Source organism: Shewanella sp. MMG014, assembly GCF_018100775.1.
In the GTDB taxonomy this organism is placed as follows: Bacteria; Pseudomonadota; Gammaproteobacteria; order Enterobacterales; family Shewanellaceae; genus Shewanella; species Shewanella japonica.
In genome coordinates this window covers 288,357-343,601 of sequence record NZ_JAGJDZ010000006.1, presented here as the reverse complement: position 1 = coordinate 343,601, position 55,245 = coordinate 288,357, and the positions used below count along the sequence as shown (strand labels likewise).

The following is a 55,245-nucleotide window of genomic DNA, read 5'->3' as shown; positions in this document are numbered from 1 at the left end:
AGTGCCAGTGCCAGTGCCAGTGCCAGTGCCAGTGCCAGTGCCAGTGCCAGTGCCAGTGCTAGTGCCAGTGCTAGTGCCAGTAATTGGTGGTTGGCCATGGGTACTTGGAGTTTGTGGTCCAGGATGGAGTGGCGTTGGCTGAGTGACTTGGGCGTACGTTGTAGGGTTGGGAGTAGTCGAATCTTGATCGGGCTGCTGATCATTCTTCTGAGTAATATTCGCTTGGGCTGCTCGAAATTGACTGATATCTTCTGTTGCAGTATTGCCTGCTTTAAACGGCTCAGCATTGCCAATTCCTGTTGTTTCGGTTGAACCTGTCTCTTTGATTAGTTTATTTTCAGGCGTTGCTTGAGTAACCTCTAAAGCGTCATCTGACTGTTCTGCCGATGCAATTTGGCGAGTGGCAGTGTTAGTCTCTGTCGCTTCGGTGGTTTGATTGGTTACTAGTGATTCAACACTCTGTGGGATTTGATCAGAGGGTAAGTTTGGTTTTGTTTTACCATGCGCCAGTGAAGAGCTAACCGATTTATCGGCAACAAGATCCTGATTAATACCGACAGTTGTTTGTGGGGTATCTCGAGCTTCTTTTGCTAGGAGTTTTTTGGCTTCAACGTCAATTTTATTGGCCGCAACCTTTGCTTTTTTATCTCGTTTAATTTGTTCAGTTTGCTTAGCCGTGTTGGGCTTATTGACCTGTTTAGTATCCGTTTTTTGCTCACTATTAGGTGGAGTCTTGCCTTGGTTGTCTTGAGTCATGCTAACCTCTACCTCTCACCGAATGCTTCATTAATATTAGTAAACACGGGTTTCCATAAATATTGGAAAACACTTTTATCCCCAGTCACTATGTCTGCTTCTCCTGTCATGCCTGGGATTAATTCAAATTGACCAGGCGTGTCAAAAAAGTAGGGCTTTTCGATGGACAGTTGCACCTTGTAAAAAACGCCGCCTTTTTCATCTGAGTCAGTGCTGGGAGAGATGCGTTTGACGATGCCATCAAGCGCGCCGTATCGACTGTAATCAAAGGCATCAATTTTGATACGAGCACTTTGGCCCACTCGAACAAAGCCGATATCTCTTGGGGACAGTTTAATTTCCATTAACCCGGTTTTAGTCATAGGAACTATCACTGCAACAGTGCCTCCTGGTTGAATTACACTACCAGTAGAACTCGTAGGAATGGATTGGATAATACCGTCAACAGGCGCTGTCACTGTATTTTGAGACACCAAAGAATCAGAAGATTTAAGTCTTGCGATAACCCCCAATAACTCTGCTTGAGTGTCTGTTCGTTTTTCTCCGACATCTTTAAATAGTGAGGCTTGTTTTTGCTTGAGTTGACGTTCTAAATTAACTAGATTTTTGGAGAGTACTTGCTGTTTACTTTCCATTGATTTTAGCTCACGCATGTAGGAATCAAGCTTTTGTTGTGACTCTAAAATACGCAACTTAGATACCGCTTGTTCAGCAGTAACGGACAGCATCATTTTAAGGGTTTGTTCAGCTGTTTGTATTTGATCGCTTAATGGCGGGATTTCTGCTTTAAGACCGTCAAGTTCAGCTTGGGTTTTGGCAATATCGGATTCTGATAATTGCTCCATTGCAACACGCTCTTCATTCATACGTCTTAAAGCGGAAGTATGAAGTCGCAGTAACTCAGGGTACTCGATAGCAAATTCGCTAAAGTCGGCCTCTCTTTGTTCCGTAAAGGCATCATAACGCTCAATTCGCATGATTAAATTCGCACGTTTACTGGTGAGCTCTTCTTCTGCTGATAAGCTATCAATAGAGACAAAGCTTGCTAAAATATCGCCTTTTTTGACGACATCACCCTCTTCAACAACGACTGAGGCAATGGTGCCACCTGCGCGGCTTTGGATCACTTGTCGATGACCTAGTGGCACGACTTGTCCTTTAGACTTTGATATTTCTTCAACCTCAGTAAAAACAGACCAAATAAGCATACATAATATTGATCCTGTGATGATTAAAATGACATTGCGGATCATTTTGCGTTCAGCAGGTGCTTCAATCGCTTCAGCAAATTCATGCTTAGGCCATATTCGATTAGCTAATTGACGATTATCCATTGATTGAAGACTCCTGTTCGGCACTTGAGGTGGGCTGCTCTTGGGGCGTTTTATCTGGAATAGGGCCCGCGTAAACCACTGCGCCTTTATCTAAAATGATGACTTTATCTGCTTGTTGAATTAAGTCTTGATCGTGGCTAGTAAATAAGACGGTTGAATGTCCTTTTAGGTTTGTTAACGTATTAATCAGGGTGGCTTTTGATGTCGGGTTTCGGTGTGGTAATGGTTCATCAAGCAGCAAAAGTGGAGATTGTTTCACTAGCGCTCTAGCGAGATTAATATAGCTGCCTTCAATGGCCGAAAGCATGGCATTGTTTTCGCCCAAAAGGTCGACAGATAAATCATTATTGATGCTGTTAAAAAAGCTTTGTCCGCCAGCATCAATTAGAGCTTGAATAATTTCTTGGTCTGTAGCGTTAGGTTTAGCAATACGAATATTTTCGGCCAAGGTGCCAGGGAAAATATCCGGTTGTGAGGGACTATAACCAGCCCATTGTCTAAAAATGGCAGTATCATATTGTTTTAAATTTTTACCGTTGATGGTTACAAAGCCTGCTTGGGCATCTAATACGCCTAATGCACTGAGTAGTAAAGTGGATTTACCACAAGCGTTTGGTCCAATAATGGCCACTAATTCACCCGGTTCAATCTCTACATTTACCCCTGCTAGTGCAGGTTCACCTTCTGCGCTGTATCGAAGCGTGACATGCTGAAAAGCAACTGCTGGTGGCTTGCTATTATCTGGTGTATCCAACCTAAGTTCTGACTGCTCGGTATTGGCCTGCATGAACCGATCAAACTGTTTGACCGCAATATCCATCATGGTGAATTTTTGTTTAGAGGAAAATGCTAATTGAGCAGGACCGGTAATACGCCAAATCATCATCACGCAGGCAATTAATGCCCCCGGAGAGATGCTCTGATCTAACACTAAAAATATGCCAGTAAATACCGTAATTAATGCGGTAAAAAGACTAAGTGAATGAGCAACTGCTGCATTTAAACCATTACGTTTAGCGTATAAAAAATTCTGTCGGCTATTTTCTCTTGCTTGGCGAATAAACTTTGTTTGCCAGCCTTCGGTGTCACCAGCGGCCTTTAATTGCAGTAAGTTTTTAGATAATTCGCTCATAGCATTTTGATATTCGCCACTGATTGTCGGAGACGCTGCCTGAACATAACGAGTTAATAGTTTCATCACAAGGTAATAGAGCAGCAACATACCAATAGGCACTAAAACTAACCAACCGCTTAAAAACATGATGGCGAGTAAGGCGATGAGGGTGAATGGTAAATCCACCAAGCCTCCACCGCAGGGGCCTGACAGTAACATCCTGACCTTTTCAGCATTTCGCATTCGGGCAATATGATTGGAAATACCGACTCGTGATAGCACCATAAGAGGCATATGCAACAAACGATAAAAGGTTATTTCAGATAAGTCCCTGGCAAAGCGGTTGCTGGTTGTAGCCAGTATTTGTGCCCGTACTAAACGAGTGCTGACTAAAACACCAATTGCCAAGACACTGCCTAGTGCGATGCTAGGTAGTATTGACGGTGTTTGCCCGCCAATGACTCGATCATATACGGCCATGGTAAATAATGGCACGGCCAGACCTGTAATACTTGAAAGTAAACTGAGCCAAAATACAGGTCGGTACCATTTTGTCCGTTTACTCATTTGCGCGGCAAAAGCTTGCACGTTTTTTTTACTGCTCGGTAATGATTCAACCAGAAAAACATGAGCTTTGTCATTGAGTTGGGTTAAGTCTATTGGTTGCCATGTATTCTCACCCTGCAGATTCTCGAAAATATTTCCTTGTCGCCTGACAATGAACCCAGCTTCGTTTTCTGGAATCACAAGAAATGGATGAATCGCAAGGTGAAGATTTTTAGCTGAAGGGTGAATGACTGAAAAGCTAATTTGGTGCTTTTTAAGCAAGCGAGAGACTTCAAGAGTGTTAAAGTCATTGTGGCTATTATCACTGGCGATATTACTGGCCTGTGTATATAAGCCAAGCTGCTTGAACAGGGTGATAATGAGTGGTTTTAATTCTAATGATGCTTGGCTCATGAGCGGTTCTCCTTATTAGCTTGGCTAACCGCTTGGGAAGGCGTTTGCTCTGAAGAAGGCTCGCTATGGCCGATGATATCAATGTTTTGATCGCATATTTGGCTAAGCGCTACATAATGTGATGCGGTCACTATAGTCATGTGCTGTTTTAGCTCTTTGAGTAAAGCGATTAAACGATTTTGCGCATCGGCATCTAATGAAATCATGGGCTCATCTAGAAGCAGTATTGAAGGTTGCTGAACCACAGCTCGCACTATGGCGATAAGTTTTATCGCCCCTTTGTTGAGCATTTGGCTATCACTGTCTGCGACGAGCGTTTGATAACCGTTAGGCAGTTGGGCAATGGCATTAGTTAAACCTAGACTATCAGCAACTGCCATGGCCTGCGGTTCATATTCAGCCCGAAACATGGTCATGTTTTCTAATAAGCTTCCCGCAAATAGTGTCGGCCAAGGCGCAACGTAAGTGACTGATTGTCTAAATTCTGTGGCATTATGCTGATAGATTGGTGTGCCATCAATTGTCACCGCACCTGAAGTAATCTTCTGAAATCCTGCAATCATGCTTAAAATATGGCTTGCATGACTTAGCGGATTAGATTGAAGATTCACCAAGCTATTAGGTTCAATTTTCGTAGTAAAATTATCAATTACAGTCCCGAGGTTTTGACTACACACGGTCGTAATTTGAATTGGGCCAAAAGGAAGCTTTTGATGATATAGGGTTTCGCCTGTAAAAGGCTCTGCGGGAATTTCAGTTAAATCATTAACGTGTGACATCGCCGTTTGAGCACTAACAAGTCTTGAACGTAAACTAATGATGGCACTCAAAGGGGCAATAGCTCTACCTGCTAAAATCGAACAAGCGGCAAGCCCACCCGTTGTGAGAGAGCCATTTAACACTTCCAGACAACCAAGCATGACAAGTATCAAGGTGGTTCCCTGAGATGCACCTTGAATGACTTCTTGGAGTTTTGCTGATAGCCAGTCTACCCGTTGTTGGTTATCTAATCGTTGATAATTGATATTGTTATAAATACCAGAAAGTCGGTCTTCAAGTGATAAAGCTTTGGCTGTAGTTAAACCTGACAGCACTAAAATGAGCATTCGAGTTCGCTCAGCATCTGACAGTGCTAAATCATGGGTGGCTAAGGCTAATTGTTTGCCTATGTAATAAACTAATGTGCCTACAACAAGCCAAACGGCTATTGGAATAAAAACTAAAGGGCCGCCTATATAAGCGACTAAGGCAAGGAAAATCAGGACGAAAGGGAAGTCCATCAAAGCAACAATAGCTTGTCCTGAGTAGAGTTCTCGCATACTAGAAATACTGGCGAGGCCGTTGGCAATACGACCAGTCCCCATGGCTTCAACGTGGCGATAATTAGCTTTCATGAGCTTATCAACGACATCAGATGTTGTTGATAACTCGAAGTTGGCTGCTGATGCTGCAAGAATCCAACTACGACCATACCTAAGTAGCAGTTCAAGCAAAATAGCGACGGCGACTCCAGATACTAAAATAGTCGCAGTCCCGTAACCTTGATTAGGTAAAATTCGGTCATAAATTTGTAGCATGGTGAAAGGCAAGGCGAGCGACAATAAATTAATAAATGTCGAAGAAAGAAAAAGCTCGGGAAATGCCTTGTTCTTAGAAAGTAAACTGAAGTTTTCCTGCATCTATTCAACATCCTTATAAACACTAATTTCAATCAATTAAGCGTAGTTCACTTTGTGCGAATTACCTTTTAAATTAGTCTTGTGCGGTTAATTTTTCAACAGGAAATATGTTGTATTGGTGGTTATTTGCTTGTTTTAGACTAAAGGCTGAGTCTAAAAATATAAAATGAATGCTAAGCGCTTGGCTAAAAAGGTAAAACAAATATAGAAGTGTATAAAAAAGCCATTCACTGATTGGAATGGCTTTGGTTAGTCATGAGTTAGTTTATCATAGCGTTAAGGCTGCTGACGTGTTGCGGCAAGCGCGATTTCACGAACACAAACACTTTGTGGCATTTCGTAGGCAAATACAGCCGTTTCAGCAATGACTTCTGGTGCGACTACGCCGCCCATGTCTTCTTTCCAGTCTGCGTAGCCATCTTTAATCGCTTGATCTGTTGTGTGGCTTAATAACTCAGTTTCTACCGCTCCTGGTGCAATGGTCACCATGCGAACATCGTCCATAGCAACTTCTTCACGGATATTTTCCGTTAATGCATGTACAGCAAATTTAGTTGCACAATAAGCCGCATGGTTTGGAAAGGTTTTACGGCCAGCAATTGAACTTACGTTGATGATAGTACCTGTTTTACGGGCTTTCATGCTGGCTAAAACAGCATGAATACCATTGAGTACACCCATTACGTTGATGTTGAGCATCTTGGTCCATTCTTGTGGATCTTGCACATCTGCTTGACCTAGTAACATCACACCAGCGTTATTGATTAAACAGCCAACAGGGCCGTATTGTGTTTCAGCTTCAGTAATGGCTGCTTTCATCGCTTCAGTATCTGTCACATCAACGCTAATTGCTAAGCTATTTTCAAGTTGCAATGCCTGCATGGGTTCAAGACGGCGAGCCAATAATAGTAATGGATGTCCCTTAGCGCTGAATGCTTTGGCCATTGCTGCACCAATACCTGAAGATGCACCAGTAATTACGATAAGTTCTTTCATGATTTCGACCTCTCTTTGTTAATGAGAGAATTATAGAGCGCGATTTATTGTTGATATATAATCGATAAAGAACATAATTGTTTACGTATGACTTCTAATGAGCCAGCGTTAGCGATGACTCATTGACGTATATAGGCGGTGGTTACTGCAGAACTGTTACCATCTTATCTGCAAATGGATATTGAGAGTTAAATGAATACAGAGATAAATTTAGTGGATATCCGTGCTTTTGTGGTGATTGCAGAACAAGGTAACTTTACTCAAGCTGCGGAAGTATTGGGCTGTTCACGCTCGCACTTATCTAAACAATTATTGAGTTTAGAAACATTTCTAGGTGTCAGTTTGATTATTCGCACCACCAGGACGCAGCGCTTGACAGATCAAGGCGCGCTGTTTTTACAACAATGCCAGCAAGCATTACATCAAATTGAGCAAGCTGTGGCCACCACAGTAGATAGTGCGGAAAAATTATCAGGTAATATTTATATCAATTGTGTGGGTGGTTTTTTAGGGGAAGACATTATCGTTCCCTTAGTGAATGACTTTATCCAACTATATCCCGATATCACTATAGATCTCGATTTCAGTAGCCAACGAGTCGACTTAATTGAAGATCATTTTGATGTGGTATTTAGAATGGGCGATTTATCGGATTCAGGATTAATAGCACGAAAGCTTATTGATATTAAAAACTGTACCTTGGCATCACCTGCCTATCTTGAAAGATATGGACAGCCTACACATCCGAGCCAACTCAATAAGTATGCTTGTATCGTTGGTTCGATTAATCATTGGCGTTTTAGTCAACAGGGAGCTGTGAAAGAGCATATTGATGTTGCGATTAAAGGTAAGTTTCGGTGTAAAAATGGCCGAGCAATGAAGATTAGCGCATTAGCTGGTAATGGTATTGTCAGGTTGCCTTATTTATATTGCCATCAAGAGATACAAACTGAGAAATTAGTCGAAGTATTTACAGATTGGCAAATACCCGACACACCGTTTTATGTGCTTTATCACAAGGACAAATTTCAACCTGAGCGCCTGAAAAAATTTATACAGTTTACCCATGAACGTTTCAAATCTTATCTGCCTGATTTATAAAAATTTAGTCAATGCAGTTAATTGAAACAAGGTAAAAATGAAAATTTAGTTTGCTGATATGACATCCTTTTTTGATTATTTCTACTATCTTTATTAAACAATAAAAATAGGAAAACTGGGATGCTATCAAGACTAGCGCTACCTTTCTGTTTACTCTTGCTTGCCAATAATGTGCAAGCTAGCGGGCTTTATTTTGAAGCTCGCAGCGACAGTATGGGTGGTACTGGTGTTGCTGCCTCTAATCGAGTTGGCGCCAGTTTCATTAATCCTGCTTTATTGGCCATTCTTACTCCACATAACACCTATACCAATGATGAAATCAACAAGACCCAAGCATTTTCTTTATTACTGCCAACAATTGGCGCCGAAGGTTCTGATAGCGATAATATGATTGATAAGTTTGATTCGTTACAGGACTCTTATGATGGCCTTGAAACGGCAATCAATAACGGTGATTCCGCCGAGGTTGAAGCCTTTCGAGACGACTTGGTGTTAGATTTAGAATCACTCAAAGGCAATGTGGCGAATGTATCAGCAGGAATTGGTGCAGCCTTGGTGATACCAAATCAACGTATGCCGATGGCGGTTTTTTATAAAAGTTATATTGACGCAGTGGGTGTGGCCGATATTGCCCAGTCAGACATTGATACTTTGAACGTGCTTGACCCTAATAACCCGCCAACTGAAATCACTGACCTAGATTCTCAAGGCGTCGTGCTAGCTGGTAGTGTGACTGATTTTGGTGTGGCACTTAGCTTTCCTTTGTCGATTGTAAATATGCCTGTCAGGGTAGGGGTTTCACCGAAGTTTCAACGAATTGATACTTACCATTACTCAGTTAATGCTAACAATTTTGACGCTGATGATTTTGATGATGACAAATATCGTAACGATGAAAATCTTTTTAATTTGGACGTTGGTGTCGCATTTGAACCTATTGAAAAATTAACTATTGGGCTATCTGCCAGAAACTTATTCAGTCAAACCGTCAAAACGGTTGAAGCGCAAGGACGAGAGTTTCACTACCAAGTGGAACCATTAATTACCGCAGGCGCTGCCTACGATTGGTCATCGGTAACCTTGACCACAGATATTGATTTAGTCGACCAAACCCGATTTAAAGAGTTTGATCCTGTGCAGTATTGGCGTGTAGGCGGTGAGCTAAAAGCCACTGATTGGCTCTCGTTGAGAATGGGTTATCGACATGACTTAAAAGACAACAGTGTTGATATATATTCATTTGGTACAGGTTTTGCGATTGGGCAAGCATTTAAGTTAGACATGAGTGGTAGCTATGGTGAAGATGACGCTGTAGGGGCAGTATTACAAACCTCTTACCACTTCTGAGTGCTGACCTAACGATCGTCAGCGACTTTAATTATGGCGTGATTAACTGATAGATAAAGCTAACGTTGACTTAATTGTTAGCACGATAGCACTCAGGCCACACAGCATTAATGTTGCCATTCTGGTTTTTTCTTTGTCGACTTTATTGGTTAGTTTTCCTGCCACTAGGCTACCTAAAAACACCGACGGCAATAACATCAATGAAAGCCAAACATGTTTTAGCTCAACGAGTCCCGCCACAATGAGTATCAACATCGCAATCATAGAACTAAAGACAAAAAATATGGATAAGGCTGCACGAAACTGTGGTGCGTCTTTTCCGGCAAGTAATATTGCTAGAGGTGGGCCACCAATTGCAGCGATATTGCCAAATATTCCTGATAAAACCCCTGCTATAAACAAAGTGATCTTATTTACTGGTGCGGTAATTTTATAGATGCTAAGAATGACTGCAGTAGCCACAATAAAGGCTATCGCTAGCCCTAATACTGCTTGTGGGGCAAAAATTAATAATCCAGCACCAAGAAAACCACCAGGGACTCGACCGAGCAAGGCGTATTGTAAACCATTAAACTTGAGCGGGGTTCGCTCTCGCAATAACGTTATTAATGCAATGGAAAATCCACATGCAATAACTGGAACAGGAACAAGTTGAGGGTCAATAATGTAAAGCAGTGGACTGGCGACCACTGCTAAGCCAAAACCTATTAGCCCCTGAGTTAGTGCGCCCAGAAATATGATAACCGATGCAAGCATCAAGGTTTGCGGATCGATAAATGCCATTCTGTGCTCGTTGACTTAATTAAGGTCGGTGCAAATTTGGTACGACAAATTTTATGCGAATAGAAATGCAGAATAAAATTGAGCTTACATAAAAGTAAGCTCAATAGTGGTTATTCGTCTAAATCTTCCCACTCGATGCCCATTTTATCCATAAGAGCTTTAGCCTCACTTGGAATGCTATCTGGGCCTTCTTTAGATAAATCTTCATCGTTAGGGAGTGGCTGACCTGTATATGCGTGCAAAAATGCTTCACATAATAGTTCACTGTTAGTGGCATGGCGCAAGTTGTTCACCTGACGACGAGTACGTTCATCAGTTAGTACTTTAAGCACTTTTAACGGAATGGATACCGTAATTTTTTTAACTTGTTCGTTTTTTTTGCCATGTTCGGCATATGGGCTGATATAGTCGCCATTCCATTCAGTCATTAACTCACCTTTATACGATAGATTCGTGGCAGATTTTAACTGCTTATTTATTACAGTCAAATTATTGCTGCTATTCTATAACGAATGCAAATAGATTTCTTTATGTTTAGACGTCTAAACGTCTAATATGTGTTGACGATCTAACTTTGCTTAGGTACATTTAGCCATCTAGACATCTCTACGGTGTGTACTCTATAGTGTGTCAATCTTGAGGAGCTTACAATGAAAAAACATCGCGCAGCTACATTAGCAGTTCGCCAAGGTATCGAATCTGATACTCAGTATGGCGCGGTAGTCCCGCCGATTTACCTTTCAACAAATTATTCATTTGATGGACACACCAACCCTAGGGAATTCGACTATAGCCGCTCAGGTAATCCGACTCGTTGTGTACTAGGAGAGGCAATCGCTAAACTAGAAAATGGCGCGACAGGGATTGTAACTTGTACAGGAATGGCCGCGATTACCTTAGTGACCAGTTTACTTGGGCCTGATGACTTAATCGTGGTACCGCATGACTGTTATGGTGGTAGTTACCGACTGTTCACAAATCTTGCCAACAAAGGCCAATTTAAATTATTGGTTGTTGATCAAACTGACGAGAAAGCACTCACTGAAGCGATAGCGCAAAAGCCTAAAATGGTCTGGTTAGAAACACCTTCGAACCCACTTTTGCGGGTTGTGGATATTAAAGCCATCGTTGAAGCAAGCCATGCTGTTGATGCACTTGTTGTAGTCGACAATACTTTCTTATCTCCAATTTTACAGCAGCCATTAGAACTTGGTGCTGATATCGTGATGCACTCAACGACTAAATACATTAATGGCCACAGTGATGTTGTTGGCGGCGCCGTTGTCGCTAAAGATGCAGAGCTTGGTGAGCTATTACATTGGTGGTCAAATACCTTAGGGCTAACAGGTTCTGCATTTGACAGTTACTTAACACTGCGTGGTATTAGAACTTTAGCCGTGCGGATCCGTGAGCACCAAACTAATGCTCAGCGTGTGATTGACGTGTTGCAATCTAGTGATGTCGTTGAAAAAGTGTACTATCCCGGCTTAAAAGACCATCCAGGTCACGATATTGCTGCCAAACAGCAAAAAGGCTTTGGTGCTATGTTAAGTTTTGAGCTTAAAGGTGGCGAAGCGGAAGTGGTTGCCTTTTTAAATGCATTATCGATTTTCAGTGTTGCTGAAAGCTTAGGCGGAGTGGAAAGCTTAGTTGCCGTCCCAGCAACAATGACCCATAGAGCAATGGTGCCTGAAGCACGTTATGAAGCTGGTATTAAAGATACATTACTGAGACTATCTGTCGGGATTGAAGACGCAGAAGATTTAGTGAATGACATCAATGCCGGGCTCGCAGCAGTTGCCGCATTATAGTTCCGTGTCAGTCAGCGTTTTGCACAAAAGTTTAGTGGTTTAAGGAGTACAAAATGACCCGCAGTCATTTACATAAGTTTGGTGGTTCAAGTCTTGCTGATGCAGATTGTTATCGCCGTGTCGCCCATATTTTGTTGACTCATGGAAACTGCGACGATCTTGTCGTCGTGTCAGCTGCGGGAAAAAGCACTAACTTTCTATACAAGCTGTTGTCGCTTCGGGAAACGGGCGAATTATGGCAAGAAGAATTACAAGTTCTCATCAGCTACCAGCAAAACTTAATTGAGCAGCTGCTCTCTAACGAACAAGCCCGAGATTTACGTGAGCGTCTATCAACGGATAAGGCGCAACTGATCAGCCTGTTATCACTTGAGCAGCGCAATGAATTCGAATTAAACCAAGTGCTCAGCTTTGGTGAACGTTGGTCTGCGCGCTTAATGGCTGCGCTTTTACGTGAATCAGGTGTTGCTGCAATCAATGTTGATGCTTGTTCAATTCTCGTTGCTGACGAAGGCTTAGTGCCTAATATTCGATTAGCTCAATCACGTGAAAAAGTGCAAGCACTGCTTGAAGCGCACCCCAATGAGCGATTAGTCATTACTGGTTTTATTTGCGCTAACCAGCAAGGTGATACTCTGTTACTTGGACGAAATGGCTCTGATTACAGCGCAACCTTAATTGCGAGCTTAGCAGATATAGAACGAGTCACTATTTGGACTGATGTTGAAGGGGTGTTTAATGCAGACCCTAATAAAATCAATGATGCCAAGTTACTCAATAGTATGTCATTGGCGGAAGCGGATAGATTGGCTCATTTAGGTTCTCCTGTCCTTCACAGCAGGACATTACAACCTTTATTTGATACCAATGTCAGTTTGGCTGTTCGTTCTAGCTATGCATCTCATACTGATTTTACCTTGATTGCGCCGCAAAGCTCTTCGGCAAGTGCGCCGGTTGTAACGAGTTTAAATGAGGTCGTACTGTTTAAAATTAAGCTGCAATCACCAACAGAAAACCTGATTGAATTATTAGCGCAACAGGGGATCCTTCCTTTAGCTTATTGGACATCTGCCCACCATAAAGTTGAACTTGCTTTTACTGTTGAAAATCAAAAGCAAGTGCACACCTTACTTGAATTACACGCCCAAGCGCTTAATGTCAGTGATATTCATGTGAGCGATGAGCTTGGATTAGTCGCCTTGGTTAGCGCTGATGCCGAGCACTATCGTCGCAGTTTTGCTCGCTTACTCAGTCGTGATGCAAAACCGCTTTATCAAGATGATTTAAGCTTAGTGACCTTAGTGCCAAAATCTCAGGTGAGCTTACTCACTCAAAAAGTACATCGCCGCTGCGCAGGTCCACGAATGCGTATTGGCGTGCTGCTGTTGGGAGTCGGTAATATCGGTGAAGCTTGGATTGATTTATTCCAACGATCTTCAACAGCACTTAATCGTGAGCTTGAAGCCACTGTGCAATTAGTGGGATTACTGAGCTCTAAAGAAGCACTTATCTGCCCTGACGGAATTGATCTTACTCAATGGCAAGATAAGTTTGATACGACTGCTAAACCTTGGGATTATACGAGTCTATTTGAGCAACTAGAGCATCTCGATTGTGATGAATTAGTCGTGCTAGACATCAGTGCCAGCGCCAGCTTAACTTTACAATACCCTGAATTATTTGCCCGTGGAATTCATGTTGTTAGTGCTAATAAACTTGCAGGTTCAGGGCCATTACCATTTTACCGAGAGCTGAAACAACAGCTGAGTAACCGCAGACTATTTTGGCGTTATAACGCAAGTTGTGGTGCGGGTTTACCAATACAACACGCCCTGAATGATTTACGTAATAGTGGTGACAGTATTGAGGCGGTTGGCGGTATTTTCTCAGGCACTTTGTGTTGGTTGTTTGAGCATTATGATGGCCAAAAATCTTTTTCAGAATTGGTGATAGAGGCAAGAGGGTTAGGGATAACCGAGCCCGATCCACGTGACGATCTTTCTGGTCGTGACATGCAACGTAAGCTATTGATTTTAGCTCGTGAGATTGGCTTTGAAATTGAATTAGAGGATATAGTCTTAAACTCACTGGTGCCTGCTGCATTGGCAGACTTATCTTTAGATGATTTTTTAGCACGTATCACGGAACTTGATCAGAGTATGTTGCAGCAGTTCACTACAGCGGCAGAGCAAAATAAAGTGCTTCGTTATGTCGCCTCTTTGGACAAGGTTGATGGCAAAATGCATGCTGAAGTAGGTATCCAATGGGTCGATACAAATCATCCTTATGCCAATTTAACCCCTGGTGATAACGTTTTTGTTATTCGAAGTGCGTTTTATCAAGGTAATCCTCTAATTATTCGTGGACCTGGTGCTGGCAGAGAAGTCACAGCGGCAGCCGTTCAATCCGATCTGGTACAGATTTGTAAGGATTTACTGCAAGAGTAACTTTTAATTGCTTGTTCACCTTATGGTTAGTGTAAATGAAAGGCTTATTTCTAAACGAAGTAAGCCTTTTTTGTTGGGGGACAGTAATGCAGTGGTTGAGCCTTGTGCTACCCAAGTGCGTTATTTTCTTTAATGTTTTTGAGATATCGCAGTAAACCAAGTCATTATTAATAAAAAATTCAGCAGTATGAACTTAATTATCTGCATCTTGCTTTTGTATAAAAAACATCCTGTCTAACTGTTCTTTTATTGACTATATTGAGTAAAGCATAGGAAATGGATTATTCACAAAAGGCTGATATATGAATAAAAATCTCTGGTTTTCCAAAGTTCACTCATGGCGTTTCACCAATACAGTTACTTCGCAATGGGTACAAAGTGCAAACTTTAGTGTATCTAGGTTTTGGGCGGCGCTAATTGGCAGTACGTTAAGCCTTAGTGTTTCAGCCAGTATTCCTGAAGCGTCACCTAAAGAGCTCCTTGAAACCGTACCTGCAGCGGCTCAAGTATGCCTAAGTTGTCATGGCGTAAACGGTGAAGGTTTGGGGGTAGCAGGCCCTAGATTAGCAGGCCTTTCTAGTGACTATATGGCCCAGCAACTTTCTCATTTTCAGTCTGGTAAACGTCAAAATCCGACGATGATGGCAATGGCTATGACGGTGCAGGGCGATACCATTAAATTAGTCTCAGATTTTTTTGCTGCAAAACCAGTCGCTGAAATTAGTTTGCAGTATCGAGGTGATAAAGTTGTCATTAGCGATATAGGCGAGAAACTGGCTTTTCAAGGTGATTGGGAGCGGGAGATCCCAGCATGTACCAGTTGCCACGGTCCGTCAGGTATTGGTGCAGGTCAATTTCCGCGGTTAGCTGGCCAAGAACCCACCTACTTTAAAAATCAATTATTGGCATGGCAAAAAGGCACCCGTACAGGGGATGTTGACAACATGATGGGCAATATTGCTAAAAAGCTCTCCGCTGCAGAAATTGATGCATTAACTCAATACTTTTCGGCTCAGAAATAAGGACATACTATGAAGCTATATTATTTTTCGGTGGCTGGTGTGTTGCTCAGTATGGGATTATCAGCGACGGAGTTACCCGATAGACAAGCTCAACTTCCTTCTGTTCCAAAAGATGCTAATGCCCAATATTTAACACCGAGTGCGTTATCTGCGATTCCTAAAGGGGAGTTTGGCGACAAAGTCACAAAGGGGTATCAGTTGTTTGTGAATAGTCAGCAAATGCGCAATCAGTATGTTGGCAATGAATTGAACTGTGTAAATTGCCATATGAACGCCGGAAATAAAGCGAATGCTTCGCCACTTTGGGCGGCTTATATGGCCTATCCTGCCTATCGTAAAAAAAATGACAAAGTGAATAGTTATCAGGAGCGTATTCAAGGTTGTTTTACTTACTCAATGAATGGCAAAGCCCCTGAATCAGGTAGCGATGTGTTAGTTGCTCTGTCGGCTTATTCATATTGGTTAGCGATGAGTGGCTTGATGAATCAATTTAATCTTACTGGTGATGTACCAATATTGTCAGATGCTGAGTTGCTAAAAGGAGGTAATCGTCCTGAGTTTCCATTACCTGAGGTTATTAGCGCGAAGCGAGATCAAAAAGCGTTAACGATGCTGCCTGGTCGCGGCTTTCCTAAGTTAGATAAGCCGGAAAAGCCCTACTCAATAGAGCGAGGTCATTCAGTCTATCTTGCACATTGTCAGGCTTGCCATGGTCAAGATGGTCAAGGAGTAAAGATGGCAAAAGTGAGTGCTCTTCCGCCATTATGGGGCCCGCAGAGCTATAACTGGGGAGCAGGTATGCATCGAGTGAATACAGCGGCTAACTTTATTTATGAGAATATGCCATTAGGAAAGAGTATTCAGCTTTCAGTCCAAGAGGCTTGGGATGTAGCAGCATACATTAATGCCCAGGAACGACCTCAAGATCCGCGCTTTAAAGGAAAGATAGAGCAAACGAAAGCCAGTTTTCATCAACATGATGGTTATTATGGCAAAAAGCCTCAAAATGTACTTTTAGGCGAAAAGGCTTATCCTAATTTCCCTGAGGCTAGTCAGTAAGCCTGATTGGAAAAGTCATTGGGAAAGTCATTGGGAAAGTAGAAACGCTGAATAAATGGCAACGCAGTACAGTAGCATAATAAAACGTATTTGGTTGAGGTATCACCTCTACTGCTAAGGCAGAGGATTATATGAGCTGCATTATTATCTACTGTGCTATTTTTATAGTGTAGTGCCACACTCAATTTCGTTATCAATCATAAAATGAATATCATAGAAAGTTGTATCGCATTATCCTTGCTTATACATCTAGCGTTGCCTGCGAACCAATCGTTAATATTCCTACTATCGAGTTAATCCTGTGAAGACACAAATTGTTGAAATCTATCATCCTCAAGAACAAGTAACTCAAGAGAGGATATCACTGAATCAAGCTAATGTTGTTGAACCTTTAATTTGTCCTATCTGCAATAAGCAAAATGCTTGTGCTGTCAGCAAAGGTTTATCTATTGAGGCGTGTTGGTGTCTTTCTCTTTCAGCTCGTGGCACCATTTCTGCTGCTGTTAAAGCGCAATTGAGGGGAAAAGCTTGTGTGTGTCAGCCTTGCTATGAGTCTCTTTGCAAAAAGTAGTGTTGCTATTTTGTTAAAATAAAATTGTGGTGTCAGGAATGATTGATATACTTAATCATTACTTTAATTAGGAAAAACACCATGATAAAAAAAATACTCCTAGTTGTTGCTATCATAATTGCAATCCCATTTATCGCGGCGATCTTTATCAAAAAAGATTACTCAGTTGAGCGAACAATTGTGATTAACCAACCTAAAGCGATTGTGTTTGATTATGTAAAACACCTCAAGAATCAAAATAATTTTAGTAAATGGGCGCAAATGGATCCCGATATGGAAAAAACCTATCGTGGGACAGATGCAACGGTTGGATTTGTGTCAGCTTGGGCAAGTGATAATCCAGATGTTGGCGTCGGTGAACAAGAGATAATGGCGATTGTTGAGGGAGAGAGGATTGATTTCGAACTTAGATTTTTAAGCCCTTTTGAAGCAACAGAGCCTGCATATATGACCACTGAAGCCTTGTCTGACAATCAAACTCGACTTAATTGGGGGTTTAAAGGGCATCTCGATTATCCGATGAATTTGATGTTTCTGTTCATGGATTTTGAAACGATTATAGGCAATGACTTACAGCAAGGCTTAGATAGCTTAAAGTTGATTTTGGATTGAATGGGCTTAAGTTTTATTGCATTGCTTGATATTTCTAGGGCGATATAAACACCAAACTGTGAAGGCACTACAATATTAGTAGTGCCTTTTTTATTTATTTAGCCTAATCAATTGACTGATTTATTGAGATTATTGCATTTAATACCTTTGCTTTTAATGATGATGTTTCCAATTTGTGTGTAATGCAGGTAATCTTAATTTTTCTTTAAATGACTTAGCCCTATTGAGTGAAATAGCGGATGAATCAAAAGAAAAACAACTAAAAATAATAACAAGAAATAATTAACGCATTATGAGGTTTTCAATGGAACAAGTGACGGCATTTGTAAATACAGTTAATGGCATAGTGTGGGGCGTTCCCATGTTAGTGATGATTTTAGGAGTGGGATTATTTCTGTCTATCGGACTGAAATTAATGCCAATCCTAAAATTAGGCACAGGCTTTAAGTTATTATGGTCTGGTCGAGATTCATCCGACGATAAACATAAAGGTGAAATTAGTCCGTTTAACGCTTTAATGACTTCACTTTCGGCAACCATTGGTACAGGTAATATTGCCGGTGTTGCAACCGCGATATTTCTTGGTGGACCAGGCGCGTTATTTTGGATGTGGTGTACGGCGTTAGTCGGTATGGCTACCAAGTTTGCAGAAGCTGTCTTAGCGGTTAAATTTCGTGAAAAAGATGGAAATGGTAATCATGTGGGCGGTCCCATGTATTACATCAAGAATGGTTTAGGCAGCAAATGGGCTTGGTTAGGCACGTTATTTGCGCTTTTAGGCTCTCTTGCCGGTTTTGGTATAGGTAACACTGTGCAAACCAACTCAGTTGCTGACGCAATGAGCAGCAACTTTGGTGTGCCTAACTGGATTACTGGTTTAGTGCTGATGGTGCTTGTGGGTGCTGTATTGATGGGTGGTATCAAACGCATCGCAGACGTTGCCGGTAAACTTGTCCCTTTAATGACCCTATTTTATATCACAGCTGGCTTAGCCGTGTTAGTTGTTTATGCTGACCAAGTACCAGCCGCATTTCAGTTGATTATTCATAGTGCATTTAACCCTGTAGCTGCCCAAGGTGGTTTTGCAGGTGCCGCTGTGTGGGCTGCTATTCGTTTTGGTGTCGCTCGTGGTGTGTTCTCAAATGAAGCTGGCTTAGGTAGTGCGCCTATTGCCCATGCTGCTGCGCAAACCAATGAGCCTGTTAAACAAGGCTTAGTGGCGATGTTAGGTACGTTTATCGACACGATTATTGTTTGTTCGATTACCGGTTTGGCTATTATTGTATCGGGAGCATGGACTTCGGGTGAAACAGGCGCTGCGTTAACATCCTTTGCGTTTTCACATGCACTGCCTATGGGAAATTATATTGTTGCCGTTGCATTAGCTGTATTTGCTTTTACGACCATCCTAGGTTGGAGCTTTTACAGTGAAAAATGCATGCAGTATTTATTTGGTGATAAAGTCGTCAAGCCATTTAGATTAATTTGGACCTTAGTGGTACCGATTGGTGCTGTGAGTTCGCTTGAGTTTATTTGGTTACTTGCAGATACATTAAATGCCATGATGGCTATTCCAAACTTGATTGCATTAGCATTGTTAAGCCCTGTGGTATTTGCACTAACCCGTGAATACTTTGCTAAACAAAAGCAGTTAAATGCGCAAGGATAAAAAATGGATTAGGCATACACTGGGATGTGTATGCCAACAAAAAGGGATTTTATGAAGATAGATAACATTATAAGCGTATATACAATCTGTTTGCTGAGTGTCGTGCTTGCTGGTTGTAATGGCGTTAAATTTCGCACCAATGCAGAAGAGTATGTAGTCGCTAAGGTTGAGGCTTCAACCGTTGATTTGTATTCACCAAGTGAACTTTATAATCACGAAAACGACCCATTAGGTGAAGTGTTTACTTCTTTTTGCAGTGTGTCGGCAGATCATTTGCGTTATCCGATTCCAAGTCTAAGCGCATTGAAAAACGATTTAAGAGGTCAAACGGCTGATAGGGGCGGCAATGCACTGGTTATCACTGAATGTGGTGAGCAGAAGTATCCGACTTGCACAGTATATCTGGAGTGCACAGGCTTAGCGTATTACCTTAAGTCGTGGGATTAATTTGGCAAGCTAAGTAAGGTTAAGTGAAGTTTAAAAATCATCTTCTAAGTCGTCACCTAAACTTTTACGTAATTCTGCTTGTTCAAGATAGTCATCTAAGCGTCGTTTAACTTGACGTTTTCGTTCAATAATTTCAGCTGAACGTTTATTTCTTGGTGATACCATTGCGTCGATTTCTGTATCGTTAGGAATGCTTTCAGTAATATTAGCCATTATTCTACCCTCTATTTCATGCTTATTTGTGGTGTCCCTGTGTGACAAATAAGCTGTAAATATCAAAGGTAGCCTTTAGCCGTGCTTTGATATCATGGGTATTGAGCGCTGAAGCTTACGATATTCCTGTAAAACAACCACGAAGAATATGCATTCAAATTGCACCCAAAGGTTTACTTACTCCTATAAATTCAATGTAGCAGTTATTTATTTTTTTGCTTAACGCAGTTATCAAAAAGTTTCTTTGACACACAAAAACGCCACTCATTAGAGTGGCGTTTGAGGTGTAACAATTGGCACGATGCCGACCTAAGCTAGTTCGTATTGGTGCCAGATTGAATGACTATGGCTTATAAACCAAAGCTGTACGAGTAGCCTAGTACAATTTTTGCGTCGTCATCATCTAAATCTGTATCAGATGCAGTAAATGAAACAGTACCGTAATCAGTATCAGAGCTTAACGATACATTGTATTCTGAGTAGCTATCAGTACCATACCAGCTAGTAATGATATCGCCATCTGAATAACCGTAATGCACGCCTAAAGACAGTGATTCAGTTAGTGGGAATGTGAGGTTAGCTTGTGCATACATCATGTCTTTTGAATCAAGTGGATCAGAAGCAATATCATCGCCGCCATTGACAGTGTGTGAATAAGAAACATCTAACCATTTCCATGCTAAACCAACAGTGACTTCACCAAAATCAACACTACCAGGAGAATCTGGGTAGGCATAATAAAGGTAGTTAATATCGTAGCTTAAATCTTCAGTGATATTACCACCGTAACCTGCGTAAATATCTAACTCGTAACTTGTGCCATCACCAAAATCAACGTTTGAAGCCCAACCACCGACATAAAAGCCAGAATCAGCGGCATAATCAATACCACCCTGTACAGCTGCACCGTTATCAGTTTGGCTTACACCACGCCATAGGTAGTTTGACGTCGCGCCGATATTACCGGTGACTTCTGCTAATGCAGAACCAGATAATAATAAGCTTGTAGATAGCGCAATAGCTTTATATAAGGTTTTTTTCATTTTCATTCCCTCAAAGTTTTTATTATTCATTTCACCTGTTGCTTGATTATCGGGCAGCAAGGTTCAATGTTGATTTCATCTGTATGAGTTATTGCTAATGATGTGCCATGTTTATAAATGCTTTACTATTAATGGTTTATGTTCTTTCGCACTATGATGTAGCAAAAATGTTGCATGGTATTGAGGCAGGGGTGCACTTTTTTTGTGCAGTTTTGGGTCGGATTTCTAATAGAAAGGTGATCAATAGACATAAAAAAACCTCCGAAGTGGAGGTTTTATTTTCAAGCAGTTAATCTTAGTTAACGCTATCTTTTAATGTTTTACCCGCTTTGAACTTTGGTACAGTCGCTTCAGCAATTTGAATTTCTTTGCCAGTCTGTGGGTTGCGGCCAGTACGAGCTGCGCGTACAGAGGTTTCAAAAGAACCAAAACCTACGATAGAAATTTTGTCACCATTTTTCATGGCTTCAGTAACAGCTTCTTCAAAAGACTTTAGTGCGCGGCCAGCTTCTGCTTTAGTTAACTCAGCATTTTCTGCAATTTTTGCAATTAATTCACTTTTGTTCATGTTGATATTCTCTGCTTTCCATAGATGTGTTTATTTAAAACTAGATTAACATGCCATAAGCCATGGGGCTTTGAAAGCATTTTATCTGATAAATGTGTAGCAATAGGGCATTTTGGTGACATTTACGACGTAAATGACCCCTTTGCCCAGCTTTTGGGGCGAAAATGACGAGTGCCACAGTAAAATTAATCTTCTAATAGTTGATACAGCAGCTGCTTAACCAGTTTAGGCTCAAAAGGTTTATCGCAAAGTGCATTCACTCCTGCACTTGATACATTACTAAGATGTGTATCATTGGCTTCAGATGAGACCATTAATATTGGGATATGGGATTGCTGACTTTCATTGCGAATATATTGGGTCAGTGCTAGACCGTCGACACTCGGCATGTTGTAGTCTGTGATGACTAGGTCAAACATCTGTTGCTGCATGAGTTCTATTGCTTGCGCCCCATCTTCAGCTTCGCTAATGATTCTAATGCCTAAGTTGCCAATGGTTCGCTTAATGACATTACGTGCCATTCGGCTATCATCAACCACTAATGTACGAATATCTTGTACATCAAAATGACTTAAATCCAGTTCATCGTTGCTGATTAAATCGATGGTTGAATTGAGCGCAGTCGCTAGGTGATCGGCATCGAATGGTTTCGGTAGAATGGCGACGACCCCTGATTGCCTGAACACTTCAAGTTGTTCGCGTCGACACTCACTAGAGACCAGCATAAATTGAATGTCATTAAATTGAGTGCTTTGCTTGATGAAACTGAGCAAGTCGGTTGCTTCGCCATCTGAAAAGTGTAAAGCGCTGATGACTAAATCAGGAGTATGTCTTGAGATAATGTCTTTCGCATCAGTGATACTTGATGCAGTTTGAATGCTATTTACACCTTCTTGTTGTAGGCGTGCGGTGATAATTTTACGCTGAGTATCTGAAGGCTCTAGCAATAAAATTGATAGTTCACTGGGGGATAGGTGGCCCATAAATGACTTCTTCTTATTTATTATAAATGCGTCTTATGGGCACATTTTACCTTAAGCTTCTACGTGAATATAGCTATTCTTGCACAAGACATTAACAATCAGGTTTCAAATACTGCGTGGTTTTTTGGCTAAACGCGACCCAATATTGGTACCCCAAAATGAGCACCGCACTCAGTGCAATAGCCGGTACAGGTATACTCACTCCGTTGAATTCGACTTTTACATCTTCAGGGGTGATTTGATAGGCAATAATAGCTGTTGTGGATAAAGCTAACATCGCCAATGTTTGGATTGCGAGGTATATTTTTAACACTAAACTGGCCCAGTGAGTGCGTTTAACGAGTCCAAATAGCACTGGTATTACGCCAATCGTAAACAGATCGATTCCTTGAATGGCGTATGAACGTAGCAAAGCCAGAATAGACAATAAGACGTAAAATGCCATCAATATGATCAGTCTGCGAGGGAGCGAATTGTTAACGGTACTGAATTTAGTCATGAGGTATTGTTATTGATAGTAAAGCAATGAGTTCGTTGTGGTGTAGAATAACGCGAGTTGAGATATTTTGGTGAATAGTTTCCAAAAAGATTAGGAAAAGTGACATGACAGAAGCTGAATTTTGGGACTTAGTGACGCGTACTGAGCCGCAACAATCAGAGCAGCAGTGCCACAGTGAACTGACGGCTAAGCTAACCGAGCTTGATGATGACGCTTTAGCCGCATTTGATAAAATGTTCGGACAGCAGATGCGCCGTAGTTATCATTGGAATATATGGGGAGCGGCGTACATTATCACAGGTTGTGATTCTGATTATGCTTTCGCAGAGTTTAGAGGCTTTTTACTTTCTCTGGGTGAAGACTGGTATAACAAGGTGATTGCTGATCCCGATTGTTTAGGAGAACTGACTTTGTGGCCAACAAAAGATGATTATGCATACCCTTTTATTGAGGACTTTGACTTGATAGCAGGGCAACTCTATGAAGACAGAACAGGTAATGAATTACCTTTTGTTCCTTCCGGGCAGCATACTCCCCAGGGTAAAAAGTTTAGTACCAAGAAGAAAGATCTTAAAAAGAACTATCCAAAACTCAGTGCATTATTTCCATTTTAACGTTCAGAAAACCTAAAATGCAGCCATTAGGCTGCATTTTCATATCGGTAACTAACCTTTAAGGTTTAGCCTTCGCACACTTCAGATTCGTCATCAAAGTCTAATCCACGATTAGCGCATTTTTTTTCCATGAAGTTATGCTCTGCAGTTTCAAGCTGCTGATTAAAGTCTTGTTCAAGTTCAGCGGTATACTCTTGTTCTGCCGAAGCCATGTGCTGGTTCATTAACTGGTGATGTTCTTGAATCGCTTGTTGACCTTCTGCATCGACATCAAATTGATGAGCAAAGCTTGAAGAAGATAATGCCATTGTGACGAAAAAGGTCGCAGCAAGGGTTATTTTCTTAGTCATAGTTACTTTAGCGTTGTTCATAGTGATGTTGTTCATAGTATTACTCCAGTTAAAACTCGTAGGTTTATTGTTGCGCTAATTCCTTGAGCGTTAATGGCAGTGACGCAATCATCTAATGGGGTTGATATGATGCAGTACGTTTGCTTGGGATGTATATTAGCAATCACTGACTGAACAAAAGCTGAACAAAAAAGCAGCTAATAATATTTATCCCAATTTTACTTGCTTGTATAAAGGTGAATGTCTTACAGCAAAGGAAGTCGCTTTGCGTTAAGCTTATATACAGGTTGGGCTTATTATATTGAGATGCAATGAATACATTGCGACAAATTCACTGCCAGGAGACTATATATGAAAGTTAAACATTTACTTATTGCAGGCGCACTAATGTGTAATGTTGCTATCGCTGATGAAGAAGTGATTGAAAACCCAGTCACAGAAGAGGGCATCGTTAAAGTTGAATGGCAAGAGCCTAAAAATTATCGTGATTTAAAAACGGCTACAGAAGTTAAGTCGCGCTTTGAACAACGCTTTTTTGATACCATGACTAAAAATATCAATAAAGAAGCTGAGAAGATACTCAAGCCAAATCAGAAACTCGAAATGGTAGTTTCAGATGTGGACTTAGCAGGCGACTTAAGACCAACGTTCGGGGCTACGTCTGCTAATGAATTACGAATCGTTAAAGATTTGTACCCACCTAGAATGACGTTTACTTACCGTATCACTGAAGGCGATAACGTTGTTATTGCCGGAGATGAAAAGCTAGTTGATATGAACTTCATGTACGGTGTTAATTCTACAAGAAATCAACGACCATTTGAGTATGAAACTCGTATGTTGAAAGATTGGTTAAAGAAAACCGTAGAGCCAGTGCTATAAATCGCGCCATTGAGATAGCTTCAATCAATACAATAAAAACGGCTTATTAAGCCGTTTTTTGTTGCCTATCATCTAAGATGAAAACCTTACCTTGTACATATTTAGCCTGTTTTTTGGCTTCAGCACTGAGCATTGATAATTCATGATCCGTTGTATCATGGGTCATAGCAGGTGGTAATACACCAACACATAGTGAAATTAAAGGGTGGTCGACCATATTACCTTGGCGATCTTTGGCATGCATCGTTTGAGTTTGCCAATGTTCTGTTGAATAAAAAGTGCGTTTACTTTGTTCAAAGTGTTCTACGATGGCTTTACCGTGAGTGAGTGCATCTTGGCAAGTGCAAATCATCACGAAGTCATCTCCGCCTATGTGGCCGACAAAGCAGCGTTCATTTTGATGATGACTTAGTAAGTTAGCCACTTGCATGATGACTTCATCACCTCGTGAGAAACCATAAATATCGTTATAAGGTTTAAAGTGGCATAAATCGAAATACGCTAAGTAAAATGGCTTTTTCTGGGATCGTAAGCGTTTTAACTCTTCTTGAATAGGAACATTTCCAGGTAAGTTGCTAAGCGGGTTAGCATGTCTAGCGACTTTAATTCTATGTTCGGTTATGCGTTGTAATAGATCTTTTGTGTGGCCAATCCCGATTAATTTATCATGCCGTAATATAATAAATTGTTGTGCAACGGTAGTGGCGGTTTCAGAGGTTAGCAGTTGGCTCACCGCTGACAAAGGTTCACTTGCATCAATCTGCAATACTTGTCTGTCCATTACTGCACTCGCCGGATGGTTTTCATGCAGAGCTCGGCCATAGGGTGTGCTAAATAATTCCAGAATATGGTTGCGACTGACGATGCCTTCAGGATGGCCATTTTGAGCGATGACAATTGCTTGCAGTGCTGGTTGAGCAATAAATTGCTCACTGAGTTGCTTCAGCTTTGTCTCAGGTGGCGCGATATTGGCTGATGAGCATAAACTTTCTGCTGTTTCGCAATAACGTGTTTGCGGTGGCAAAGGCATGCTCACCAAGTTTGAGTCCATGTGCGTATTGGGTTTAATGTTGGGTCTACCCAATAAATAACCTTGGCAATAAGTCACCCCTAACTGCTTTAACATGGTTAACTCTTCTGGGGTTTCGATTCCCTCTGCAATGACTTTGCAAGTCAGATTTTGGCATAGCTCCACAATCGAACGCACAAATTCTTGCTTTACTGCCGTGCTGTCTATTTGATGAATAAAATGGCGATCGATTTTGACATAATCAGGAGACAGTTCAGACCATAAGCGTAATCCTGAGTACCCCGCGCCTAAGTCATCAATTGCTGTGAGAAAGCCCTGATTTCGATAGTGGTTCAAACAGTCTTTTAATAAATCAATATCATCGGCTGGGTATTGCTCTGATAGTTCGATAACCACATCTTCAGGCTTTAGCCCCATTTGTTTAATCAGCTGCAGGGTTAGCCCTTTAGGATGGTCAGGATCGAGTAGCGCTTTTGGCGAGATGTTGATAAACAACTTACCTTTAAGCTGACACGCTTTAAAAGCATTAATAGAAATACTGCGGCAGAGTGTTTCTAATTCACTGAGTTTATTAAGATGTTCTGCAGTTTTAAATAAAGGTACTGGAGAATAAAGCGGGCTATGTTCTGGCCCTCGGCTTAACGCTTCAAAACCATGAACCTTTTGAGTTGATATGTTGAAAATAGGCTGAAAGATAGCATTGATAGATTGTTTATATATTATTTTTTCGAGTTCTTTTTCTAAATCTATAACACTCATTACATCAGTTCCATTGCATTTTTTTCCATCAGTCTATGGCAGAAAAATGACAAAAATATGTCTTTGATAACAAATGTATGCACAAAACTAACAGATAAACTTGAAATCGATTCAAGCTCATTTTTCAAAGGAGTGGATTATTTAAATGTGAAAATCCCAAAGCGGAGTTGATTGATACTAAAACGCAGCCCGTGGGCTGCGTTTTTAACAAGTGGTAGGTGCTACTTAGTATTTTGTTTAAACAAATGCAAAGTTTGCAGTAATGCCCCAATTTTTTTTACATGAGCTTCTAACATTTCTGGAGGTATATGGCTGAGACCTTGAAGCTCTTCAAGTTCATTTGCGAGCTCTTGAACATAAGGTAAAAAGCGATTACTTTTTTGGGTAAAGCCTTGTTCTTCAGTGAAGATTGCAACAAACTTACCATGGCCAGCTTGACGCAGTTCGTCGAGTCTTTTATCGGCATCAATGGCTTGACGATATCCTGTTTGCAGACTTTCTTTTAATTGCTGGATAACTTGGGTATACGGCATGATAGCCTCATTACATCATAAAAATTAAGTTAAATTATAAGGGGCTGGCATGGGACTAACAAGTGAATTACCGTTAAAAATCACCGCAACATTATTAACGAGGCTTAGATTCATTTTCGTTGGGCTTGTACTTGCGTTAGCTTTAGCTGTTAATGCGAGTGCAGCAGAAACTGATAAACCACCTTTCTTCAAAGCCAGTTATCAAAATAAACAAATATACTTATTGGGCTCTATTCATATTGGCAAAGCCGACTTTTATCCTTTACCTTTGCAAATAGAACAAAGTTTTGTCGAGTCAGATGCATTAGTGATTGAAGCAGATGTGACTAAAGCCAATATACAACAACTATTGCAGCAGTATGGTTTTGCAAAAGGAAAACAAGCCGACATAGCGAGTTTATATCCGGCTTTTTGCGGTAAAAACCAAACCATGTGCGACGGTTTGAAGCCACTTGCTACTTGGCTTCAGGCAAACCAAATCGGTGTTGGGCGCTTTGCTGAATTGGGGTTTTCACCTGAAGCAGGCGTCGATGTGACATTTGTGGCTCGTGATCCGGCCAAGCCATTACTTGAGCTTGAAAGTGTGGAATTTCAGTTCGACCTCATTTCTTCTTTTTCAGATAAAACTCAAGCGCAATTATTGGATGAAGCGATTAACGCAACCGATGACGAGATGCTTGAGCTGATATCAGCATGGCGTTCGGGCGATCATCAAGCACTCGCAGATATTATGGAGCATCAAGCAGAAGAATCTGATGAGCTATTAACTAAATTGCTTTGGCAAAGAAACCACACGATGACGCAACGAATCATCGAGATTTTACAAGATAGTCATTATCAACGCTTGTTCGTCATTGTTGGCGCTGGGCATGTCGTAGGCCAACAAGCCTTGCCCGAGTTGTTACGAAATGCAGGTGCCGATGTGATCGATTGTTGGAAAATGACCTGTAATGAGTATCGATAATGTAATGTTGTTTTCCATTTGAAGAGTAAAAATTGGCATTTTTTGACTGATGTTATCAATCTAGATGTATAATAGCAGTATTGAAACATTTAATGACGCAGTGTTTAGGTTTGCTAAATACTGCGTTTTTCAGTTAATAAACAAAAGGTAACTCTCTTGAGTCACGACTACTCTATAGAATTAGCTTCGATGCCATCGTTGCTGTCTCTGTATCGAAAGATATTATTATCGCGCAAGCCTGGTTGGGATCAGCAACCGTTGCCAAACATCAATGTGCAGGTCAGTAATATTCACCTCAGTGATAAAAAAATTCAGCAATATGCTGATGTTTGCCAATTTGGTTTTGATGGCAAAGTGTTACCTCCTACGTTTTTATACGTGTTAGCTTTTAGACTTCATGCCAGCATTTTTACCCATAAAGCGATCACCTTTCCATTGCTAGGTATGATCCACCTCAAGAACAGCATTAGCTTATACAGACCCATTAATGCCGATGAAACGTTTGATGTGCAATGTGAGCTGACAAGCAGCCAGACCACAGATGCAGGCCTTGAGTTTGAGCTTGTGTCAAAGGTGTATGTTGGACAGGAACTGGTGTGGGAAGCATTATCAACTTACTTATATCGCATTGAGTCCAAAGGACGCAGAGCAAGACCGCCTAGAGCTTCAGATATGACATGGGAAGATGTGCAAACTTGGGCATTACCTGAAGATTTAGGGCGTCAATATGCTAAAGCCTCTGGGGATTATAATCTGATTCACCTTCATCCTATCGTGTCTAAACGTTTCGGTTTTGAGCGCGTATTAGCTCACGGCATGTGGTCAAAAGCTCGTTCATTAGCGGCATTAATGCAGTTTATTGGTGAGAGACCGTTTAAAGTCGATGTTGAATTCAAGTTACCTGTCTTTATGCCATCAGAAGTCACTTTTGCTTTTGAAAGTATGGAAAATGGTAAACGATTTGAAATGCGTGATATTAAAGGTCGACGTCCGCATTTGCTTGGTAATATGACTTACCTAGATTAATGCTTGTGGTACACCTGTAAATGCGCAAAGAAAAGCCCGAGTTATTCACTCGGGCTTTTTGTATCAATTAAATAGGCTTAATCAGCCGCTTTTTCATGGTAAATATGCACATCCCGTTGTGGGAATGGAATGCTAACCCCTTGAGCGTCAAACTGCATTTTCACTTCACGGGTAATATCCCAGTATACATCCCAGTAATCGATAGGATCTGCCCAAGGGCGCACCACAAAGTCGACTGATGACTCACCTAAGGTGTGAAGCTTAATCGTAGGCTCAGGAAATTGCTTGACCTTTGGGTGAGCCATAACAATGTCGGTAAGGATTTTTTCAGCTTTAGGGATATCATCGCCATAGCCAATACCAAACGTCATATCAACACGGCGTTCTTGTTCAACAGTAATATTGTTAATGGTGTCACCCCAAATTTTATTATTTGGAATGATTAATCGTTGGTTATCTAGGGTTTTAACCGTTGTTGATACCAAGCTCATATGACTAACACGACCTGTTACTCCAGCTGCATTGATCAAGTCACCAACATCATATGGACGGTAGATTAAGATCATCATACCCGATGCAAAGTTAGATAATGTGTCTTGCAAAGCAAAACCAATAATCACACCCGCAATACCAAAACCTGCCAATAATGGTGCCAATTCAAAGCCAAGTTGTGACAGTGCAATTAATAAACCTAAGGCAAAAATCACATTACCTGAAATGGATGTGAAGAAGTCTTGCAACAGCATGCTGAAGTTAAGTTTTGATGAGTTAACGGCTTTGCGCACCACTTTTCGAACGAGCTTAGCGACTAAGCTTGTTAGGAATAAAATGATCAAGAAAATAATCACTTTAAACGTTACGCCTGCACCGTTTTCCAAAGCTTGGTTTTTCGCAATCGTCATCCATTCTTCAATGAGGCTTGATGCAACATCAAAGTTAAGTACATCTTGGGTGATATCACCTGACACACTAAATAATGTTTGTTTAATTTGAGTGGTATCTTGGCCTAAGGTTTCCAGCATTTCGATAGCAATATTTAAGCTTGCAGTATGCATAGCTAAACGATCTTTTAATATGGAAACCTTAGCTTTTTGCTCAGAGGTAATATCAGCACCAGCATTAGAAGCCGTTGCAACAGCATTTTTCAGTTGAGCCTGTGTATAGGTCACCAAACTTTCAAAATAATCCGCTCTTTGTAATACTTCTGCTGTTAGAGCTGCTTCAGCGTTACCAACATTGATATTTAGGGTTTTACCCCAATTAATGGTTTCTAATTCAGCCTTTAGGTAATGATCGCGGTCTTCTTCACGTTTGATAATTTGTTGCATGATGACTGCATCATTATCACCGCCTAAAGTTAGCTTTAACTCCGCTACTCGCTCATCGAGGTATTGGCCGACTTTATCAAGAAAGATGAGCTGTTTATTCACCTGCGGAACCAAATAAGCTAAATCAGGTTCAGGTTGGTTGATTAGTGTTGCTAGCTCCCCACGAAGTAAATTAGTTTTATTGCGTATACGATATTCACTGACATCTTTAAGTTCACCTTTTGCGGTTTTGAGCCATGTAATGTCAGTATCAATCGTTTTTTGTAATTGTTGAATTTTATTGCTTGTTGCTGGATCTATTGCAGCAGCAAAGCTATTACCAGAAAAGCTAATTAAGCTGAATACACAGCAAATAAGAAACAGAATTCTTGGCATGATTAACGTCCTGTAGAATGGTAGAACCCTAATCATAAGTTATTGGATGAACTTTGACGATAATTTGCTAAACTTACGCACTTTTTATTTTTCAGTAGGCTTTATATGGCTGCTTTGCAGTGTGCGCATTGTCATAAACCAATTTCAGTCGCTAAAGTGACAGAAACTCGTGGTAAAGGTTTTTCTGCACAAATACAGTGCTATCACTGTCAAGCCTGGTTAGGGCGTCATGGCATGTTAACGGTATTGAAAGTGATAGGGTTTTATACGGCTGTTGCTGCGGGTATTACAGGTTACTTTGTCGAAGGGCTTGCGAATATCATTACCCCCGTGATCCTGCTTTCACTGATACTAACGGGGATAACGCATTTGATGGATCATCTCATTGTGATTGATGCGCCAGATGATGACGCAACAATAGAAGATTAATCTACAACTTGAACTTGATTTTCTAATGCTGCTTCAACGTAATAAATACCGCCAAGCACAACGACACCAATAATGATCATAGTTAATATAATACCGATGTTATCTTTGAGTAAATTCATCATAGTTAAATCCTCTGTCTTGGCTGACTTTGCAGCAATATATGACTAATATTTTAGCTTTGACAGCTTAAGCTAATCTTAAATAGCTTAACGAGGATTTGTATAAGTTGCTATGTTAAGTCACAAAAATTTAGAAAAAGTGATTTGTAACATTCTTCTGGTTGCTTTTTTTTCAAATTTTTTTAAGATAGTCGCGATTTTTGTTAAACAGAGAACACTTCTTTGCCTCATTCAATGCGAACAAGACAATTAATAGCGATCTGGCTGTCAGCCATGCTCGTGTTATTGTCGTTTGCGGCTTCTGCACATAATTCTGTGCATTTGCATGATGGAGCAAGTACACAATGTACGCTTTGTTTTCATCAACACCAATTGCAAAAAACGCTTCCAAGCACGGATGTCAATATTGCCGTAGTTCGTCAAACTTTCGAACCGACTATTGAATCCATTGTTGCTTCATATTTTGCCCATCAAACGGTTTACCATAGCCGAGCACCACCCGTTTTCTCCTAGTTCTATACATACCCAACAAATTTTTACGGATAAATTATTTTTCGACTATTCAAGATGATGGTCGACTACTTGTTGTATTTTGGAGAAAAAATGTCTTACTCAAACAAACGTCTTTCATTGGTTGCAGCTGCTTGTGCCTTGGTTTCTACTCATGCTTTTGCTGAAGATTCTAGCCTAACAAATCCTAATATAAGTGCCGTTTTAGATGGTTTTTATCAAACAGGCGATCGTGGCTTAGGTGGCCGCAGTGAAGGGTTTGGTTTAGGCGAAACAGAGCTTGCTATCAGTGCCAACATCGATGACATGTTCTACGGTAAAGTGACTGCCATTTTAGAGTCTCATGACGGTGAAACTGAAATTGAACTAGAAGAAGCCTTCATTCAAACCATGGGATTACCGGGTGGTCTAGGGATTCGTGCTGGTCGCTTTTTATCTGATGTCGGTTACTTAAATAACCAACATTTACACACAGATGCATTCGTTGATCGTCCAGGTGCTTATCGTGCATTTATGGGCGGTCATTATTTTGATGATGGTGTTCGTTTAACGTATGTAGCACCAACTGATCTATATTGGACAATGGGTGTTGAAGCATTCAAAGGTGACAAAATGCGCGCCGAAGATGAGCATGGCGAGCGCGATTTCGATACGGTAGGGGTTTATTCAGCCTTCACTAAATTTGGTGGTGATATTGGCTTATCAAGTTCATGGCAAGTGGGCTTAAGCTATTTACGTAACTCAAATGGTCAAGGTGTTGTAGAAGGGGAAGATGAGCACGAACATGATGTGATTGCTGATGACGATCATGATCATGAAGGTCACACTCATAGTGCATCTTACACGGGCGAAAACACTTACATCGCCGACTTTGTCTACAAATGGGCTCCAAACGGCAACTATAAGTATCAACACTTAACAGTGAGCGGTGAGTACTTCCGTGTGAATGATATCTTCTCATTTGAAGAGGAACATGATCATGAAGAGCATGATGATCACGGTGAAGAAAGTCATAACGATTACCATGAAGGTTGGTACTTAAGCAGTGTTTACCAGTTCTCTCCTAACTGGTCAGCGGGTTTACGTTACGGTGAAGTTGATACATTCGAAGCTCATGGCGATCATTTAGATGCGCAAAAGCTAAAAGAAACCGAGCTTAGTTTAGCGTGGCATCACAGTCACTTCTCGACAGTGCGTCTACAATATACTAATCAGAAGGGGACCAACTTTGATGGTTTTGAAGACGATAATATCGTAACCCTACAGTATGTCATGACATTAGGAGCTCACGGTGCGCATCAATTCTAAAACGCTAATCGCCATAGGTGCTTTATTTAGTCCCTTTTTGGCGGGTTCAGCAAACGCACAATTGAATGTGTTTGCTTGTGAGCCTGAATATGCAGCCTTAAGCCAAGAGCTAGCACCTGATGCGAAAGTGTATTCGGCGACGAGTGCTTTACAAGACCCGCATCAAGTACAAGCTAGACCAAGCTTGATTGCCAAAATGCGTCAAGCAGACTTAGTGGTTTGTGCTGGTGCTGACCTTGAAATAGGTTGGCTGCCTATGCTGCAAATGAAAGCATCGAACAATAAGGTGCGTTCAACAGATAATGGTTTGTTTTATGCGGCTGAACATATTGAGACGCTAGATCAACTTGAGAATGTTGACCGCTCAATGGGAGATGTTCACGCCAAAGGTAACCCACATTTGCATTTTGACCCTAGCAGGTTGCTACAGGTAGCAGATGCCTTATCTGCCAAAATGACGCAGCTTGATCCTGACTCGGCGACGAGTTACCAAGCAAACCTTGCTGCATTTAGTGAAAAGTGGCAAAAAGCGATTCCTCAGTGGGAAGAAAAAGCAGCAGGGCTTAAAGGTAAGAAAGTGATTGCTTACCACTCAAGCTTTCGTTACTTGTTCAACTGGCTAGGAATGGAGCAAGTTGCTGATTTAGAGCCAAAGCCAGGGATCCCACCTAGCAGTAGTCATCTTGCTAAGCTGGTTAGTCGCAGCCAAGAAGGCGATGTCATGGCTATATTGTTCACTTCGTATCAGGATGATCGTGGTGCCAATTGGCTAGGAGAAAGAACGGATTTACCAGTGATAATGTTGCCTATGTCTGTTGGTGGTAATGATGAAAGCAAGGATTTATTTAGCCTCTATGATAGCGTGATTTCGTTACTCACAGAGGTGGAATAGCCTATGCTTGATCTCGAGCTGCTACCAATACTGCTCCCCGCATTTGTTGCGGGGATATTGGTGCTGTCTACGCATGTGGTCTTAGGTCGTCAAGTACTAAAACGTGGCATCATCTTTATTGATTTAGCCATTGCACAAGTGGCGGCTTTAGGTGCCATTGTGTCGCATATGGATCATAGATTAGAAGAGCTGCCTTTTTCTCATGTATGGATGCCTGCTTTATTTGCGTTAGCGGGAGCGGGCTTTATTGCCTGGCTTTCAAAACGTTTTGCTGATGAGCTTGAAGCTATTATTGGTTGTTTTTATGTGTTGAGTGCTGTGGCCGCGATGTTGTTATTGTCTAACGATCCTCATGGCGCAGAGCTCTTAAAACAATTAATGTCAGGGCAAATATTATGGGTTAACTGGTCGCAACTCGTATTACCAGGTGTGGTGTCTGCTGCGATATTGTTACTGGTAGTCATTAGGCCACAAGTACTTGATGGTGCAGGGTTCTACTTCTTATTTGCGATAGTGATTACCTTGTCGGTTGAATTAGTTGGCGTTTACTTAGTCTTTAGTACGCTAATTTTGCCCGCCTTAGCACTGAATAAATACCATGGTAAAGGGCAACTTGTGCTGACGTATGTGGTTGGATTTGTTGGCTACTTAGCAGGGCTTATACTCTCTGCCAGTTATGATTTGCCTAGTGGTGCCGCAATAGTGGCAGCCTTAGCGTTCAGTGCTATTACTATGCGTGTTTTATTGTCTTTTAATCAAACTAACAATGTCTGATTAAAAGCGGTTTGTGAAGCGTATAAGACTAGCGATTGAAGTCACTAAGTACAGAATTAATGGTGCGTTAATGTTAACGCACCATTCTTTTATCTGGGCTAGTGTATAATTATTTTAGCTTACAAATGTAAACTGAAATTAAACAAACCATTGAGTCCAGCTACTGTGCTGGCTATACTGTCGCCACTTTCTTCGCAGGAGTCTGCTTGTGCTGTTAATTGCTCGTTCAATTATTCTTGCAGTGTTATTAACACTGGCGTTTTTTTTCGCAATAATCCTTTGTCTTGTTAGACCTATGCATCGTGACAATGTACATGTTATTGCACGTATTTTTGCTTCAGTTGCTCCTATTTTAGGTATCAAGGTGATCACGCGTCACGCAGCAGAAGAAAACCCTAAAGAGCCTAAAATCTATTTAGCTAATCATCAAAATAACTTTGATTTATTTACCCACACTTCTGCTGTGCCTAAAGCAACGGTGAGTTTAGGTAAGAAAAGTTTGGCTTGGATGCCGCTATTTGGACAAATTTACTGGTTATCAGGCAATATTCTTATTGACCGTAAGAACCGTCATAGTGCATTTGATACTATGGCTAAAACGGTCGAGAAAATGAAAAACAAATTATTATCTGTATGGATTTTCCCTGAGGGAACACGTTCTCGTGGACGTGGCTTGTTACCTTTTAAGGTTGGGGCTTTTCATACTGCTATCGCAGCGAAAGCTTCAATCGTACCGGTCCTTGCCTCTTGTCAAAATCACATTAAATTAAATCGTTGGAACAATGGTGTGGTGATTGTTGAGATGATGGCTCCTATGTCGACTGCAGGTGTTGATAAAGCGGATGTGAAAAAGCTATGTGCTAAGGTACATGAAGCAATGTCAGTTCGATTGGCTGAATTAAATCAAGAAGCATCTGCATTAATGGCTAAACCTCAATAGGTTTATCAAGTATAATTGACCATTAGCCGCATAATTTTTGTTAACGGAGTTACTCCATGTCTATTGAAAGTCTACTAAAAGAGCAGTTTGCTGAGAACCGTGAAATCATTCAAGCATTACTTGATGATGGCTCGCAGGCTGATGCTGAATACACGATTGAGCATCACTTTTCTTCGACTAACTTTGATCGTTTAGAAAAAGCGGCTGTTGATGCATTTAAGCTTGGCTTTGAAGTTAATGATGCTGAAGAAATGCAACTTGAAGATGGTTCGTTAATTTTCTGCTTTGACGCGATTGCAAATCATGCTTTAGAAGCTGACTTACTGGATAAAGCATGTGAGCAGCTTATGATTTTAGCTCAAAAGCAAAAAGTAGATTACGACGGTTGGGGCACATTCTTTATTGGTGATGAAGACGAACTTGATGAAGAGTACGACGAAGAATAACGACGACTATCTTCATCGCTGATTAAATATAAAAAACCACTCATTTGAGTGGTTTTTTATTGTCGGCTAGTTATCTAAAGAATGGTTTCATCATTGCTGGTCAATCATTAGCGATTCAATTAATCACTAGCGAAGTGCTAAGACTCTTCTTTAAACACTGACGTTTGGTTACGGCCATTCTCTTTAGATTGGTACAAAGCTTTATCCGCACCAGCAAGCCAACTAGCACTGTTTTTTGTTTGTTCTGATAACGCGTTTACCCCAATACTAATGGTGACTTTAATAATTTGGTTTTTATACACCACTTGTGATGCTTCAACTTTTTTACGTAATCGCTCCGTAAAGTACTTAGACTCATCAGCATTAGTATTGGTGAGGACAACGGCAAACTCTTCTCCGCCATAGCGACCTGCAAAGTCTGTTTCACGCAAAGACTGTTTAAGTATATGGGCAATACTCTGAATCACTTTATCGCCCGCGGGGTGGCCGTATTTATCATTGATTTGTTTAAAGTTATCAATGTCTATCATGATCATGCTGCCACTTTCACCGTAGCGCGCATAGCGTTCATACTCTTTTTCAAAACAAGCTTGCCAATGACGACGGTTAAATAACTGGGTTAAACTGTCAGTCTGACTCAGTTTCTCCAACTGTTCGTTAGCAGATTTAAGCTGTAATTTGTTTATAGCGACATCGGTAACATCATAAATAATAATGCTGATGTGAGTAATATTCCCTGTGAGTGATGCCAGAGGCAGCAAGGTGATATTTTGGTACATATGATCTGCCCGGCCTGTAATTGGACGGTAGTTTTTAAACTCGAACACATATGGACGCTGTTCCCAACTGATAAACGAACGATTCTTTAGTAGGAAAACCGATTCCATTTTTTGGGTTAACCACTCTTTTGGCAGGTCGCTAAATGTATCAAAAAGGTTTTTACCTTTGATGCCATTTGGCGAAACTCCACTGTGATTTTCCATGAAACCATTCCAAAGTTGGATATTGTAATTACGATCTAATACGACTAGCCCAACTTCTATGGTTTGCACCATATCAATGAGCCAGTGAAGTTCGTTCATTGCATTTTGATCAGTAGACATGAGTAACATCCAACATTGTTATTATTTTAATGACTAGCGAATATGAATCGCTAAAATCATGATTAATCAAGTAAATAGCCCAACTTAAAATTAAGTGTTGGGATGGAATCTTCGGTGAAAAGCAACAGCAAATCGCATTGAACATTATGATCTTCAATTTGATAGTTGATTTCCATTGCTAGGGTGCGTTGCCATTTTTCCGAATTATCATGAATCAATTCATTGACAGTGCAATGTCTGCCCAATACCACTGGATGTCCTTGGCTAAATTTCATATCCAGTTGTTCTGAGATGCCATTGAGAAATGCGCCGATCAGAACATTGCCAGTATCGATTAATACTTCGACTTCATTGGCTGCATCCTGAGGATCTTTATGGCCCATGAGTTTGGCCATATCGGTAAAACTAGAGTCATGGAATAACAATAACGCTTCACCAGCCACACCTGCACCAATAAACCCTTGGCAGAGAGCTGAAATTTTTGAGCTTTCTTCTGTAGCTTTTAGCGCCATAGTGAGCTCACTGACTTCGAGAACATTCACATTTGGAATTGGCAGCATCACGAACACATCCAATAACGTGGCCAGTAGATCCGCAGCTCGGCCCATTGCGACGTTAGCAATCTCTTGGCAGGCATCACGTAAATCAACCTCAAACATCGGCGTGTCATCAGCAGCATCTTTAAGTGCTAAGGTCAAAATGCCGTACTCTTCTAGGATATTACTGATGGCATCAGCACTGACCGGTTTTTGGATGAAATCCAAAGCACCTAATGCTTTGACTCGCTCATGAGCTTTGATTTGGATATCGCCAGATACCACGATGACGAGGGCGGGTAAGTCCTCTCGCTGAATCGCTTCTAATACCTCGTAACCATCCATGACTGGCATATTGAGATCGAGAAAGACAATTTCCCCTTTCCCAGCACGGATAACCTCAAGACCTTCCGCTCCATTAGTGGCATAGCTGATTTCAACATCCCATTCTTTTGGGAGTGTGCGCGCCATTTGCTTTCTAGCTAATCCTGAATCATCGCATATCAAAATAGGAATAGTCATAGAGACAGAGGATCCTTTTGCAGGGTTATTATTATTTAAGTGTAGTCGTTGCAAAAAAAGACAGTTTTCATCTCTTTTATTCCTGCAGTTCAACATGGTGATATTGCGTTGCAGTGTCTTTCTACAATGTATTAAACAATATTTTACAACTTATTGTTGAGTATTAGCATTAAAAATCGACAGAATTTTGGCGTTTATCATAAAAATGTATCATTTATGGCATTTTAAAGGCTCTATGGCGTAACGTTTGTGTGCTAACGGGTGTATTTGGAGGTGGATGTAAAAATTGTTGCTTTGTTCACCTTGGTTAACTATTCGCCAAATTGCTGGTTTATGATAACTTAAGATCTGGACTGACCAGTAAAGGATGAATCATGGAGAGTAAACTCGTTACGCTAAAAATAGACAATGGCATTGCCTATGTAACGTTAAATCGGCCTGAAAAATACAATGCATTGAATATTGAGTTGTTTCAAGCAATCGATAAAACTATCAAAAAACTACATAAAAACACAGCTGTTAGGGCGGTTATTCTGTCGGGAGCTGGCGGTAATTTCAGTTCTGGTTTGGACGTTAAAAGTGTTTCAAAATCAATGATGCCCGCATTAAAACTTCTTTTTAAGTGGTTGCCAGGTAATGCAAATTTAGCTCAGCGAGTTTCTTTAGGTTGGCAGCAGCTTCCTATTCCTGTGATATGTGTCATTGAAGGTTTTTGCTATGGCGGTGGCGTGCAAATCGCATTAGGTGCAGATTTTCGATTTGCCAGTAAAGACGCTCAGCTTTCAATCATGGAATCTAAGTGGGGCTTATTACCTGATATGGCTGGACTTGCAGGGTTAAGGCAAATCATGACTAAAGACAAAGCCATGCAATTGACCTATACCGCAGATATTATCACTGCTGACAAAGCGCTTGAATTTGGTTTAGTCACAGAGGTGCATGATAAGCCGCTAGAGATGGCGACACGTTATGCAGAAAAGCTAATGCAGCGTTCGCCAGATACTAATGCGGCTATTAAGCTGAGTATCAATAAGAACTGGTCGGGGACGTTACGCAGTTTATTGAGCCGAGAGTCTTTGAGTCAGATTCGACTACTTTTAGGTAAGAATCGTTTGATTGCCAGTCATCGTGAAATTAAGCAGTCAGGTAAACCCTATCAAGATAGGCAGTCGGGTTGGTAAATTCCAAGTCTCATACTGTGTACGAGATTAAGTCGATTATTTACTCCACTATCATAGAGTAACAATTCTCACATGATGAGTGCCGATGGAGCTAAAAGCTTGTTATTATCACCGCCAAAATTGATTGTGTAACTTGAGATTGTTTTATGCGTGAAACGTTTGAAAAATTGTTATGGAGCAGCCGATTATCAGTGATGGTGGGTGTGCTTGCCTGCGTTGTTGGCGCCTTGGTTATCTTTGCGGTTGGAATCAAAGATGTAGTGCATTTACTGGCCTTGCTTTGGAATTATATTGTTTCAGGCAGTCACGAAATAAGAAATGACATTATTATGGTCGTGGTTGAGATTTTAGATACTTTCTTACTCGGCGCTGTCATGCTTATTTTTGCTTTTGGTCTGTATGAGTTGTTTATCAGTGATTTAAAAAATGCCGATGACACCAAAAGCGGTGGCCGCATTTTAGTGATTAGCAGCATTGATTCGCTCAAAAGTAAGCTAGGTAAAGTGATTTTGATGATGCTTATCATCAAGGTGTTTTCTTATTTTACTGAAATGAAGCCTCAGTCGATGCTCGACTTACTCTACATGGGAATTATTGTGGTGTTAGTCGCACTGTCTTTGATGTTGAGTAAAGATAAAAAAGACTAACCTCGCCAAGTGTTAGATTGCTGGTTATTGGCTAGGGCCTGTTGATCTTTGCTGGTTAAGTTTTGTTCGAAATAAAAGCGTTTTAATTGAGGCGGATGGAGTAATGCCTAGTCATCTAAGCACTTCTTTTTTAAAAAGATGCATCCAACAAAGAGTAAAACGCTTTTACTCGACCCCTTTGGGCAGCGTTTGTTGGCCATTTTTACTGCGTTATTGACTTTTTATGTAGAATAACTACACCACAAAGTCTCTTCCTTGTATAAATGGCCAACAATTCGCTGCAAAAATAACCTTGAAAGATCAACAGGCCCTAGTAGTTATCGAAACTGTCAGTAACCAGCAATTTTTCTCGCAAAGCTTTCAATATGATCTAACGCTTCATCCCAGCCACCTTGATGGCTCAAATCTAATTGTAATAAATACTGTCGATATAAATTTGCTGATTTAACTAAATTACTATTTTTACGCTCTATGCTTTGCGCTAATGCGGCCTTATGTCCGTTAGCCGATTGCAAGTCCAATACGGGAATGTCTAACCCTGCTAGTTGCTTGGCAATACTCAAGCCTCGGTTTTGTTCATCAATCAATTGTTCATATTCGCGATAAGGATTAATGATAACGAGCAAGTCAGGTTTAGTTAATTTATCTTGATGAAGTAGATTAACGACCATACCCGCACTATCATCTGCTGCGATAATAATCCGTTTACCAGGGTATTGCGCAGCCACTCCCTCTATCTGAGCAATAGATTCTTCAATCACTTTTTGCTGGAAATTATTGAGCTCTAATAACTGACTGGAGGTGTACTTAGGCGTCATTTGATGCGCCTCAAGCGTTAGCTGCTTTTCACCTGCCTTGTTAATTTGATCTGCATCAGTTGCAAAATTAGGGCGATATAAGCCTTCGGTTGGCTTGATGCTGATTGTTGCCCAGCCTGAGAGTGGTAATTGCAAGCGCATATAACGGCTGCTTTCCAGTCCTGTAGCGTCTGATTCTGTCGGTCCAAGAATGATAGCGCTGCCACGCTGTTTTCTGCCTTGCCAAGGCTTAACTATGACATCAATGGGTTTATCTTGAACAATGATTTGCTGCTTTTGCTCGTCGCTGACGGGGGCGAATAAAGACTCAGCAAAGGTATTCGTGCCAATGCTTAAGGTGAGGATGAAGGTAAATAGGATCTGCTTGATGAGTGTCATTGCCGCTTTCTTACAGGTTGGATGAAAATCGCCTACAAAAAAGCCCTGAAGTTCAGGGCTTTTGCTTCATCTCTGCAGTGTATTATACGTGACTGACTAATACCATTCTAATTGCGTCTAGCTGGAATTGGCTGTCGTCAATATAGCTGTTTAACTCAGCCATTTGATTACGGATATAATCGAGTTCAGAATCGCGAATATTTGGATTCACCGCTTTTAAAGACTCTAAACGGGTGAGCTCGCCATTTAATTGTGTGGTCATTTTTTCACGAGCTTGCTCAACCAAGTTGGCTAATGCTGCCTGTGCTTGCTCTTCACCTTTTGCTAATAGCGGGTGAAGAATAGGCTGAGATGCATTAACGAGCTTGCTGGCAATATGGCGATTAACTGCACTGAGTTGTTTATCAAAGCTGCTGTAGTCGACTTTTTCTGCCAAGTTTTGACCATTTTTATCCAGTAACACACGGATAGGTGTTGGTGGCATATAGCGGTATAGCTGCGATGATTTAGGGGCTGAAACATCTGCCATATAAATCAATTCTAAGAACAGGGTTCCCGCTGGTAGCGCTTTATTCTTTAACACCGCAACACTGGTAGTGCCGGTTTCTGAATCGGTGATCATATCAAGAGCCGTTTGCACTAATGGATGCTCTTGAGAAATAAACGCAATATCGTCACGAGAAAGTGCGGTTTCACGGTCAAATGTCACTGAAATTCCATCTTCAGGTAACCCAGGATATGACGGGAATAACATATGCTCACTCGGGCGCAATACAATCGAGTTTTCGCCGCGATCTTCTTGATCGACACCAATAATGTCCCATAAACGAATTACAGAACCAATTAAGTGAGTATCAGCATCTCGCTCGGCTAAACGCTCCACTAACTGTTTTGATTGTTCGCCACCATGAGAGTTAATTTCTAATAACTTATCACGTCCTTTTTCCATGGCTTGTTTAAGCTCTTGGTATCTGGCTTGGGTGTGATTAAGCAGTTGCGTCATTAATTCAGGGTCATCATCATTGAGCACTGCTGTTAATTCATCGGCAAACTCTGAATAAAGAATATGACCACTTGGGCAAGTCAGCTCAAAAGAATTAAGCCCTTGGTGGTACCAATTCATTAAGCGCTCTTGCGCAGTATCTTGCAAATACGGTAAATGAATTTGGATATTATTTTGCTGGCCGATACGGTCTAAACGACCGATACGCTGCTCCAATAAATCTGGGTTTAGTGGCAAATCAAATAACACTAAGTGGCTAGCAAATTGGAAGTTACGTCCTTCTGAGCCAATTTCTGAACAAATAAGCGCTTGGGCGCCGCCTTCTTCTTGGGCAAAATACGCACCCGCTTTATCACGTTCAATAATCGACATGCCTTCATGGAAAACAGTGGCCTGAATACCTTCACGAGTACGTAATGCTTCCTCAAGGCTCAGCGCTGTTTCTGCTTGGCTGGCAATGATGAGTACTTTTTTGCTGCGGTGTTCTTTAAGGAAATCAATTAACCAGTCAACACGAGGATCGAACTTCCACCAACTTGCACTATCAGTTTCAAATGCTTGATAAAGTTTCTCAGGGCTTAATGATTGCTTAGCTTGATCTTGTGGTGATTTTTTCGTTCCCATCATTGCATTAACACGTTCAGCAGTAATGTATTCCTGCGGCATGGCTAATGGTTGCGGATTGAAAAAGCGTTTCGGAAATCCGCTGACTGAAGCACGGCTATTGCGGTATAAAATACGGCCAGTACCATGTCGGTCGAGTAATTCTTGTAATAACTCTTCTCGAGCAGATTGTTTAGTATCATCTTCAATATCATCTGCTTGGATAATATTGATGCTTGGCATGATATCTTTTTCACTCAAAAGCTCAGTTAAGCTATTAATGGCGCTATCGGCTAGTTTAGTGTTGGCGGTCAGTGCTTCAGCAGCTTCAGCAACACTTTGATAGCTTTTCTCTTCTTCCAGAAATGCGTTGTAGTCGTAGAAACGATCAGGATCGAGTAAACGTAAACGTGCAAAGTGACTTTGGTGGCCGAGTTGATCTGGGGTTGCAGTAAGTAGCAGTACGCCAGGCACTTCTTCACTCAAGGCTTCAACGATTTGATAAGCACGGCTTGGGGCTGTTTCGCTCCACTCCAGATGATGTGCCTCATCAACCACCATTAAATCCCAATCGGCGTCGATAGCTTGTTCTAAACGACGTTTTTTACGAAGTAATTCAAGTGAGCATATGACTAACTGCTCTGTATAAAACGGGTTGTCATTATCCGCATAAGCTTCAACACAGCGGTCTTCATCAAAGATTGAAAACTTTAAGTTAAAGCGGCGTAGCATTTCGACCAACCACTGATGGCGTAATGTGTCAGGCACAATTACTAATATACGCTCAGCACGGCCAGTAAGTAGCTGCTGGTGAATAATTAAACCTGCTTCAATGGTTTTACCTAAACCCACTTCATCGGCCAGTAAAACACGCGGAGCATAGCGGCGGCCAACTTCATGAGCAATCCATTGTTGGTGTGGAATTAAGCCTACCCGTGGTCCTTGTTGCCCCAATAAATCAGATGTTGCTAACTTATGGCGCAGTAACTGACTTTGGTAACGCATACCAAAGCGGTCTAAGCGATCAATTTGCCCTGCAAATAAACGGTCTTGAGGTTTATTAAAACGGATATTGTGATTGAGTAAAGTCTCACGTAAACGTACCGTTTCTTCAGATTCACTGTGGATACCGATATAGGTAACTAGCCCATCTTTTTCTTCGACTTCGCTGACAGTGAGTTTCCAGCCTTCGTGGCTTTCAATTGAGTCACCTGGATTAAAGATTACACGTGTTAATGGTGCTTCATCGCGTGAAAAAAGACGGTTCTCATCGGCGGCAGGAAATAACACTGTTACCATGCGACCTTCAACGGCGACGACAGTACCTAAACCAAGCTCTGACTCGGTATCACTAATCCAACGTTGACCTAAAGCAAACGGCATTTTTGACTCTCATTTGGGGCTGATTAAAACAAAGGGCGCGTATGTTATAACAAACGCTAGTAGATTTAAATTCTAGCAGCGATTTAAATATTCATGATCGGCAATTTTATGTAATCAAGGCTAACTTTGACACATTTCTGTCATCTCAATGTCATCTTCTTTCTCGTAAACTGACACAGTGAACATCTGATTAACTATTGAGCGTCGATAAATTTACTGGCATAGTTTAATTGTGCAATTTACGAAATTGTTCACCTATAATTATATGTAAGTTTATTTATTTCAGGAGTTTATATCGGATTAATCCCTTAGTTTACCCTTTGCATTGAGCACTCTGGAGGCGCCATGGAACATGACAACAGAAAGTTGTTTGTACTGGATACCAATGTGTTACTGCATGAACCTTTAGCGATATATTCGTTTAAGGAACATGACGTAACAATCCCAATGACAGTGTTAGAAGAGTTAGATAATATTAAGGACAGAAAACACGATATCAGCCGCGATGCCCGGGTTGCTATTAGAGCGTTAGAAGATATCCTCGGAGGGAAAACCTCTCCAGAACAAATACTCAATGGTGTCGCTCTACCCAGTAGGGAAGGACACTCTGATGTATCCGGCAGTTTATCCATTTTCCCTGACCATCAAATCGATTTCACCACAGGGGCGTTACCTGGCGACAATAACGATAACCGCATCATTAATACCGCACTGCATTTACAAAACCTCAATCAAGCTCGCCAAGTTGTGTTGGTCACAAAAGATATCAATATGCGTCTTAAAGCCAAAGGGGCGGGGATTGAACGGGTTGAAGATTATCGAACTGACCAGCTGATTGACGATATTCGCTTTTTGGCAAAAGGTTTTTATCAGTTTGACGGTGACTTTTGGGCGAACGTGGAAAAAGTATCAACTGAACGAGTGGGTGGAAAAACCTTGCATCAAGTGAGTCTTGATGAGGTGGGTAATGAACCTTTTTATAAAAATCAGTACTTAATTGATCAAGAAACTGAGTTTTGTGGCAAGGTCGAAAGCCGAACAGATACTCATTTATCGATAATCGATTACGGCCGAGATCGACTTGAGCATCTGCAAGCATGGGGCATTAAGCCAAAGAACATTTATCAAGGCATGGCGCTTAATGCTTTATTAGATCCTGAGATTGATTTAGTGATTCTCACCGGTCCAGCTGGTTGCGGTAAAACCCTAATTGCTATGGCAGCAGCGCTTGAGCTTGTGGTAGAGAAAAAGCAATATGAAAAAGTCATTGTCACTCGAAACACGCCTGAGATAGCTGAATCTATTGGTTTTTTACCTGGCACTGAAGAAGAGAAAATGGCGCCATGGTTAGCGGCAATTACAGATACTTTGGAAGTGCTGCATAAAAATGATGTTAACCCGACTGGGAGCATGAATTACATCATGGAAAAAGCGAATGTGCAGTTTAAGTCAGTCAATTTTATGCGTGGGCGCTCAATTCAAAACTCAGTAGTCTTATTGGATGAATGCCAAAATCTAACGGCATCACAAATTAAAACCATGATCACCCGTATGGGAGAAGGCACTAAGTTGATTTGCTGCGGTAACTTAGCGCAGATTGACTCAACTTATCTGACAGCAGTCACGTCAGGGCTCACCTATATTGTGGAACGCTTTAAGGATTTTGATGGCAGTGCCAACATTTATTTAAATGGTGTCGTGCGCTCAAGGTTAGCTGAATTTGCCGAGGAGCATTTATAGCTTATTGGCTTGATGAAGCATCATTAGGTCTGTTGAAAAGCTACTGCAAAGTGGCTTTTTTATTGCGCCGATATTGAGCGATAGCAATATTGAAAATTCCTTGTCTATTTGACTAAATGACCATGAATCTATGATGATAATTTGCTATGTTTTAGAGGCAGTTAATAAACACGATAAAATGACACAATTTATAACGATTGATGCAGGTTATTTATGTGATAAAGCATACCTTCCTGATAATATGCATCAATGAGCCATCATAGCGTTTCTCCTTATGTCTTTTATTAATCGACGCTATGAGTAAATAAAGGGATTTCAATGAAATCGACAGAGCCAGAATTACACTTAAAAGCACTGATCCAAAGAAAATATAACCGAGCCGTTTTTTATACATATATCGGTGTAATTGTGATGGCATTATTGTCGGCTTGGACGTTATTTGAACGCCAAAAAACACAATTGATCAAAGAGCGTGAAGAGCAAGTTCTTCGCCATGTATTGCAGATTGATTTATTACTCGAGTCGAGTATCCGTGCGGTTAAAAGCTTACGTAACGTGGCTGTCGATAATTTACGCTTGGGGGAGCTAGTTCGAAAAGACCGTTTACCTCAGTATGAAAAGTTCAATGAAGATGGTCAGTTTTTTACCTTAGAACCCAGTTATGCTCAAAGTGGTGAACCTTTTACCAATATGGGACGGATCACTGGTATGGGGTCGTTAGATGGTCGAAGTGACACCTTTTATCAAGAATTAGAAATGCTGTTTGAGCTGTCATTATCTTTTCCTGTAGCGAAAGAAGCAGCGCCGAAAGCCTCATCTATTTATTACATTTCAAAGCAAAGGATCATGTCATCGTTTCCATGGTCTAACAACGAAACTCGCTTTAGAGAAGAGCTACTCAATAAAAAACAATTCCAGTTGGCGACGCCAGCAATGAATCCACAGCGAAGTGTATTTTGGCGTGAAGCCTATGTAGACCTTGCTGAACGTGGTCTATTAACCACACTTGGTCTACCAGTGTATTTAGAAGATGACTTTATTGGCTCGATTAACTTGGATATGACCCTTGCGTCTTTAGCCAAGCAAATGCGCATGTATTTTAAGATGCCTGGGACAGTGATTTTATTAGATCAATACAACAATATTTTGTCTCACAGTGACTTTGAAGCTAGCGATATGAATCGGGTTTATCATATTAGCCAGCGTATTCCTTCAGAGCTGCATTCCTTACCTGAGTCAGAACTGTTTGACGCACATGATGGTATTTTGCGAAACGGCTATTATATTCACTCAGTGGCATTACAAAACCCACCTTGGCGTTTACTGTACCTGCAAGATGAAGATGTATTGTTCCAAGATGCGTGGGATAAGTTAAAGCTAACTTTCTTGCTAGTGGTTTTGGCTTTATCTGTGTTAGTGACGATTGTGCATTGGCAAACTCGCCGTTCATTCGTCAATCCAGCATCCCGCTTATTAACTCACTTAGAAGAGTGTTCACGCGATCCGATTTCACCGCCAAAGAAAATCACTGAAGGTTGGGAGCCTTGGTTCTTACTCGTAAGCCGTATTTTTGAAGAGAACAAGCAATATACCCGTCATTTGGCAGAGCAAAATAAACGATTGGATAACTTAGTGGCACGACGGACTCAACGTTTGCGTGATACTACAGAGCGACGTGAACGAGAGTTTGCATTATTACGCTCTTTGATTGACTCCATTCCTGAGGCAATCGTTTATAAAGATAAAGAAGGTAAATATTTAGGCTGTAATAAATCTGCTGAGTATATGCTGGGCTGTAAAGAAAGCGAGATGATAGGGCAATACTCTTTAGCCAGCACCCATGAACAAGGGGAGCGGATCAGAGAGGAAGACCAAAAAGTCTTAAGTGATCGCTCACTGTTACGTTACCAAGAGAAAATGGATATTGGCGGGAAAACCGTCTTGCTCGATACCTTAAAACTGCCGTTTTATAACCGCCGTGGTGAGTTACTGGGGTTGATTTCTGTGTGGCGTGATGTCACTCGTGAATATGAATCTGCCGAGCAGTTACGTCTTTCTGAAGAACGTTATCATTTAGCGATGGATGCGGTAGAAGATGGTCTGTGGGATTGGTACTTAGATTCTGAACAATTGATTTGTAATCCAGCGTTTTATTCTATGCTAGGTTATAAACCTAATGAATTCCCTGCACTTATTTCATCAACCGATGCACTCATTCATCCAGATGATCGTATGCGAGTTGAAGAGTACCGAAGTGGCTATGCTAAGCAGCCAATTGGCACTTATGAAATTGAATATCGTATGCGGGCTAAATCGGGTGAATACCATTGGGTGTTATCACGTGGTCGAGCGGTTGAGTTTGCCGATGACGGCCAATCCAAACGTATGCTCGGTACTCATAAAGATATTACGCGTCAAAAAAGTAATGAAGTTGCCTTGCTAGAAGCTAAGCAAGATGCTGAATTAGCCAATATGTATAAGAGTGAATTCTTGGCCAACATGAGTCACGAAATTCGCACACCGATGAATGCAATTATTGGTATGTTGCAGCTTGCACAGCGCACTCAATTGAATCCGCAGCAACAGGATTATCTTAATAAGGCAGGTTTCTCTGCTCAGTCTTTATTGCGCATTATTAATGATATTTTGGACTTCTCTAAAATTGAGGCGGGTAAGCTAGAACTCGAAAGAGTGTCGTTCCCGTTAGATAAAGTGCTTGATCATGTCATTGATATGAACGCTCAAAAAGCGCAAGAAAAAGGCGTTGAGCTGTTACTTTATGCACCAGTCACAGCAGGACTTATCCTCAATGGTGACCCATTACGTTTAGGCCAAGTTTTGGTGAATTTATTATCCAATGCGGTTAAGTTCACTCAAAATGGTGAAATTGAATTAGGTTGCGAAGATGTGGGTGAGCGAGACCACCGTATAACACTTAAATTCTGGGTGCGTGATACTGGTATTGGGATTAGCCAAGAGCAACAAGCTAAATTGTTTGATGCTTTCTCGCAAGCTGATGGTTCAACTACCCGTAAATATGGCGGCACAGGCTTAGGCTTATCGATCAGTAAACACCTTGTGTCCTTGATGGGCGGTACCATGCAAGTGGAATCAGAGACCAATCAAGGCAGCACCTTTAGTTTTAATATTAGCTTTGAAATCGCTGAAGAGAATGTCGTTGAACCGCTCGTTGTTCCTGAACAACTGAATAACCTAACAACCTTAGTAGTGGATGATAATCCTAGCGCTTTACAAATATATTCAACAGTAATGCGTGACTTTAGCTTTGGTGTCAAAACAGCACAAAGTGGCGCAGAGGCATTAGAAGTATTAGCTCACAGTGACGTCGATTTATTGCTACTTGACTGGATGATGCCAGAAATGGATGGCGCAGATGTTATCGATATTATTGATGAAATGGTTGCTGATGGACGCCTTAAAAAACGTCCGGTGATTATTCTAATGACCGCCTATTCTGCAGAGCCACTTGAGGCTGAGTTTGATGAAAGCCGTGTATTTGCTATTTTGCAAAAGCCGTTTAAAGCGTCAGCCTTATTCGATGAGATTATTGGCGCATTTGCTGCCGAACCTAAATTGAATGTGGCGCCTGTCGTTGAAGAAGATCCTGAGCAAACCAAAGATGCTGGTTTAGTCTTATTAGTTGAAGATAATTTTATTAACCAGCAGGTTGCGACTGAGCTATTAAAAAGTGCAGGTTATGAAGTCGTGATGGCCGATAATGGTCAAATTGCGTTAGATATTATCGACAGTAAACCATTTGATGCCGTATTAATGGATATTCAAATGCCTGTAATGGATGGATTAACTGCGGCGAAAGAGCTGAGAAAACGCTTTAGCACCGAGCAGCTTCCTATTATTGCGATGACAGCTCATGCAATGTCAGGTGATAGAGAGAAGAGTCTACAAGCGGGTATGAACGCTCATATTACTAAACCAATTGTGCTTAATGAGTTGTTTGATACCTTAGAACATTGGATTGATTATAAAAATAAACATAGCGCCTCGTAAGGTTAACGGCTCAAGACGAGCCGTTAAATTTGGCTGACTGACACAATGGAGAATGTTAAATGAACCGCCACAGCATTGCACTTGCATTGGCATTAAGTGCCATCCCCGTTATCGCATATGCGGAAACACCTGCCCAAACTGTGATTAAGCAAAGTGAAAAAGCGACCGGATTTATTAATTTCTATTATCAAAGTCAGTCTGGTGAATTGTATTTAGAGGCCAATAAACTTAACCAGCCATTTTTACTCATCACAAGCTTGCCACATGGTGTGGGTTCTAATGACATTGGCTTAGACCGTGGTCAACTTGGCGAAACTCGTATGGTTCAGTTTGAGCGTCAAGGCCCGTACATTTTATTAAAGCAATTAAATACTTTTTATAGAGCAAGCAGTGAAAACCCTGCTGAGCAATTAGCGGTAAAAGAAGCCTTTGCAGAATCTGTATTATGGCGGGGTAAAGTGGTCGAAGGTAAAACGCCACTTGTGGCCGTTAATCAATTAGTGCTAAACGATCTTCATGGTGTGGGCCAGCGGTTAGCTGACACCAAACAAGGTAGCTATAATCTTGATAGTTCACGTTCTGTCATTTTACCTGAAGGGGTGAAGTCCTTCGAAAAAAATGCTGATGTTGATGTGTTACTGACTTTTAATAGTAGCAAGCCGGGCGAGCAAGTGAGACAAGTTACGCCCGATGGCAAGTTTGTATCAGTTAGGATGCGCTATTCGTTTGTTGCATTACCAGAGCCGGGCTATCAGCCTCGAGCTTATGAGCCGATGAGTGGTTACCTTTCGGGTGAATATTATGATTACTCAGCCCCAATAGACTCACCTGTCAGTAAACAATATCTACTGAGACATCGTTTAGAAAAGGTCACGCCTGGTATTGAACCAAGTGAAGTGATTAAACCAATAACCTATTATCTTGACCCTGGTGTACCAGAACCTATCCGCACTGCATTATTGGATGGTGCTCGTTGGTGGGAGGATGCATTCACTGCTGCTGGATTTATTGATGGCTTCAAAGTGGAAATGTTACCAGAGGATGCAGATCCTCAAGATATTCGCTATAACATGATCCAATGGGTGCATAGAGCAACAAGAGGCTGGTCTTATGGTGCATCCATTAAAGACCCTCGCACAGGTGAAATTATCAAAGGTCATGTGACCTTAGGTAGTTTGCGAGTAAAACAAGATCATTTAATTGCCAGAGGATTAACCGCAGGCTGGGAAGATAGAGATGCAGCTAAAAAAGCATCGATGAACCTAGCATTGGCACGTATTCGCCAGTTATCAGCTCATGAGATTGGCCATACCATCGGGCTTGACCATAACTTTGCAGCTTCTACGAACGATAATGCCTCTGTCATGGATTACCCTCATCCGAAGGCGACGTTAAATGGCGACAAAATTGATATCTCAGCGCCTTATTCTGAAGGAATAGGGGAGTGGGATAAGTTTACCATTGCCTACGGTTACGGCAATGAAGCGAATTTAACAGAGTTGGTTCGCCAAGCTAGAACACAAGGTCTACGTTATATTGGAGAAGCTGATTCCCGTTCACCTGCTTCAAGCCATGCCTATGCGAGCTTATGGGACAATGGTGCATCTGCAGCAGATGAGCTTACTCGCTTAGAGCAAGTTCGTAGAGTGGCTATTGAGCAATTTAATGCTCAAGCACTGCTTAGCGAGCAACCTTTAGGTGAGCTAAGTGACGTGTTTGTGCCAGTATACTTTATGACTCGATATCAAATTGATGCCGCTGCTAAATGGATTGGCGGCAGTGATTATAGTTATCAACAGCAAGGCTCTGCTGAGCGATGGCATTATTTGTCGCCTAAATTACAACGCAGTGCATTAGATGCTTTATTGAATGTTATCTCAGCCCAAAGTTTGTCTGTACCTTCTGAGATTACCGATATCTTGGTGCCTAAAGCGGGTAACTATCGTAAGACTCGTGAAAGTTTCGATTCTGGTTTAGGTGTGCTGACTGATCCGATAGGTATGGCAGAAGTCTTAAGTCGACAAATTGCTAACCGTTTATTGGCTCCAGAGCGTTTAAATAGGGTTAATCAAGGGTTTATGACTGACTCAGAGCAATTATCAGTGGTGAACCTAGTCGATAAATTATTAGCGAAAACGGTATATCAAGATCTGCAGCGAGGCCAGTTATTAGCAGTACAAATGCGCGTTAATACTGTCGTGTTAGACGAAATTCTTGCTAGCTATCACCATGAAAAAACGGCCCCTGAGGTTAAAGCGCAATTGCTTGCAAGGCTGCAATATGTTGAAAAACAGTTGAAACGTCGTAGTAACCGAGCAAGTAATTATCAAGCTGCTCATTTTGACTGGCTTCTACAAGGGGTGGCTAAAGGCATCGCTTCAAACGAGTTTAGGTTTATTGAATCACCGCTTAACATGCCGCCTGGTTCACCTATCTAACATACGAACGACCAAAAAGCCCAACGAACATCGTTGGGCTTTGTAATTTTCTAAGGTGCTTTATGGCGTCTAATTTTGAGCTGGACTTAACCCTGCTTGTTTCGGGTTTTTAGGATAAAAGTGGTCACTTTTACGATCGATATGTGAAAACTGACGAGTATTTTTATAAGGCAGCTTCATAAATCCTGATACGCCATGGCCTTGTATCTTAGTGGCGTGATGTAAAATACGATCTAAAGATGCCCTAAATGCAGCTTGCTTACGTGGGTTTAGTAAACGTAAATAACTATGGATCTTTAAGTGATTGGGTAAGGCTTCAAAAATAATGCAGCCAGTATGATGAATTTGGTTGATCCAGCCCAGTTCAGTCATGATTTCGGTTGGCAGTTCTAAGTTTTCTTCAGGGTCTTTACCGTCTTCAAAGTAGGAGTGTAACCGTGAGCGACCTTCTGAGGCAGGAACATCTCCCACTTCGAAGCTTAGCTGGGCATCATTCACCATTTGATAGGGTTCTGATGCATGTTGGCGTTCAAGGTGTAAGGTATCCTTTGCGTTAAAAAAGCATGCTTTAAACACCCCTATTCGTTTAATTCCCCTCGCCAAAGTCACCATATTATTGACTGCTTTAATGAGCACATCTTTGGTTTCAGGATCATAAATCGCAAGGTTTGAATCAATATACACACCACTCTTTCGCCAATGAATAGCCAGCCCGCCAACAATGGGATATTGAGCTAATTTTCCAACGGCAGCGACAAACCCTTTTTCTGTATCGCCCATGCCAGCGAGGAAGTTACGGTAATATTTTTCAAGCTGCACATCGTCCATTTTAGCGATGGGATCTTGAGTGTTATGTTCTTTAAGGAATGACTTCCTTGAGCTGTAACTTACCGTCTCTACTTGTTTTTGTTTAGGTAATACCCACAACGGAATGTCTTCATGTATCGGGTGGGTGGTAATGTTTGGTAGATGCATACGATGGTTATGCCGCATACTTTTTAAAAAGTAGTCGCCCGCAAGGTTACGTCGCTCAAGATCGTCACTCAACATGCCATCCAAAGTGCGGGCAAGCTCAATGGGTAAACCAAGGCTACTGGCAGGAATCACTTTGCTTCCAAAGCGGCTAATCTGCCCTGATGCCAACGCATAAAGCGTTGCGGCAACACCCTGTTCATCAAAGCGTGGGCTGGAAAGAGCACCATTTAGCTGCTCCTCTCCAATAAAGTACACATCGCCCATTCTGGCGTTCGTGTGCTGTTGATCGTTGGACATCAAAGACATCACGTTATTTTCAACGGAATTATTGTTCTCATCACGCTGAGCAAAGACAGCAGAGCCCCAATCAATAAGCGATAAATGATCGTTTTTAATGTCATACACTAAATTAGACGGTTTAATGTCGCCGTGAACTAAACATTTTCCGGTGCGAAGGTAATACAAGAGGTTGGCTAATTGACGGGCGATGCTGACAATCATCGCAACCGGTAACACCCCCATTCGGTGACATATTTTATCTAAATCTTCTCCTTGAGCACGCTCCATGACCATGATGCCTTGCTTACCGACTCGTTCAAACTTTATCGCATTAGGCACATTGGGATGCATGAGTTGACTGAGCATGAAGGCTTCTTCTTCAAGTCTATCCTGCACACTACGCGGAAGGGTAATTCGGGAGAACTTAAATACATGCGATTCACCAATATCGTTTGTACCAGCAAACACAAAACCATAAGCTCCTTTCCCGATAAATTCGATATCAGCATAACCAAGTTTACTTAACTGCTGATTACACAATCTTATCCAAGCACGGTGCTTTCGAGCATCTTCTGCTTTTAATAAATAAACCGATTGTTCTTCATTAATATAAAAGTGCTGTAGCTGAGGTGTTTGCAAACGCTGCTCCTATTATTACACCCATTGTTATTCATCGAGTGCTTGCTACATCAACGCATATTTCGAATTGTCAGGCAAGTCTTGTGCTTGCATTTAAGGTGTTTTTTGCAGAGCAAGTTCAATGCAGAAACCAGTTTGATTTCAAATAAAATGCGGTAAATGACAAGTTGTTCAGCAAAAACGAATGAAACTGCCTAGCTTAAATAGTGGGAGTTGTAAACTTTGACGTGAATCAAGTTGTTTTGGGCTATACACAGGTACTATTTAAGTGAATCAACGGATTCGGGTTAATCAAGGAGCGCTTATGCCTAACATTAAAAAAGCTGACTTAATTCCACTGTTTTCTTTTCCACGCCAGCGTATTTTACAGTCAATGGAAGTGACTCACTGTCCTCATGCGGTGTTTTATAATGCCAGCGATGAACAATGTACGACTTGCCATCAAGGAGAAGAGTGCATATGGATGAATCACAATGATGAACTTGTTGCGATTGAAAAAAAATCCGTTGATGAACTGAAACAACAGCTACTGATTGCAGTCGATTTTATTGACTCAAATTTAAGTCCACATCATTTATCACGTCGCAACTGTCAATGTGATAACTGTAAATGGCTTAAAAAGGTGCAACAAGTTCTAGATGGCGAAGGGCAGTAAGCTTGCTGTGTTGGCGAGTTGAG

Annotated in this window: 49 protein-coding genes; 27 read left to right on the top strand and 22 right to left on the bottom strand. The window is 41.3% G+C overall.

Features of this window, described 5'->3' with window-relative positions; all coding sequences use genetic code 11:
* The 5 genes from J8L86_RS12370 to J8L86_RS12350 all read right to left on the bottom strand — a co-directional run.
* The coding region (locus J8L86_RS12370) for a hypothetical protein (protein ID WP_211030548.1) at positions 1-756 on the bottom strand (756 nt) is incomplete at its 3' end.
* Positions 757-764: 8 nt separating this feature from the next.
* Positions 765-2,090 (bottom strand): HlyD family type I secretion periplasmic adaptor subunit, encoded by a 1,326-nt coding sequence (locus J8L86_RS12365; protein WP_211030546.1) that lies wholly within the window; start codon positions 2,088-2,090, stop codon positions 765-767.
* Entirely contained in the window at positions 2,083-4,164 is a 2,082-nt protein-coding gene (locus J8L86_RS12360) for an ATP-binding cassette domain-containing protein (protein ID WP_211030544.1), read from the bottom strand. Before J8L86_RS12360 ends, J8L86_RS12365 begins: the two co-directional genes overlap by 8 nt.
* Entirely contained in the window at positions 4,161-5,843 is a 1,683-nt protein-coding gene (locus tag J8L86_RS12355; protein ID WP_211030542.1) for an ABC transporter transmembrane domain-containing protein, read from the bottom strand. The genes J8L86_RS12360 and J8L86_RS12355 overlap by 4 nt, the downstream gene beginning before the upstream one ends.
* 276 nt (positions 5,844-6,119) lie before the next feature.
* Entirely contained in the window at positions 6,120-6,839 is a 720-nt protein-coding gene (locus J8L86_RS12350) for an SDR family oxidoreductase (RefSeq protein ID WP_065109754.1), read from the bottom strand.
* 192 nt (positions 6,840-7,031) lie between these two features.
* On the opposite strand from J8L86_RS12350, the gene J8L86_RS12345 reads away from it, so the two are divergent.
* Together J8L86_RS12345 and J8L86_RS12340 are read left to right on the top strand one after the other, a co-directional pair.
* Positions 7,032-7,940, top strand: a complete 909-nt coding sequence (locus J8L86_RS12345) for a LysR family transcriptional regulator (RefSeq protein WP_065109755.1) — start codon at positions 7,032-7,034, stop codon at positions 7,938-7,940.
* 120 nt (positions 7,941-8,060) lie between these two features.
* Entirely contained in the window at positions 8,061-9,287 is a 1,227-nt protein-coding gene (locus J8L86_RS12340) for a conjugal transfer protein TraF (protein ID WP_211030540.1), read from the top strand.
* A 42-nt stretch (positions 9,288-9,329) separates the two neighbouring features.
* Here the strand turns inward: J8L86_RS12340 and J8L86_RS12335 are convergent, their stop codons facing one another.
* Both J8L86_RS12335 and metJ read right to left on the bottom strand, forming a co-directional pair.
* Positions 9,330-10,070: a sulfite exporter TauE/SafE family protein gene (locus J8L86_RS12335; protein WP_211030538.1), complete on the bottom strand. Its 741-nt coding sequence runs from the start codon at positions 10,068-10,070 to the stop codon at positions 9,330-9,332.
* A gap of 110 nt (positions 10,071-10,180) precedes the next feature.
* Complete coding sequence (gene metJ / locus J8L86_RS12330; protein ID WP_055022728.1) at positions 10,181-10,498, bottom strand: met regulon transcriptional regulator MetJ; 318 nt, start codon at positions 10,496-10,498, stop codon at positions 10,181-10,183.
* A gap of 222 nt (positions 10,499-10,720) precedes the next feature.
* On the opposite strand from metJ, the gene metB reads away from it, so the two are divergent.
* The 8 genes from metB to J8L86_RS12290 all read left to right on the top strand — a co-directional run bounded on the left by metB (position 10,721) and on the right by J8L86_RS12290 (position 19,708).
* On the top strand, positions 10,721-11,881 hold the full coding sequence (metB, locus tag J8L86_RS12325) for a cystathionine gamma-synthase (protein ID WP_055022727.1): 1,161 nt from the start codon (positions 10,721-10,723) through the stop codon (positions 11,879-11,881).
* A gap of 53 nt (positions 11,882-11,934) precedes the next feature.
* Positions 11,935-14,328 carry a bifunctional aspartate kinase/homoserine dehydrogenase II gene (locus J8L86_RS12320; protein WP_211030536.1) on the top strand — a complete coding sequence of 798 codons (2,394 nt, stop codon included), beginning with the start codon at positions 11,935-11,937 and terminating at the stop codon, positions 14,326-14,328.
* Between the two features lie 302 nt (positions 14,329-14,630).
* Positions 14,631-15,350 (top strand): c-type cytochrome, encoded by a 720-nt coding sequence (locus J8L86_RS12315; protein ID WP_211030535.1) that lies wholly within the window; start codon positions 14,631-14,633, stop codon positions 15,348-15,350.
* Between the two features lie 9 nt (positions 15,351-15,359).
* Positions 15,360-16,409 carry a c-type cytochrome gene (locus J8L86_RS12310; protein WP_211030533.1) on the top strand — a complete coding sequence of 350 codons (1,050 nt, stop codon included), beginning with the start codon at positions 15,360-15,362 and terminating at the stop codon, positions 16,407-16,409.
* A 301-nt stretch (positions 16,410-16,710) separates the two neighbouring features.
* Positions 16,711-16,980 (top strand): cysteine-rich CWC family protein, encoded by a 270-nt coding sequence (locus tag J8L86_RS12305; RefSeq protein WP_211030531.1) that lies wholly within the window; start codon positions 16,711-16,713, stop codon positions 16,978-16,980.
* Positions 16,981-17,061: 81 nt separating this feature from the next.
* A complete protein-coding gene (locus J8L86_RS12300) occupies positions 17,062-17,592 on the top strand; it encodes an SRPBCC family protein (RefSeq protein WP_211030529.1) in 531 nt (176 codons plus the stop codon).
* A gap of 304 nt (positions 17,593-17,896) precedes the next feature.
* Positions 17,897-19,261, top strand: a complete 1,365-nt coding sequence (locus tag J8L86_RS12295; RefSeq protein ID WP_055022722.1) for a sodium:alanine symporter family protein — start codon at positions 17,897-17,899, stop codon at positions 19,259-19,261.
* Positions 19,262-19,312: 51 nt separating this feature from the next.
* Positions 19,313-19,708, top strand: a complete 396-nt coding sequence (locus J8L86_RS12290; protein ID WP_156669180.1) for a hypothetical protein — start codon at positions 19,313-19,315, stop codon at positions 19,706-19,708.
* 30 nt (positions 19,709-19,738) lie between these two features.
* Here the strand turns inward: J8L86_RS12290 and J8L86_RS12285 are convergent, their stop codons facing one another.
* The 5 genes from J8L86_RS12285 to J8L86_RS12265 all read right to left on the bottom strand — a co-directional run bounded on the left by J8L86_RS12285 (position 19,739) and on the right by J8L86_RS12265 (position 22,960).
* A complete protein-coding gene (locus J8L86_RS12285) occupies positions 19,739-19,921 on the bottom strand; it encodes a hypothetical protein (protein WP_055022720.1) in 183 nt (60 codons plus the stop codon).
* A 350-nt stretch (positions 19,922-20,271) separates the two neighbouring features.
* Entirely contained in the window at positions 20,272-20,964 is a 693-nt protein-coding gene (locus J8L86_RS12280) for a TorF family putative porin (RefSeq protein ID WP_065109762.1), read from the bottom strand.
* 295 nt (positions 20,965-21,259) lie between these two features.
* Positions 21,260-21,532: an HU family DNA-binding protein gene (locus tag J8L86_RS12275; RefSeq protein WP_055022718.1), complete on the bottom strand. Its 273-nt coding sequence runs from the start codon at positions 21,530-21,532 to the stop codon at positions 21,260-21,262.
* A 185-nt stretch (positions 21,533-21,717) separates the two neighbouring features.
* The gene (locus J8L86_RS12270) at positions 21,718-22,515 is read right to left on the bottom strand and encodes a response regulator (protein ID WP_055022717.1); all 798 of its coding nucleotides are present in this window, start codon (positions 22,513-22,515) and stop codon (positions 21,718-21,720) included.
* A gap of 91 nt (positions 22,516-22,606) precedes the next feature.
* On the bottom strand, positions 22,607-22,960 hold the full coding sequence (locus J8L86_RS12265) for a hypothetical protein (RefSeq protein WP_247663357.1): 354 nt from the start codon (positions 22,958-22,960) through the stop codon (positions 22,607-22,609).
* Between the two features lie 158 nt (positions 22,961-23,118).
* Between J8L86_RS12265 and J8L86_RS12260 the strand changes: the two genes are divergently transcribed.
* Positions 23,119-23,628, top strand: coding sequence for a DUF4240 domain-containing protein (locus J8L86_RS12260; protein WP_055022715.1), 510 nt, complete (start codon positions 23,119-23,121; stop codon positions 23,626-23,628).
* A 65-nt stretch (positions 23,629-23,693) separates the two neighbouring features.
* Here the strand turns inward: J8L86_RS12260 and J8L86_RS12255 are convergent, their stop codons facing one another.
* Entirely contained in the window at positions 23,694-24,014 is a 321-nt protein-coding gene (locus J8L86_RS12255) for a hypothetical protein (RefSeq protein ID WP_065109765.1), read from the bottom strand.
* Positions 24,015-24,329: 315 nt separating this feature from the next.
* Here J8L86_RS12255 and J8L86_RS12250 point away from each other — a divergent pair, with 315 nt between their 5' ends.
* Entirely contained in the window at positions 24,330-24,860 is a 531-nt protein-coding gene (locus tag J8L86_RS12250) for a DUF3016 domain-containing protein (RefSeq protein ID WP_211030525.1), read from the top strand.
* A gap of 46 nt (positions 24,861-24,906) precedes the next feature.
* Here J8L86_RS12250 and J8L86_RS12245 read toward each other — a convergent pair whose 3' ends face one another.
* A complete protein-coding gene (locus J8L86_RS12245; protein ID WP_211030523.1) occupies positions 24,907-26,649 on the bottom strand; it encodes a GGDEF domain-containing protein in 1,743 nt (580 codons plus the stop codon).
* 221 nt (positions 26,650-26,870) lie between these two features.
* A complete protein-coding gene (locus J8L86_RS12240) occupies positions 26,871-27,182 on the bottom strand; it encodes a hypothetical protein (protein ID WP_055022711.1) in 312 nt (103 codons plus the stop codon).
* A 49-nt stretch (positions 27,183-27,231) separates the two neighbouring features.
* On the opposite strand from J8L86_RS12240, the gene J8L86_RS12235 reads away from it, so the two are divergent.
* The gene (locus J8L86_RS12235) at positions 27,232-28,146 is read left to right on the top strand and encodes a TraB/GumN family protein (RefSeq protein WP_211030521.1); all 915 of its coding nucleotides are present in this window, start codon (positions 27,232-27,234) and stop codon (positions 28,144-28,146) included.
* A gap of 156 nt (positions 28,147-28,302) precedes the next feature.
* Entirely contained in the window at positions 28,303-29,172 is an 870-nt protein-coding gene (locus tag J8L86_RS12230; RefSeq protein ID WP_065109769.1) for a MaoC/PaaZ C-terminal domain-containing protein, read from the top strand.
* A gap of 77 nt (positions 29,173-29,249) precedes the next feature.
* Here the strand turns inward: J8L86_RS12230 and J8L86_RS12225 are convergent, their stop codons facing one another.
* Complete coding sequence (locus tag J8L86_RS12225; protein WP_211030519.1) at positions 29,250-30,875, bottom strand: mechanosensitive ion channel family protein; 1,626 nt, start codon at positions 30,873-30,875, stop codon at positions 29,250-29,252.
* A gap of 105 nt (positions 30,876-30,980) precedes the next feature.
* Between J8L86_RS12225 and J8L86_RS12220 the strand changes: the two genes are divergently transcribed.
* On the top strand, positions 30,981-31,304 hold the full coding sequence (locus tag J8L86_RS12220; RefSeq protein WP_211030517.1) for a hypothetical protein: 324 nt from the start codon (positions 30,981-30,983) through the stop codon (positions 31,302-31,304).
* Here J8L86_RS12220 and J8L86_RS21275 read toward each other — a convergent pair.
* Positions 31,301-31,426: a hypothetical protein gene (locus J8L86_RS21275; protein WP_282098413.1), complete on the bottom strand. Its 126-nt coding sequence runs from the start codon at positions 31,424-31,426 to the stop codon at positions 31,301-31,303. The two genes, J8L86_RS12220 and J8L86_RS21275, sit on opposite strands and share 4 nt — an antisense overlap.
* A gap of 231 nt (positions 31,427-31,657) precedes the next feature.
* On the opposite strand from J8L86_RS21275, the gene J8L86_RS12215 reads away from it, so the two are divergent.
* The 6 genes from J8L86_RS12215 (at position 31,658) to rraB (ending at position 36,293) form a co-directional block, all read left to right on the top strand.
* Entirely contained in the window at positions 31,658-31,936 is a 279-nt protein-coding gene (locus J8L86_RS12215) for a hypothetical protein (protein WP_082419829.1), read from the top strand.
* 90 nt (positions 31,937-32,026) lie between these two features.
* Positions 32,027-33,241, top strand: a complete 1,215-nt coding sequence (locus J8L86_RS12210; RefSeq protein WP_065109771.1) for a hypothetical protein — start codon at positions 32,027-32,029, stop codon at positions 33,239-33,241.
* Positions 33,231-34,133 carry a zinc ABC transporter substrate-binding protein gene (locus J8L86_RS12205; protein ID WP_348772654.1) on the top strand — a complete coding sequence of 301 codons (903 nt, stop codon included), beginning with the start codon at positions 33,231-33,233 and terminating at the stop codon, positions 34,131-34,133. The genes J8L86_RS12210 and J8L86_RS12205 overlap by 11 nt, the downstream gene beginning before the upstream one ends.
* 3 nt (positions 34,134-34,136) lie before the next feature.
* Positions 34,137-34,907, top strand: coding sequence for a metal ABC transporter permease (locus J8L86_RS12200; RefSeq protein ID WP_065109773.1), 771 nt, complete (start codon positions 34,137-34,139; stop codon positions 34,905-34,907).
* Positions 34,908-35,115: 208 nt separating this feature from the next.
* The gene (locus tag J8L86_RS12195; RefSeq protein ID WP_065109774.1) at positions 35,116-35,847 is read left to right on the top strand and encodes a 1-acylglycerol-3-phosphate O-acyltransferase; all 732 of its coding nucleotides are present in this window, start codon (positions 35,116-35,118) and stop codon (positions 35,845-35,847) included.
* Positions 35,848-35,903: 56 nt separating this feature from the next.
* The gene (gene rraB, locus J8L86_RS12190; RefSeq protein ID WP_211030513.1) at positions 35,904-36,293 is read left to right on the top strand and encodes a ribonuclease E inhibitor RraB; all 390 of its coding nucleotides are present in this window, start codon (positions 35,904-35,906) and stop codon (positions 36,291-36,293) included.
* 137 nt (positions 36,294-36,430) lie between these two features.
* Here rraB and J8L86_RS12185 read toward each other — a convergent pair whose 3' ends face one another.
* Together J8L86_RS12185 and J8L86_RS12180 are read right to left on the bottom strand one after the other, a co-directional pair.
* Entirely contained in the window at positions 36,431-37,396 is a 966-nt protein-coding gene (locus J8L86_RS12185) for a sensor domain-containing diguanylate cyclase (RefSeq protein ID WP_055022701.1), read from the bottom strand.
* Positions 37,397-37,458: 62 nt separating this feature from the next.
* Complete coding sequence (locus J8L86_RS12180; protein WP_055022700.1) at positions 37,459-38,454, bottom strand: response regulator; 996 nt, start codon at positions 38,452-38,454, stop codon at positions 37,459-37,461.
* Positions 38,455-38,828: 374 nt separating this feature from the next.
* Between J8L86_RS12180 and J8L86_RS12175 the strand changes: the two genes are divergently transcribed.
* Positions 38,829-39,635: a crotonase/enoyl-CoA hydratase family protein gene (locus J8L86_RS12175; protein ID WP_065109775.1), complete on the top strand. Its 807-nt coding sequence runs from the start codon at positions 38,829-38,831 to the stop codon at positions 39,633-39,635.
* Positions 39,636-39,781: 146 nt separating this feature from the next.
* Positions 39,782-40,282, top strand: a complete 501-nt coding sequence (locus tag J8L86_RS12170; protein WP_065109776.1) for a YqhA family protein — start codon at positions 39,782-39,784, stop codon at positions 40,280-40,282.
* 329 nt (positions 40,283-40,611) lie between these two features.
* Here J8L86_RS12170 and J8L86_RS12165 read toward each other — a convergent pair whose 3' ends face one another.
* Both J8L86_RS12165 and rapA read right to left on the bottom strand, forming a co-directional pair.
* Positions 40,612-41,478: a DUF3530 family protein gene (locus tag J8L86_RS12165; RefSeq protein ID WP_211030511.1), complete on the bottom strand. Its 867-nt coding sequence runs from the start codon at positions 41,476-41,478 to the stop codon at positions 40,612-40,614.
* Positions 41,479-41,560: 82 nt separating this feature from the next.
* Positions 41,561-44,467, bottom strand: a complete 2,907-nt coding sequence (gene rapA, locus J8L86_RS12160) for an RNA polymerase-associated protein RapA (RefSeq protein ID WP_211030509.1) — start codon at positions 44,465-44,467, stop codon at positions 41,561-41,563.
* A gap of 345 nt (positions 44,468-44,812) precedes the next feature.
* Here rapA and J8L86_RS12155 point away from each other — a divergent pair, with 345 nt between their 5' ends.
* The 3 genes from J8L86_RS12155 to J8L86_RS12145 all read left to right on the top strand — a co-directional run bounded on the left by J8L86_RS12155 (position 44,813) and on the right by J8L86_RS12145 (position 52,674).
* Positions 44,813-46,207, top strand: coding sequence for a PhoH family protein (locus J8L86_RS12155; RefSeq protein ID WP_211030507.1), 1,395 nt, complete (start codon positions 44,813-44,815; stop codon positions 46,205-46,207).
* Between the two features lie 318 nt (positions 46,208-46,525).
* The gene (locus tag J8L86_RS12150; protein ID WP_055022694.1) at positions 46,526-50,236 is read left to right on the top strand and encodes a response regulator; all 3,711 of its coding nucleotides are present in this window, start codon (positions 46,526-46,528) and stop codon (positions 50,234-50,236) included.
* Positions 50,237-50,295: 59 nt separating this feature from the next.
* Positions 50,296-52,674, top strand: coding sequence for a zinc-dependent metalloprotease (locus tag J8L86_RS12145; RefSeq protein ID WP_211030505.1), 2,379 nt, complete (start codon positions 50,296-50,298; stop codon positions 52,672-52,674).
* Between the two features lie 69 nt (positions 52,675-52,743).
* Here the strand turns inward: J8L86_RS12145 and J8L86_RS12140 are convergent, their stop codons facing one another.
* Positions 52,744-54,567 (bottom strand): protein kinase, encoded by a 1,824-nt coding sequence (locus J8L86_RS12140; RefSeq protein ID WP_065109781.1) that lies wholly within the window; start codon positions 54,565-54,567, stop codon positions 52,744-52,746.
* A 304-nt stretch (positions 54,568-54,871) separates the two neighbouring features.
* Here J8L86_RS12140 and J8L86_RS12135 point away from each other — a divergent pair, with 304 nt between their 5' ends.
* Positions 54,872-55,222 (top strand): hypothetical protein, encoded by a 351-nt coding sequence (locus tag J8L86_RS12135; protein ID WP_055022691.1) that lies wholly within the window; start codon positions 54,872-54,874, stop codon positions 55,220-55,222.
* The last annotated feature ends 23 nt before the right edge of the window (positions 55,223-55,245 follow it).

Excerpts from the sequence above, each read along its gene's own strand:
- J8L86_RS12365 (WP_211030546.1), bottom strand. The coding sequence starts at position 2,090 with ATGGATAATCGTCAATTAGCTAATCGAATATGGCCTAAGCATGAATTT.
- J8L86_RS12360 (WP_211030544.1), bottom strand. The coding sequence starts at position 4,164 with ATGAGCCAAGCATCATTAGAATTAAAACCACTCATTATCACCCTGTTC.
- J8L86_RS12355 (WP_211030542.1), bottom strand. The coding sequence starts at position 5,843 with ATGCAGGAAAACTTCAGTTTACTTTCTAAGAACAAGGCATTTCCCGAG.
- J8L86_RS12350 (WP_065109754.1), bottom strand. The coding sequence starts at position 6,839 with ATGAAAGAACTTATCGTAATTACTGGTGCATCTTCAGGTATTGGTGCA.
- J8L86_RS12345 (WP_065109755.1), top strand. The coding sequence starts at position 7,032 with ATGAATACAGAGATAAATTTAGTGGATATCCGTGCTTTTGTGGTGATT.
- J8L86_RS12340 (WP_211030540.1), top strand. The coding sequence starts at position 8,061 with ATGCTATCAAGACTAGCGCTACCTTTCTGTTTACTCTTGCTTGCCAAT.
- J8L86_RS12335 (WP_211030538.1), bottom strand. The coding sequence starts at position 10,070 with ATGGCATTTATCGATCCGCAAACCTTGATGCTTGCATCGGTTATCATA.
- metJ (WP_055022728.1), bottom strand. The coding sequence starts at position 10,498 with ATGACTGAATGGAATGGCGACTATATCAGCCCATATGCCGAACATGGC.
- metB (WP_055022727.1), top strand. The coding sequence starts at position 10,721 with ATGAAAAAACATCGCGCAGCTACATTAGCAGTTCGCCAAGGTATCGAA.
- J8L86_RS12320 (WP_211030536.1), top strand. The coding sequence starts at position 11,935 with ATGACCCGCAGTCATTTACATAAGTTTGGTGGTTCAAGTCTTGCTGAT.
- J8L86_RS12315 (WP_211030535.1), top strand. The coding sequence starts at position 14,631 with ATGAATAAAAATCTCTGGTTTTCCAAAGTTCACTCATGGCGTTTCACC.
- J8L86_RS12310 (WP_211030533.1), top strand. The coding sequence starts at position 15,360 with ATGAAGCTATATTATTTTTCGGTGGCTGGTGTGTTGCTCAGTATGGGA.
- J8L86_RS12300 (WP_211030529.1), top strand. The coding sequence starts at position 17,062 with ATGATAAAAAAAATACTCCTAGTTGTTGCTATCATAATTGCAATCCCA.
- J8L86_RS12295 (WP_055022722.1), top strand. The coding sequence starts at position 17,897 with ATGGAACAAGTGACGGCATTTGTAAATACAGTTAATGGCATAGTGTGG.
- J8L86_RS12290 (WP_156669180.1), top strand. The coding sequence starts at position 19,313 with ATGAAGATAGATAACATTATAAGCGTATATACAATCTGTTTGCTGAGT.
- J8L86_RS12285 (WP_055022720.1), bottom strand. The coding sequence starts at position 19,921 with ATGGCTAATATTACTGAAAGCATTCCTAACGATACAGAAATCGACGCA.
- J8L86_RS12280 (WP_065109762.1), bottom strand. The coding sequence starts at position 20,964 with ATGAAAAAAACCTTATATAAAGCTATTGCGCTATCTACAAGCTTATTA.
- J8L86_RS12275 (WP_055022718.1), bottom strand. The coding sequence starts at position 21,532 with ATGAACAAAAGTGAATTAATTGCAAAAATTGCAGAAAATGCTGAGTTA.
- J8L86_RS12270 (WP_055022717.1), bottom strand. The coding sequence starts at position 22,515 with ATGGGCCACCTATCCCCCAGTGAACTATCAATTTTATTGCTAGAGCCT.
- J8L86_RS12265 (WP_247663357.1), bottom strand. The coding sequence starts at position 22,960 with ATGGCATTTTACGTCTTATTGTCTATTCTGGCTTTGCTACGTTCATAC.
- J8L86_RS12260 (WP_055022715.1), top strand. The coding sequence starts at position 23,119 with ATGACAGAAGCTGAATTTTGGGACTTAGTGACGCGTACTGAGCCGCAA.
- J8L86_RS12255 (WP_065109765.1), bottom strand. The coding sequence starts at position 24,014 with ATGAACAACATCACTATGAACAACGCTAAAGTAACTATGACTAAGAAA.
- J8L86_RS12250 (WP_211030525.1), top strand. The coding sequence starts at position 24,330 with ATGAAAGTTAAACATTTACTTATTGCAGGCGCACTAATGTGTAATGTT.
- J8L86_RS12245 (WP_211030523.1), bottom strand. The coding sequence starts at position 26,649 with ATGAGTGTTATAGATTTAGAAAAAGAACTCGAAAAAATAATATATAAA.
- J8L86_RS12240 (WP_055022711.1), bottom strand. The coding sequence starts at position 27,182 with ATGCCGTATACCCAAGTTATCCAGCAATTAAAAGAAAGTCTGCAAACA.
- J8L86_RS12235 (WP_211030521.1), top strand. The coding sequence starts at position 27,232 with ATGGGACTAACAAGTGAATTACCGTTAAAAATCACCGCAACATTATTA.
- J8L86_RS12225 (WP_211030519.1), bottom strand. The coding sequence starts at position 30,875 with ATGCCAAGAATTCTGTTTCTTATTTGCTGTGTATTCAGCTTAATTAGC.
- J8L86_RS12220 (WP_211030517.1), top strand. The coding sequence starts at position 30,981 with ATGGCTGCTTTGCAGTGTGCGCATTGTCATAAACCAATTTCAGTCGCT.
- J8L86_RS21275 (WP_282098413.1), bottom strand. The coding sequence starts at position 31,426 with ATGATGAATTTACTCAAAGATAACATCGGTATTATATTAACTATGATC.
- J8L86_RS12215 (WP_082419829.1), top strand. The coding sequence starts at position 31,658 with ATGCGAACAAGACAATTAATAGCGATCTGGCTGTCAGCCATGCTCGTG.
- J8L86_RS12210 (WP_065109771.1), top strand. The coding sequence starts at position 32,027 with ATGTCTTACTCAAACAAACGTCTTTCATTGGTTGCAGCTGCTTGTGCC.
- J8L86_RS12200 (WP_065109773.1), top strand. The coding sequence starts at position 34,137 with ATGCTTGATCTCGAGCTGCTACCAATACTGCTCCCCGCATTTGTTGCG.
- rraB (WP_211030513.1), top strand. The coding sequence starts at position 35,904 with ATGTCTATTGAAAGTCTACTAAAAGAGCAGTTTGCTGAGAACCGTGAA.
- J8L86_RS12185 (WP_055022701.1), bottom strand. The coding sequence starts at position 37,396 with ATGTCTACTGATCAAAATGCAATGAACGAACTTCACTGGCTCATTGAT.
- J8L86_RS12180 (WP_055022700.1), bottom strand. The coding sequence starts at position 38,454 with ATGACTATTCCTATTTTGATATGCGATGATTCAGGATTAGCTAGAAAG.
- J8L86_RS12175 (WP_065109775.1), top strand. The coding sequence starts at position 38,829 with ATGGAGAGTAAACTCGTTACGCTAAAAATAGACAATGGCATTGCCTAT.
- J8L86_RS12170 (WP_065109776.1), top strand. The coding sequence starts at position 39,782 with ATGCGTGAAACGTTTGAAAAATTGTTATGGAGCAGCCGATTATCAGTG.
- J8L86_RS12165 (WP_211030511.1), bottom strand. The coding sequence starts at position 41,478 with ATGACACTCATCAAGCAGATCCTATTTACCTTCATCCTCACCTTAAGC.
- rapA (WP_211030509.1), bottom strand. The coding sequence starts at position 44,467 with ATGCCGTTTGCTTTAGGTCAACGTTGGATTAGTGATACCGAGTCAGAG.
- J8L86_RS12155 (WP_211030507.1), top strand. The coding sequence starts at position 44,813 with ATGGAACATGACAACAGAAAGTTGTTTGTACTGGATACCAATGTGTTA.
- J8L86_RS12150 (WP_055022694.1), top strand. The coding sequence starts at position 46,526 with ATGAAATCGACAGAGCCAGAATTACACTTAAAAGCACTGATCCAAAGA.
- J8L86_RS12145 (WP_211030505.1), top strand. The coding sequence starts at position 50,296 with ATGAACCGCCACAGCATTGCACTTGCATTGGCATTAAGTGCCATCCCC.
- J8L86_RS12135 (WP_055022691.1), top strand. The coding sequence starts at position 54,872 with ATGCCTAACATTAAAAAAGCTGACTTAATTCCACTGTTTTCTTTTCCA.